The organism is Bradyrhizobium sp. SZCCHNS3002, from assembly GCF_032377435.1.
Lineage (GTDB): Bacteria > Pseudomonadota > Alphaproteobacteria > Rhizobiales > Xanthobacteraceae > Bradyrhizobium.
This window is the reverse complement of the sequence record NZ_JAUHHY010000009.1, coordinates 113,291-167,223: the sequence shown is the minus strand read 5'-3', so window position 1 is coordinate 167,223 and position 53,933 is coordinate 113,291. Positions and strand designations below refer to the sequence as shown.

Below are 53,933 nucleotides of genomic sequence, written 5' to 3'. Positions count from 1 at the left end.
TGCGGATGCTTGACCAGCACCTCGGTGAGCGCCTTCAGCTCGGCCTTGGTGTAGGCCGCGCCCGTCGGGTTCGACGGCGAGCACAGGATCAGCCATTTGGTCTTCGGCGTGATCGCCTTCTCCAGCGCCTCCGGCTGCAGCTTGAAGCCATGCGCGGCTGTGCAGACCACCGGCACCGGCTCGCCGCCGGCGAGCGCCACCATCTCGGGATAGCTGACCCAGTACGGCGCCGGGATGATCACCTGGTCGCCGGGATTGATGGTCGCCATCAGCGCATTGTACAGCACCTGCTTGCCGCCGACGCCGACGATCACCTGGTTCGGCTTGTAGGTCAGGCCGTTCTCGCGCTGGAACTTGCCGATGATGGCTTCCTTCAGCTCGGGGATGCCGTCGACCGCGGTGTACTTGGTCTTGCCGTCCTGGATCGCCTTGATCGCGGCCTGCTTGATGTTGTCGGGCGTGTCGAAATCCGGCTCGCCGGCGCCCAGCCCGATGACGTTGCGCCCCGCCGCTTTGAGGACGCGCGCTTTGTCCGTGACCGCGATGGTCGCGGACGGCTTCACACGGTCGAGCGCAGCGGCGAGAAAGGACATCATCAGCTCCTATGCAGGCGTCGTGGATCACCCTTTTCGGGCCACGACCAGTCATGTCAGGGAAACGCCTGCTTTTAAGGCCCCGGGCGCTGCATCGCAAGAAGCTTGGGCACATGGCTCCCAAGACTTTAGGGAACGTTAAAGCGGCCCCGCTAGCGTGGCCCCCACGATTGTCCAGAGTTTCAGGCCGAAATGACCAATATCGGGTACGCCCTGCGATCCGGCGACTGGCTGACGGCCACGCGGATCAAGTCCTACAGCTGGATCCTGCTCGCGGTCACGATCGTGGCCATCGCCGGCTGGATCGCGCTGTCCGATGGCCTGATCGACCGCAACGGCAAGCCGATCGGCACCGACTTCTCCAACGTCTATGCGGCAGGCGTGCTGACCCTTCAGGGCAAGGCGGCCGACGCCTATGATCCGCCGCTGCAGCATGCGATGGAAAAGGCCGTGTTCGACGGCCGCGACGTGCCGTTCTTCGGCTGGCACTACCCGCCCTTCTTCTTCGCGATCGCCGCCATCACCGCCCTGCTGCCCTATGCCGGCGGGCTCGCGCTCTGGGTCCTGTCGAGCCTGCTCGCGTACCTCGCGGTCATGCGCGCGATCCTGCCGCGTTCCGAGACCCTGCTGGTCGCGACCGCCTTTCCCGCGGTGTTCGTCAACATCGGTCACGGCCAGAACGCGTTCTTCACCGCGGCGCTGCTCGGCGGCGCGCTGCTGTCGATGGAGCGCAGCCGGCCGTGGACGGCCGGCATCCTGATCGGCCTGCTCGCCTACAAGCCGCAATTCGGCGTGCTCATTCCCGTGGCGCTGCTCGCAGGCGCTCGCTGGCCGACGATTGCTGCGGCAACCGCCACGGTGGCCGCGCTGGTCGCGATCAGCTTCGCCGCGCTCGGCAACGACGTCTGGCACGCCTTCTTCCAGTCGATGACCTTCACACAGAGCGTCGTGCTCGAGCAAGGCGGCACCGGCTGGGAGAAGATCCAGTCGGTGTTCTCGGCCGCGCGTCATTGGGGCGCCGATATCAGATCCGCCTATGCGCTGCAGAGCCTGCTGGCGCTGTCGCTCGCGGCCGGACTTGCCTGGCTGTGGCAGAGCGAGGCGGCGTTCGATCTCAAGGCGTCGGCACTGGCGAGCGCGAGCCTGCTGGCGACGCCCTATGTGCTCGACTACGACCTCGTCGTCGTTGCGGTCGCGATCATCTTCTTCGTCCGGCACGGCCTCGCGAACGGCTTTCGCGACTACGAGCTCAGCGTGCTCGCGGCCGCCTGGATCGTGCCGCTGCTCTCGCGCAGCGTCGCCGGGCTGACGACGATACCGCTGGGCCTCATCGTTCTGATCACCCTGTTCGCGCTGACCTTGCGCCGCGCACTCACCGATCGCGCCGTCGAGATCGGTGGACAGGCGCGCATCGCGCAGGCGTGATCTCGATTGTTTGAATCTATTGGAAAGTTGTTATTCGAGAGTGCAGTGCAGTAGCGCATTTCGACTTTTTCCATCCGCCGGCTCTTGCAGCCTGCGCTCATCGGCATCATTGTCTGGCCGCATTGCAGGACGATCTGGCGTCCGGATGCGCGATGCGTCCAACCCTTGATTCCTCGAACTCGAAACCGGCCGGATGTACAAGCTCTATTCGATGCAGCGGTCAGGCAACAGCTACAAGGTCCGCCTTGCGCTCGCGCTTCTGAACGCGCCCTATCAGGCGATCGAGATCGACATCCTGCGCGGCGAGAGCCGCACGCCGGATTTTCTCGCCAAGAATCCCAGCGGCCAGGTGCCGCTGCTGGAGGTCGGCGAGGACCGCTTCATCGCCGAATCGAACGCGATCCTCTGGTATGTCGCCGGCGGCACGCCGCTGGTGCCGGAGCAGCGCATCGAGCGCGCCGAAGCGCTGCAGTGGATGTTCTTCGAACAGCATGCGCTCGAGCCGAACATCGGCGCCGCCTATTTCTGGCTGCTGCTGGTCAAGGGCGGGCGCGACCTGCAGACCCATGCGCTGGAGGACTGGATGGAGCGCGGCTATGCCGCGCTGCAGGTGATGGAGAATCATCTCAAGAGCAACGACTACTTTGCCGCGAAGCAGCTGACGGTCGCCGACATCGCGCTCTACGGCTACACCCATGTCGCCGATCGCTGCGACTTCGATCTGTCGACCTTCCCGAAGATCCGCAGCTGGCTGCGCCGTGTCGAGCAGACGCCCGGGTTCGTCGCGATGGACTGGCAGCCGGCGCTGATCGATTCGGCCGGCATTGCTGCCGACTACGGCTGACACGTTCACCGTAAGACTACCGACTATCCGTAGAACAGCGGGGAAAATACACGCGATGGCGGGAACGATCACCGCCGACGCCATGTTTCTGCCCTTTTTTCTGATTTGCCGCCGCAATCCTGCCCAGCGCGACCTTAGAATTTACCTCTGCGAGTGATTCGCTCGCGGATGTATGGGTAAGGGATTTCGACTTCATGTCCGGGTGGCGTCTTGCTTCCGTTCCGAAGTTCAGTTGGGTTCGCGGCCAGGCATGGCCGCTAGCGCCGGACCTCCGCCGAGGGCTCCCGGCGCCCGTCAGCGGCTTTCACGACGACGCGACGCTCACGCTGTCGCCGAGCCTGACCACCGCCGTGGTCGCAACGATCGCGGCCAGCACGCTCTCATTGGGTGTCAGCGTCACCATCGCGGTGGTGTCGATCCGCGCCCTCTTGTCGATGCCCGCTTAGCAGGAAGCCATTTTGACAACCCTTCGCGGTTTTCGCGACAACAGGCGATGATTGTCTCGCGCACAAAATGGCGATGAAATCAACGGTCGTAATCGTTGCCGTGACCCTGGCACTCGCGATCCTGCTGGCGGCGTCACTGCTGATCCTGATCGAGCGGCGGGGCGAGCTCTCGTTCTCGCCGCTGACCGAGGAGGATCGGTCTGTCTATGTCGAGCTGGTGCGGCCGCCCGCCACCGAGCCGGTGCTGCCCGTCCCGGATTGATCGTGAGCGCGGCTGCGCGTATCGAGGGTCCGTAGAGATTCAAACGGACGGCGAAGCCTTCATGCACGAAGCCCTCACTGTGCGCGCCATCGCGCGCGATGACCATGATCGCTGGCTGCCGCTCTGGGACGGCTACAACGCCTTCTACGGCCGTTCGGGGCCGACGGCGCTGCCGAGCGAGGTGACCGCCGTGACATGGTCGCGCTTCTTCGATGCCGACGAGCCGGTGCATGCCCTGGTCGCCGAGTGTGGCGGCGAGCTGATCGGCCTGGCGCACTACCTGTTTCATCGCGCCACCACCACGATCGGGCCGCTCTGCTATCTCAACGACCTGTTCACGAGCGAGGCCGCCCGCGGCAAGGGCGTCGGCCGGGCGCTGATCGAGGCGGTCTACCGCGAAGCGCGACAGGCCGGTGCGCCGCGGGTCTATTGGCAGACGCACGAGACCAACACCACGGCACAGGCGCTCTACGACAAGATCGCCGAGCGCTCGGGCTTCATCGTCTACCGCAAGGCGCTGTGAACGGGCGGTGTCACGCCGCCGTCACGGGGCAGGCCTACGCTCCATCGAGCGCCTGATCATCCCCCGTCACCGGTCACGCGTTTCAGCGGTCCCCGTCAGTCGCCGTCTCTGACCGGGGCCGCATTTTTTTGGCGTGGCTACCTCTGAGAGCGGAAAGCGAGATGCTGCCGTGCGATCGGTGGGCTCCCTCTCCCCGTTCTTCACGGGGAGAGGGCTGGGGTGAGGGGCAGCGGATCGGGCGGTGCAGCCTTGCCAGAGCGCCCACTACGCACGCGTCAGCTCATCTTGAATCAGCGTCAGAACGCCTTCGATATTTCCTAGGACATCGTTGTTCCAAAAGCGAAGAACCCGATAGCCTTCCTCCGCTAAACGGCGATCGCGAACAACATCCTGCTTAGACTCGCTGTGTTGTCCCCCGTCAATTTCAACGATGAGGCGCCTCTCTCGACAAACGAAGTCGCAGATATATTCTGCGACCGGGAGCTGCCGAACAAACTTGTGACCATCCAGCCGACGGCTGCGTATCTTATCCCACAGCGTGTTCTCCGCGTTCGTCTGGGCAGTGCGGAGCCGCCGAGCAAGACCGACGGATTTCAGATCTGGTCCTCGCATGTGCCGTACCTCATCGCAGGTCTTCATCGTGCTGAAGCCGTTGAGACTGCAATACAGCACGAGCTGACGAGACCGGGCGAGCGCGACGACCACCACCCGTGCCGCTGCCCCTCACCCCAACCCTCTCCCCGTGAAGAACGGGGAGAGGGAGCATACCGGCTACGCAGCGGCAGCTCGAATCCAAATCCCGAGCAACGTCCTACTTCTTCCCACCCACCGTCTGCCTCACCTCGAAGCCCTCGAACTGCGGCGGGCCGAGATAGAGCGGCTTGTTGTCGCCGGCGCCCTTGTGGGCCATGCGGAAGGCTTCGGACTTGGTCCAGTCCTCGAACGCCCCCTTCGACGCCCAGATGGTGTGCGAGGCGTAGAGCGTATGGTCCTCGGCTTCCGGTCCCTTCAACAAGTGAAACTCGACGAAGCCCGGCACCTTGTCGAGATGGCTGTCGCGCGACAGCCAGACCTGCTCGAAGGCGGCCTCCGAACCCTTGGCAACGCGAAAACGATTCATGGCGATGAACATGCTGATCTCCTGAGGGATGAATGCCGCAGGCCAGGGAGTAGCAGACTTCGCGATGCAATGCGCCTGCGGCAATCGCCGCTGATGCCGCGACGTTGAACGCTACGGGACCCGATCAGGACAGGGCGCAAGCGATCCCTACGCCACGAGCCCCTTGATCGGCTTCACGGCCGCGCTGTCCGGAAACACCGCGCCGCCGAGGGCGTGCTCACCGATGCCGAGATGATCGGCGAGCACGCCCTTGAGCACCGCGCGCAGATCCGTGGTCGGCGCAAGATCGCGTCCCTGGTAGAGGCTGGCCATCTTCAGCGTCGGCCAGTCGGCGATCACCCGCCCGCCCTTCACCGCACCGCCGGCGAGCAGGGCGACGGTGCCGGTGCCATGATCGGTGCCTTGCGTGCCGTTGATCTTCGCCGTGCGCCCGAACTCGGTTGCGACCATCACGACCGTATCGCGCCAGCGCGGGCCGAGCCCGCTCTCGAACTCGGCGAGCGCACCATCGAGACCCGACAGGAGTTGCGCCAGCCGGCCGACCGCGCCGCCTTCATTGGCATGGGTGTCCCAGCCGTCGAACGCCAGCGCAGCGATGCGCGGACCATCATCCGCCGCGATCAGCTTCGCCGCGCCGCGCGCGACCTGGCGCATCGCCGCGATCTGGTTGCCGCCCGGCTTCGGCTTCATGTCGTCGCCGAACGCGACCTTGTCGAGCTTGAGCCCCTGCGACAGCGCAGCCGCCAATGCGGGATCGCGATGCGCATAGAGGTCGACCAGCCGCGTCGCGGTGTCGTCATCGGCCTGCGGCAAGGTCACCGGCGCCCAGCCGACGGTGGGCGCTGCGCCGCGCAGCACCAGCGGTGCCGTCGGACCGACCGCGAGCGCGCCCGTGACGCGGGGGCCGCGTGGCAGAGCCTCGACTGCGCGGTTGAGCCAGCCCGATTGCACGCGGCCAGGACCGGCAAAGCCGCTTTCGAGCACGTCCTGGCCATCGAAATGCGAGCGCTCGCGATACGGTGTCGCGACCGCGTGAATCACCGCCGCCTGCTTGTCGCGATACATGCGCGCGAATTCCGGCATCGCCGGATGCAGCGCAAAGAACGAGTCGAGCGGCAGCGCCGGATTCGGTCCCGCCGTCGTCAGCGCGATCGCGCCATGCAGCCCGGCGTAGTCGGGATCGCCGACCGGCGCCACGGTGGCGAGCCCATCGAGCGCGCCGCGCAGGATCACGACGATCAGCCGTGGATCACGCCGATCGGCGGCCCGCGCGAATTTCGGCAGATAGCCCCAGGCGGCAAAGGACGCGCCTGCCAGCAGCAGGTGGCGACGCGAGGTCAACAGCGAGGTCGCGATCCGGTCCATCGTCATCTCCTCTGGAATTCCGGCGACATCAGCAGCAGCGCCAGGGCCTGCTGGCGCGATTCCGCACGCTCGATCGTTCGCCGCGTCTCCGTCGAAGTCGCGTCTCCCGCGGCGAGATCGAGCAGATCACGGGGATCGAGATTGTTGCCGAGACGCGCGGCGAGTTGCGCGGAGATGTCCAGCCGCAGCTTCATGCCCTCGGGGGCGGCCCACATCGCGGTGGTATCCGCGAATCCGTTCGGCCCTGCGGGCGCCCACAGCGGCTGTCCCAGCATGTTCAGGGAATTGAGATAGAAGCCGGGATCCTCGGGCACGCGCGCCAGCAGCCGGCCGCCCGCGACCAGGAACTCATAAGGCGAGCGGATCTTGGTCAGCGGTGCCGACCAGGCTTCATCGGCATCGACGAGCGCCAGCGTCACCGCTCTCAGATCGCCGTCGCTCTTCTTGAATACGGCCTCGAGCCGCGCGACCAGCGCGGGCGGCGGATCATCGGCGACGAAATGGCGCGCGAGCTTGGTGGCGATGAACTTCGCAGTCGACGGATGCCGCGCGATGTCGGCGAGCGCAGCCTCGCCCTGGGCGAGGCCATCATCCCCGTAGACCTTGCCGAGCAGAGTCTGCGGCCCCGGCTGATGCGCATTGGCATTGAACACGAAGCTGCCGGGCGCCGCGTTGCGGGCGTTGCGGCCGGCGAAGCTCCAGCCGGTGATGATGCGCGCCAGCGACGTCACGTCCTCCTGGCTATAGCCGCCGCCGACACCCAGCGTGTGCAGCTCCATGATCTCGCGCGCGAGATTCTCGTTGAGGCCGCGCTTGCGGTTCTGGCCGGCGCGCGAGTCCGGTCCGAGCGATTCCTGGTTGTCGAGAAAGAACAGCATCGCCGGATGCTGCTCGACCGCCTTCAGCATGTCGGCGAAGCGCCCGAGCACGTGCGGCCGGATCGCCTCGCGCTCGAACGCGCCAGCCCACATCCGCGCCAGTTCGCCCTTGCCCGCTGAGATGCAGAAATGATTCGACCAGAACGCCACCAGGCGCTCAGTGAAGCCGCAATCGGCGAGCACGGCGCGCTGCAGCCGCGCCAGCGCTTCGGCACGGAACGTCTTCTGGACGACGTTGGGCGGCTGCTGAGCCTGCGCGGGCTTTGCCGGCGCTCCCTGCATCGCGGGTGCGGGGTCGGCACCGGCCGCCGGGGCTGCCGAGGGCGGCGCGGCCATGGCTTTGTCCGCGCCGCTCGTGGACAGGCCGCGCGTCTGACTAGATGGCTCCTGCGGCGCGGCCTCGGACTTCGCGGCCTCACGCGCCCGCTTGACCTCGTCCTGATAGGCGAAGACGGCAGCGGCGAGTGCGGGCGTCGACTGCAAGCCCGGCGCCTCCAGCAGCGCTCCATTGGGACGGCCGAGCTCGGCCTTGACGAAGCCGCGCGGGTCCGACGCCGCATTGACGAGATCGCCCGAGGCGCCGCCACGCGCGCCGAAGCCGAAGCGATTCAATGCGACAAGAGCCGCCTGGGCATCACGCGCCATGCCTCATCCTCACCAGCGGCCCGTCATCACGGGAGCTCCCGAAGCAGTTTGCTGCCGCGACCGCAGACTGCGATGGCGCGGCAGATTGTCACGCACTATACTTGCCCGCGCAGATGAACCGGACATGAAAAGAGGTGGATCGGACGTGGTTCCGAAGGTGACAAATCGTTTAGCAGACGTGGCCGCGCGGCAACTCATCTGCGAGTCGTGCGGCGCGGAGTTCAGCTGCGATCCCGGCGGCTCCTGCTGGTGCTTCGAAGAGGCCGTGCGCCTGCCGCTGCCCGAGACCGGACAGACCCGGTTCAAGGACTGCCTGTGCATCAATTGCCTCAAGAGGCTGGCCGGCGAACCGGAGCCGGGCTCGTGACACGCTGGCACGTCGAAGCCGTCCTGCTCGACATGGACGGCACGCTGCTCGACACCGAGAAGGTCTATCTCGAAGCGGCAATCGCAGCGCTGAATGCGCTCGGCTATAGTGATGGCGTCGTCGAGCTCTGTCACGCGATGATCGGCATTCCCGGACCCGACAACGAGCAGACCCTGCGCGACCATTTCGGCGACGATTTTCCGCTGCTCGAAGTCAACCGCCTGTTCGCGGCCAAGACCATCGAGATCCTGCAGGCGGGCATGCCGCTGAAACCCGGCGTCATCGCGCTGCTCGACGCGATCGACGCGGTCGGGCTGCCCAAGGCCGTCGTGACCTCCTCCTCGCGCCGCACGGCGGCGGAACACCTTGGCCTCGCCGGCATCGACCACCGCTTCGATGCGGTGCTGACGCGCGACGACGTGACCCGTGCCAAACCGCATCCGGACCTCTATCTGCTCGCCGCGGAACGGCTGCGGACGCGCGCGCCAGCCTGCGTCGCGATCGAGGATTCCAATCCCGGCGTCGCCTCGGCGTACGCCGCCGGCGCGATCACCTTGATGGTGCCGGACATCGTGGCGCCGAACGATCATTCGCGGGCGAATGCGGCGGCCGTGCTGCCGGATCTCGACGCCGCCATGGCGCTGCTCGCGCGCCGTTCGGTGCTGCCCGCCAGGATGTGACGTCAGATCCGCGGCCTGTGAAGCGGCCGTACAGCTTTGCCATTGTCTTCAAACGCGACCGAACATAGTCACAATCGGTTCACGTCGTTGCGCCGGTGCCCACGGCCCTATCGGATGCATTAACCCGCACGCCCTACCGTGCACGGCGTTGGTGGATGGGCTTATTTCATGTTGCGATTCATTGGCGCCGCGGGTGCGGCATTCTTGGCTGCGTTCGCTGGTGTGAGTTGGGCGGTCAGGGGGTTTCCGCTTCCGGATGGACCGTGGCGGGGCATGATGCAGACAGCTTCGATTGAAGCCGCATCAAATCTCGCTGCGCCGACGCCCGGGACCGTGGCGGTCGTGGCTCCCCTCTCCCCGACGGTCGACAGGACCTTCGGCGGCCCAGAATCGAAGGAGTTCGAGCGCAAGGCGTGGCTCGCGCAGCACACCTCGCAGAGCGACAAGAATCCCAAGCTGGACGTTTTGCGCATGGACGCGTTGCAGGCCGCGACGGCCTACAAGCTGTCGCCCTGCGACACAACCATGAAGCAGAACCTGGTCGACGCACTGACGGCCTACACGCGGGCCTATGTTGCCAAGCTGGACTGCAAGCGGCAGTTCTGGGGCGCGAAAATCTGCACCGACAAATCGCTTCGGGAGGCGGCCGACAGCGTCGGCACGCCGCTCGATCAGCGCGTGAAGGAGGCGTTGTTCGAAGCCTTCGAGGAGAAGGGCATCACCAAGGCGGACTTTCCGGCTGATGTGCGCGAGGAGGTCCCGCACTTCGCCGGACCCGCTTTCTGGTCCGACGAGTCGGCGGTGTGCCGGACGAGGCAGGCGCAACGGGACCGGCGATAGCAAACGGGCGCTGCCATGAACCGGCTGATCTTCATCATTGCGGCCATCGTCGTCTGGCAGGTCGGCGGACGGCTGTTCCTGACAGACGCGCCGACCGCGGCGGCGTTTCCGCCCGTCACCGGCGCGGAGTTTCAGGACCACGAGAAATACACCGAGGACGCCCGGCGCTCGCAGCGCGAAGACGCGCTGAAGTCGCTCGACCTCGCCTGGAGCGACCGCTGCGGCGCCAAGCGCGACAACTTCATCAGCGGTCTCAACCACTACTACTATCATCGGCAGAACCAGAACGAGCGCTACCCCGAGACCTATGGTCCGGCCGGCGCCGCCTATATCGCCGGCGTATGGACGACCGCCGAGGATCGAAGGATCGAACGGCTCACGCAGGAAGCCTACGCCGCCGGCTACATCAAGCCATCCGATTTCGACGGCATGGCGAGCCAGATGGTCACCACGGTCGTCCGCGGTGAACAGGTCAGGGGACGCGGCTGCGCCGGCTGAGGGTTGCGCGCGACGCGGACCGCTTGCCCTTCGGCAGGGCCGCGGCGACCAGCGTCCGTGCCGCCGCGCCCGCGGTTTCCATGTAGCTGGCGTCACGATGCAGCAGCACGACGGCGAACGCGCCGTCGAGCAGCAGCAGCATCTGGCGGGCGAGCCCGCCCGCTTCGGCAATTCCCTGCTCTGCGAAGATCGCCTGCAGCCAGGCCTCGAACTTCTTCTTGTGGGCGGCGCCGATCCTGATGGCGGGATGGCCGGGCAGATTGGCGAGCTCCGCGGTGGTGCGCAGGAAGCCGCAGCCGCGCCATTTCGGATGCCGCGCGGCGCGCGCGAGCTGGTTGAAGATCCCGGCGATCTTGTCGGGCAGCGCACCGTCCGTCTCGTCGAACCAGCGCTTGAACAGCGCCAGGTTCGGCTGGTCGCGCGCGGCGAGATAGGCCGCGACGAGATCGTCCTTGCTGCGGAAATGATAGTACAGCGTCTTCTTGGTGACCCCGGCCTTCTCCGCCACCGCATCGACGCTGACGGCGCGGATGCCCTCGGCATAGAACAGCCGGCTCGCGGCGGCGACGATGCGGGCGGGCGTGGGATCGGAGGAACGGGGCATGGCGGCGTCCAATGTATACTGACCAGTGAATATACCTCGGCGGCCGCGGCGCCTAGTCTCCGCCTGCTTCAACCGCCAGCCTGCGAGACACCATGACCGACCTCATCCTGCTCGACATCTCCGACCGCATCACCGTGATCACGCTGAACCGGCCGCAGCGGCTGAACGCGCTCAGCTACGCGCTGATCGATCGATTGATGGCCGCGCTCGACCGCATCGAGACCGATGCCGGCGTCAGGGCCGTGATCCTCACCGGCGCCGGGCAACGCGCCTTCTCAGCCGGCGCCGACATCGACGAATTCACCGCGAGCGTCCGCCAGGGGCGTGCCGCGGCGCTGCGCGACTTCGTCCGGCGCGGCCAGGCGATGACGGCGCGGCTTGAGGCGTTCCGCAAACCGGTCATCGCCGCCGTCAACGGGCTCGCCTTCGGCGGCGGCTGCGAGATCACCGAGGCGGTGCATCTGGCGGTGGCGAGCGAGCGCGCCAGCTTCGCCAAGCCCGAGATCAGGCTCGGCATGCCGCCGACCTTCGGCGGCACGCAGCGGCTGCCGCGGCTGGTCGGCCGTAAGCGCGGGCTCGAGCTGCTGCTGACCGGCGATTCTGTCCCGGCGCAGCGCGCGCTGGAGATCGGGCTCGTCAACGCCGTCGTGCCGCATGACGAGCTGTTGCCGGCGGCGCGCGCGCTGGCGCAACGCATCATCCGCCATGGGCCGGACACGGTCGGGAGCATCATCACCGCCGCGACGCGCGGGCTCAACATGACGATTGGCGAAGGGCTGCAGGTCGAGAGCGAGCAGTTCGCGAGCCTGGTCGGCAGCCGCGATCTCGCCGACGGGCTGGCGGCCTGGCGCGAGCGCCGGCCGCCGCGGGTCCCCAGCTAGACCGGATGGCCGGGCGACTTGCGCGCCAGCCCGTCGAACGCATCGAGCAGCCGCTCGCGCCAGGCATGGACGCTGTCGCTCTCCTCGAGCAGCCGGAACGGGCTCACCACGCGCGCCCACTGGAAGCCGCCGAACACGATGTAGTCGGCATAATCGGGCGCATCGCCGCCGATGAAGGCCTGCGTCTTCAAGGTCTGGCGCAGCGGCTCCAGCGACCTGCGGAAGCCGATGACGGCCTGGTCGCGCGCGGCCATGACCTCTTCGAGGCTCTTGCCGAACCGCGCCTCGCGCGACTTGCGGAAGTAGTCGGCATCCGCGGCGGCGAGGTTCTTCGGGATGTCGGCGATGATCAGCGGGAAGATGCCGCCGACGATGGCGATGTCGCCCCAGGCATTCATGAAGCGCGCGATCGCGCGGCCGCCGGCGCCGCCGAACAGCGACGGCCGGTCCGGATAGGTGTCCTCGAGGTAGTTGGCGATCGCCCAGGAATCGGCCACCGCGCGGTCGCCGTCGAGCATGACCGGCACCTTCTCCGAGCCATGCGGGGCGATCGCGCTCTTCTCGGTGAAGCGCCACGGAATCGTATCGGCGCTCAGCCCCTTGTGCGCCAGCGCCATCCGCGTGCGCCAGCAGAACGGGCTGAACGGGCGGCCCGCATCGGTCCCGACGAGTTCATACAGCTTCACGGCCATTCCCGGTCCTTCCTCCATCTCCGGCCCGTTCTAGCGCACCACGCGGCCGTTGTCGCGCAGCAGCCGCGCGCCGGCGTCGGTGACGACGATGAAGAGGCCTGCGCCCGCGATCGCCTCGCGCGTGACATAGCCGAGATCGGCGGCATCTTCCCACACCGTCAGCCGCGGGCAGCTCGTCCGCCATGTCGCCACCACCTCGGCATGGCTGCGCGGCGCGCGCGCGATCCACTCGACGAAGTCCAGCACCAGGGGGTCTGCCGATCCGGCCATTCTCGCCTCACTCCGCCGCCGAGCTCTGCGCGGCCAGCAGCAGCCAGCCGCCGTAGAGGATGTAATAGCTTGCCACCGCCGTGATGATGCGGTTGGCCCAGGTGCGGAACTGCTGCTCGCTCATCGCCTCCAGGAGCCGCCGCGCCAGGCTGGTGCCGAGCATCGACGCTCCGATGGCGACGAGCGCGAGCATCGGATCGAGGCCCGCGGCCTGGTCGATGATGCCGCCGAAATAGATCAGCTTGGTGAGATGGCTCGCGACCTGGCACGTCGCCTTGGTGGCGACGATCGACCTGCGATCGAACCGCGCACCGAGAAAGAACGTGTCGAGCAGCGGCCCGGACACGCCGGTCATCAGCATCAGCCCCATGCAGATCGTGCCGTAGATCGCGCCCTGCCAGACACTGTCCGGATCGGGCTTCAGGCTCGGCGGCATCAGCCGCGCCATGAACGGCGTGATGCCAAGCAGCAGCAGCGCCATCGGCGTGTCCGGCACGTAGCGGATCAGCGACCACAGGCCGAGCGCCAGCGCGCAGCCGACGAGATACACCGCGACCGGCCGCCAGCGGATGTGCCGGCGCCACAGCACCGCGCGCCAGCCGTTCGACGCCATCTGCGTCGCCGCGTGCAGCACCATCGCCGCCGGCAGCGGCATGATCGCCAGCAGCACGCCGATCAGGATCAGCCCGCCCGCCATGCCGAACAGGCCCGACAGGAACGCCGTCGCCACCATCAGCAATCCGAGCGCTGCAATCAGGGCGGGTGTCATGGCTGAGCTCCTCGCCATGCAATTTGTCGCACTGGCGATATCGGCACAAACCGAGTTATCTTGCCCTCCATCAGTTTTCCTGAGGGCGCGATGAGACGGCTGCTGTTCCTCAACGGCATCAAGGCGTTCGAGGCGGCGGCGCGCACCGGCAGCTTCGCCGCGGCAGGCAGCGAGCTCAACGTCTCCGCGGCTGCGATCAGCCGCATGGTCAACCTGCTCGAGCAGCGGCTCGGCGTGGTGCTGTTCGAGCGCAAGGCCAATCGGCTGGCGCTGACCGCCGCCGGCCGCGCCTATCAGAGCGGGCTGACGCCGATCTTCGACGCGCTGTCGAGCCTGACCGCGCAGATCATGGCGCCGTCGTCGATGCGGGTGCTGACGCTCGGCGTCGGGCCGACCTTCGCGATGAAATGGCTGATCCCGCGGCTCGCCGATTTCAGCACCGAGCAGCCGGACATCGAGGTGCGCATCACCACCGGCGGAGCGGCGGTGCCGTTCGGCGACGATTGGAGCTGCGGCATCAAGCTCGGCGACGGCGCCTGGCCGGGCCTCGTCGCCGAGCCGCTGTTCGCCGCCGATCTCGTGCCGGTGTGCACGCCGCGGCTCGCCGCGACCTTGAAGAAGCCGGCGGATCTCAAGGGACCGAGCCTGCTGCGGGTGTCGCACGCCGCCGAGGACTGGGCGCTGTGGCTGAAGGCCGCGGGCATCACGCGCGTCAGCGCGCGCGGCACCGAGTTCCAGTACTATGGACATGCGCTGCAGGCCGCAATCGACGGTCTCGGCGTCGCCATGGGCATCCGGCCCTATATCGACGACGATCTCGCCGCGGGACGCCTGGTTGCACCGTTCGCACTGACCGTCCCGAAAGGCGAGCGCTGGTATCTTGTCTACCGACATTTCCAGGCCGGCCAACGTGATTTCGCCGCGTTCCGGCGTTGGATCATGCGCGCGGCGTCACAGCCCGCGACCCGGAATTCTCAACGCAGGGACGCGATCAAAAAAGACGCGGACGTGTGAACCTGTTCACAAATGATCGGACCAATTCATGCTGTCGTTGCCGTTCGGGACATCCAGGACTGCGCAATGACGTATTTGTACGAGGACTTCGCCATCGAGCCGTTCGAAGCAGGACGCGGCTTGTGGCACGCGCGGATCCGCCGCGCGGACATGACCCCGGTGGTGATCAATGGCGTTTCGTTCCCCTCGCTCGAAGTCGGCTTCGCCTGGTCCGATGCGGACATGGCGATTGCCGACGCGAAAAGCCATATCGACCGCTTTCGCAAGCGGTGGGGCTGACACCTGCAAACCGATTCGGCGCACTTTGAGGCACGCGACGGAGGATATCGACCGAACCCCGGGAAAAGACGGATAGCGCGACGTGGAACAATCTCCGAGAGTGAAGTCCCCGAGAGTCCACCCGCGCGGCCAGACGGTTCCAAGCCAACATTCCAAACGCCAATTCGAAATGCCGAGTGTATTCGTAATGCGGACTGCAATTCATGGCTGAGCCTGCCGTCAAACACCTCGCTTTTTCGGTGCGTACGCGATGCCCGGACTGCGATGCAGAGCTGAGCGTCCTGAGCGTCATCAACGGCCGCGGCGGTTCCGAGTACTGGGCCCTGCAATGCGTCGCCTGCCACGGCGTGCATCTCGACATCGTCGAGCAGCCGACCCGGCATTGACCGTCGGCACGGCGTCGCGGGAACGCCATCGCGCTCATTGAACGCGCGTGGTCGTCCGCGCGCATGCGCATCGCGGCGTCCTGCTGCCACCATGCTGTCAGCAGGGCTGGAGGGGGCGCCCGATCACTCTTTCAAGTCGGCCTCATCCGTCCCATATTCGGGCGATGGCGAAGACCCCCGACACCCCCAAGAAGCCCGGCCGAACTCCGAAATCGAAAGCGCACCGGCCCGACGTGCAGCCGATCGGGCCCGCGCTCGCCGAGCTGCTCAATCCCGCCATCAACCGCGGCGAGAGCGGCATCGGTTCCTCAACGGGACTGCAGCCTCCGCCGGATAATTCCTGGGACCGCCGCAGCGGCGGCGAAGCCGCCGCGCACCGCGCGCGGGCGTCGACGAAGGGCAGGAGCGCCGAGGTCGCGACGGGCGACGCCTCGGCGCGACCCATGCCGCTGCGGCCGAATCCGCAGCCGGCGGGGGGGCGGTCGTCCGTCCGTGACACGTCACGAGCTTCAGCCCAGCAGGACGCTGCGCTCCCTCCCCCCTTGTGGGGGAGGGCTGGGGAGGGGGGTGCCCCAAGCAACACTACCCGTGAGTCCACCCCCGCCTCCTCCCCGCAAGGGGGAGAGGAGGAGAGCGTGGCAGCGCGACCTGCGCCGCCTCCCGCGCTGGCTGACGACTCAGACACAGCTCGTGCCGGAGTGCCCCCCTCCCCACCCCTCCCCCACAAGGGGGGAGGGAGCGCCGCAGCGCAAGCGGACGCGCCCTTTGACAACGCTGGCGAGTCAGGCCTCGCCGAAGCGCCGCAAGCCAATTACGGCACCGCCGCCACCATCCCGACGCTCGATCCCGAGCTGGCGCGGCAGCTCGGCCTGCCCACGGCCGAGGACGACGAGGAAGCGCTCGCCCGTCCGCCGCGCAGCAAGATGGAGGCGCTCGGCGTCAAGGCCACGGCGGAAGCGCTGGAGTCGCTGATCCGCGAGGGCCGTCCCGAGTTCCGCAAGGACGACGGGTCGCTCAAGATATGGACGCCGCATCGTCCGCCGCGCCCGGAGAAGTCGGAAGGCGGCGTCCGCTTCGAGATCAAGTCCGCCTACGAGCCCAAGGGCGACCAGCCGCAGGCGATCAAGGAGCTGGTCGAGGGCATCCAGCGCAACGACCGCACCCAGGTGCTGCTCGGCGTCACCGGCTCCGGCAAGACCTACACCATGGCCAAGGTGATCGAGGCGACGCAGCGCCCGGCCATCATCCTGGCGCCGAACAAGACGCTGGCCGCGCAGCTCTATGGCGAGTTCAAGAGCTTCTTCCCCGACAACGCCGTCGAGTACTTCGTCTCCTATTACGACTACTACCAGCCCGAGGCCTACGTCCCACGCACCGACACCTATATCGAGAAGGATTCCTCGATCAACGAGCAGATCGACCGCATGCGCCACTCGGCGACGCGGGCGCTCTTGGAGCGCGACGACGTCATCATCGTCGCCTCGGTGTCCTGCATCTACGGTATCGGCTCGGTCGAGACCTACACCGCGATGACCTTCGCGCTGAAGAAGGGCGAGCGCATCGACCAGCGCCAGCTCATCGCCGACCTCGTCGCCCTGCAATACAAGCGCACCCAGCACGACTTCACCCGCGGCACCTTCCGTGTGCGGGGCGACGTCATCGACATCTTCCCGGCGCACTATGAGGACCGCGCCTGGCGCGTGAATTTGTTCGGCGACACCGTCGAGAATATCGAGGAGTTCGATCCGCTCACCGGCCACAAGCAGGACGAGCTGGAGTTCATCAAGGTCTACGCCAATTCGCACTATGTGACGCCGCGCCCGACTTTGGTGCAGGCGATGAAGTCGATCAAATCAGAGCTGAAGATCCGGCTCGACCAGTTGCATGCGCAGGGGCGCCTGCTCGAGGCGCAGCGGCTGGAGCAGCGCACCACCTTCGACCTGGAGATGATGGAGGCGACCGGCAGTTGCGCCGGCATCGAGAACTACTCGCGCTACCTCACCGGCCGCCTGCCCGGCGAGCCGCCGCCGACTTTGTTCGAATACGTCCCCGACAATGCGCTGGTGTTCGCCGACGAAAGCCATGTGACCGTGCCGCAGATCGGCGGCATGTTCCGCGGCGACTTCCGCCGCAAGGCGACGCTCGCCGAATACGGCTTCCGCCTGCCGTCCTGCATGGACAACCGCCCGCTGCGCTTCGAGGAGTGGGACATGATGCGGCCGCAGACGGTCGCGGTGTCGGCGACCCCCGGCGGCTGGGAGCTGAACGAGGCCGGCGGCGTGTTCGTCGAGCAGGTCATCCGCCCCACGGGCCTGATCGATCCTCCCGTCAACATCCGCCCCGCCCGTACCCAGGTCGACGATCTCCTCGGCGAGGTCCGCGCCACCGCGCAGGCCGGCTATCGCTCGCTGATCACGGTGCTGACCAAGCGCATGGCCGAGGACCTCACCGAATATCTGCACGAGCAGGGCATCCGCGTCCGCTATATGCATTCGGACATCGACACGATCGAGCGCATCGAGATCATCCGGGATCTCCGCCTCGGCGCCTTCGATGCGCTGGTCGGCATCAACCTGCTGCGCGAGGGTCTCGACATTCCCGAATGCGCGCTGGTCGCCATCCTCGACGCCGACAAGGAAGGTTTTCTGCGCAGCGAGACCTCGCTGATCCAGACCATCGGCCGCGCCGCGCGCAACGTCGACGGCAAGGTGATCCTCTACGCCGACCAGATGACCGGCTCGATGGAGCGCGCCATCGCCGAGACCAACCGCCGCCGCGAGAAGCAGGTCGAGTACAACACCATCAACGGCATCACGCCGGAGAGCGTCAAGAAGTCGATCGGCGACATCCTCAACTCGGTGTACGAGCGCGACCACGTGCTGATCGAGACCGGCGGCGGCACCACCACCGACGACGTCATCTCCATCGGGCACAATTTCGAGGCCGTCCTGGCCGACCTCGAAACCCGCATGCGCGAAGCCGCCGCCGATCTCAACTTCGAGGAAGCCGCTCGCCTCCGCGACGAGGTCAAACGCCTCCGCGCCACCGAGCTCGCCGTCGTCGACGACCCCACCGCCAAGCAGCGCACCGTCCAAGGCAAGGCCGGCGCCTACGCCGGCACCAAGAAATACGGCGACGCCGCCAATTTGCCGACGGCGGCCTTGAAGGGCCGGGGTGGCTCCAGCCGCAGTTCATCAAGCCGCGCCGGCGGTCCCTCCGTTCCCTCCCCCCTCGTGGGGGAGGGTCAGGGAGGGGGGCCCGCGAGTCGCGGCGGTCGTGGCGGCGCAAAGTCTCGCGACCACGATCCACTGCTGCCCTCGGTCGACGAGATCACCGGCGGCGCCTCACGCAGCACCAGCTCCAAAGTCCACAAGCCCCATCTCGACGAGATGCACGGCCCGGAATCCCTGCCCTACCGCCCCAACGCCAAGCTGCCGGCAAAGCCGTTCGGCAGCAGCAGCAAGATCATCCAGCCGACCAACTCCCGCGAGTCCGGCCCCGAATTCGGCCCGGCCCCACGCTCGACCGGCGGCGCGCCGGGGAAGCGGGGCGGGTGGAAGAAGCGGTAGTCAGCGACAGTTTTTCAACCAAATAGCGATAACACGAGAGCGCGTATTAATCGGCTCTCGGAGGGAACGTGGCTGGCGGAGATCATGGGTCTCTAACGAAAGAACCACCGCTTTCAAAGGTTGACGCCACACTCATGGCGATCAGACCGGGAATGCAGTACACGACACTGCTTGCTTACGCACGAGCACATACACACAGGGACGCGCCCGGCTTAGCGCGTCGACGCTATCTGCTTATAAATCCCGACGGATCGATAGCATATGATCATTTCTTGTCCCTCGTCGGAGCCTATGGACTCAACAACCCTCTTGTTCGGAAGGTCATGTATTTTGCCTGGGCTTACCGGGATGATCGGATCAGAATGTTTATTTGCGACAAGATCGCCGATAAACGCGGTGTCTGGAATGTTGAACGCCTGATCGACAAGAAGAATGCAAAGTTCTTTGAACGATGGGTTCGGCCGAGCACAGCGACGAAGGCAAGGTCAAATCTGGAGTTCTTTCTGGTCGAGACCAAGATCTTCGACCCAAGATCCAAGAAAATCCATCTGGAGCTTGACGACGGATGGTTGCAGCACGGAGCAATAGTCGCCGCCCAACATGAGCGTAATGCAGCGACGCGCGAAGAGCTGCTGGCCAATCCAATTGCATTTCTACAGCGTCGGGGGTGGGCGGGCCTTCTAAATGGAAACGTGTCTAAGAGTCCGCCAACTTTGACGACCGACGCAGTCCCACTTGAAGATGCGGCCATCGGCATTCGAGAAGACAGCGTTCAGACTTCCTTCGATTGGGATCGAAAACCTCCAACTTCGTCGGGAAAGAGCTTAGCTGCGGCACAAATAGATCTGATCGCCCGCGAGCGCGCGAGCCTTTCGCATTTTAAACTTGAAGAACTGTTGGCCAAAATCGCAAAGAGAAAGGGTCTCGAACCCAAGTACAATCAAAACATCGACCTCTTCTTCAAGCGAGGCAATAGATGCATTCTGGTAGAGATCAAGAGCTGCATGGACAGCAACTTTCATAGTCAGCTTAGGAAAGCCGTCGGTCAGCTCCTCGAATATCAGTTCGTGTATCGCAAGCTGCTGGGTCCAAGCATCACAAAACTTATCCTTATGGAAACCGCCCCTCCAAAGGAAAAAATTTGGCTGCTGGAGTACGCGCGCTCGCTCGGAATTCTGGTGGCATGGGCCGACTATGCTACAAAAGAAATTGTGACAATATGCACCCCGCCAACCTGCCTCGCAGGCTTTGTTCGTCGGATCTCCGTTTGACGCGAGACCTACTCCGCTAAGGTGATGTCCGCCTGCGAATGATTAGCGTACGTCTTCCACGTGGGCTTATAGTCCTCGGCCTGATTGCCCCAAGTTGACCATCCCTTGTGCGGACCGCGCCCAAACAGCTCAATAAACGGCCCCGGCGAGCAGGCTTCAATAATCTCGTATTGCTCGTCCGGCTTGCGCGAATGCTCGCGCTTGCGGGTCTCAATCATGTTGACCTGACGACGACCTGGCGCGAGCGTCCGCGCGTTCTTGCCACGCACGCCGAAAAGGATCAGCTCGGTCACGTTGCGGAAGTAGAAGCCGACGCCACGACCATCGGACCCGCCATCCTTCCGGATTTTGTGCCAGACGATGTTGGACTTGTATGTGAAGCCCCACGCCTTCATCACCGCAAGACCATCCGGCAGCATTGCGTTGGGACACCAGAGATAGAGATGCGATGTTGGCGCAGCGATCTCCGGCAAAGGCAAGGCGCAGATTTCATCGAGCTTCATCGTGCCGTAGCGTGCGAGACGCTTGTGCTCCGGTGCGACCTTGCCAGTCTTATTCGTAAACTGCCATGGCGGGTCGGCCAGGATCGTCCCGAAGCGCCGGCCACGAGCAAAGCGCAAAAGATCTTCTCCGGCCGAGAGCATCGCCGACTCCACCACATTAGGTATCTTGAACGATATACGGGGTAAGCTTGACGCAAGATATCATGTTCATGATACGTTCTCAAGATGTTTAGTGGATAAATATGGAGCCGATTCATTTTCCGGGCCCAAGCAATGTTCGAACGTCTTCGAGAACGCCGCTTCGAGATTGATTTCAGGTCACACGCGGAGGCCATTCTGCAGATCGACTTTCCAGAGGTGGCGGAGCAACTGGAAAGCGTACTCGCGATGTCTACGATTCCCATCGAGGAGATCATCGGATCAGGCGGCGGCGAGACCAAGGGCACTCAACGGCTTCGACGCTCGCTCATGGCGGAGGGCTGGTTGAAGCACAACTTCGTGGTGCAGCGGATTATCGATGGAAGGCCGCGAGAGTCTCAGTCGCACGAAATCGATCACGTAAAGTCGTTTGATGCCGGCACTATCGCGCTGGAAATCGAATGGAACAATAAGGATCCGTTTTTTGACCGCGACCTTGAGAACTTCAAGCGGCTGCACGCCGATGGCGGCATTTCTATTGGCATCATCGTAACTCGCGGCGCCACGCTCCAAAATGCACTTCACGAACTCGTCAAGCGTTTCGCGGACGAGCAGCGTATCAATTCTCACGATGATATGAAGCGAATCGGCCTGAACCCGACCAGCCGCCAAATCCGCGACGTCATGAAGCGCGTTCAGAGAAATCAAAATCCAATTCCCTTTCGCGAGGCCTGGAGCGACCAATTCGTCTCCGACAAGTTCGGAATGGCGACGACCCATTGGAGCAAGCTCCAGGATCGCGTACAACGTGGCGTTGGAAACCCTTGCCCGTTGGTGCTTATCGGACTTCCGTCGTCTATCGTCACTTTCGGTGAAGACCATGCGGAAGTGCAACAACTCATCGAAGAGGGCGAAGGCTTTATGGATTCCGAGCCCGCGCCGTATCGGCGCCCCCCGGAATGATGAGCGGGAGGCGCGGTTGCCCGCCTCTCAATAGGCCTGCCCTTCGGTGCCCCATCATAGTGAAAGCGCTTGCCGCTTTCGGCGACGCCGTCGAGGAACGCCCCCACCTCGCGGTTCAGGAACTCCACATCCGCCAGAAACACCCCCGACGCCGACGCATGGCCGGTGACGCTGCCGGGCGAGATCGTTTTCATCGTCACGTCGGAATGTTCTTTCCCATCTCGATCGGCCGTGTCGCGAGCCAGACCACAGGGCATGGCACCGATTTCTTGGTGATGATCATGCAACATTGAGCGGCGTCGCCCATGGCTTGCGGGGGGACGATGACGGAGCGGTCCAGCAATCGACTTCCGAAAAAAATAAACATCTTGCGCTTTATCGGAATTCATGATTATCTCCCCAGCATCCCGCCTCACCGCAGAGGGGCGTAGCGCGCGATCGTCACGACACGCGAGGTGGGGATGCGATGGCCGCGTTGTTGCCGCAGCATGCTTCGGTGTGCGGACGAACGGTAGCGCGCGGACGTGAAGTCGCAGCGTCCTGATACCCCGACGCTGGTATCAAGCCGCGATGGCGCTGATGTGCCGCGCGGCGATGGTGGCCAACAAGCCCGGCGCACCAGGGAGACTGCGTATAAGCGTGAAGACCGTCGCGCAGGGAATGCCGGAGTGTTCGGCTTTGCCTGTGGTACCTGCCGCCTGCATTTTTTTCTGCAGGCGGGCCATGGGTGAGGCCTTCACCCGGCATTCCCTGCGCCCTCTGCATGATTTGCGAGGGACGTGTTCGATGCATCACTCGGGCGAATCTCGCCGCGAGATCACGTCCTCATGTCTTCAACTCGATCGCTGTTTGAATCGTAAATCCGCCAAACCCACCGCTGTCGTCCCGGACAAGCCGTGACGCGCGCCAGCGGGTCGCGGCGCCGATCCGGGACCCATACGCCGCGGCGGACGTGATGGGCAAAATGCCCATGACCAATTTGCCTCAAACCGCTCCCTGGGGGTATGGGTCCCGGCGTTCGCCGGGACGACGATGGAGTTGGTTGAGACAGACACCCGCCATCCTCGCCGACGTGTCGGACGAGCCGCGGCGCACACGAGCGCTGCGCCGAAGCTGACGCCATGCTTCGCGGGACGGCGCCCGCCTCACCCCATCGCCAGCACCGCGACCGACAGCAGCGCCAGCATCACCGTCGAGCTCAGCAGCTGCAGCGATCCCTCCGGCTTGATACGCCAGCGCAGCACCTTGTCGGCGAGGCCGAGCGTTGCGTCGTAGAACTCCGCCGCGTAGGCTTGCCTGAGCAGGCGCTGAAAGCGCGGGCCTGCCGCCGAGGTCATGAGCACGTGGATGATGGTCGCGCTCGCGACGAAGCCGATGATCCCCGGCCGCAGCGCGGTGCTGTGCGCGAGCTTGAGGATCAGCGCGGCGCCGGCGTAGGTCGGAATGGCCTGGAACAGCGCGGTCAGCGCCATGCCTTCGAGCAAATTGAGCAGCGCCGCCTTCGGCGCGGAGGTGCTGGGGGAGGCGACGGTGAGCATGGCCTGGACATCCGGTTGCGGCGGCCCTCGGCGAGGACCAGACCGCTCCCGTCTAGCCGCCACGTCCGGCTCGGACCGTGAGACCTGTCACGCCGGGCACCGTCTCCGGGCCGAGGCGGGGGCACGCCGCAGACGAGCGGCGCGCCGCATCGACTAGGTCCGGCCCTGCCCGTTCGCCTGGCCCTGCTGCTGCTGACGCTCCTGCTCCTTGGCGCGGTGACGGCCATAGAGGCAGCCGGCGGCGGCGCCGAGCACGCCGTGATGGCCGGCATAATGGCCGGCGACGCCGCCGACGATGGCGCCCTTGATGCACCCCTTGGCCTCGGCGGCCTGCGTCGACAGCAGCGCCAGCGCTGCGACGGAGGCGGCCAGCATGGTCTTCGTGATCGACATCGTCATGATCGAGCTCCGCTTGGATTGGTGCGGGGTAACGGCGACGCCGCGGGCCGGTTCCCGGCTCGCAACCGGCATGACGCGTTGCGCGAACCTTGTCGCGCGCGGTGATGACCCAGAAGCTGAGAGATCAGCTGGATGAGCTGAGAGACGCCCCCCAGACATGATCGTGACGCGATCACCCGCCAAGCTTCCGTTCACCGTACCGGCGCATAGAGCCGGCCGACGGTTACACAGGTGGTTGACGGCCGCGCGCCGGCATCTCCAGAACGACATCGCCGACGCGGGTAGTCCCGTCAGTGGAGACAGGATGATCGAGCACATCAACAAGCAGCGCGTGCGCAGGCTGCTCGAGGCCCATGCCGCCGGCGATTTCGACAGCGTGCTGGCGCAGTGCACGGACGACATCGAGCACTTCGCCTCGGCGCCGATCGACATCTTCCCCCATCTCGGCCGCCGCCGGGGCAAGGCCGAGGTGCGGCAGATGTGGGAGACGTCCCGCAGCCGCTATGCCGAGGTCCGGCACGAGATCAAGACCATGATCTGCGAAGGCGACCAGGTCGCCGTCGATCTGCGCATCTTCCTGCGCAAGCGCGACAACGACCGCATCGTGCAGTACGACCTCGCGGCGTTCTATACGCTGCGCGACGGCCGCGTCGCCCGCATCCGCGAGATCATGGACACCTACGACCTGGTGCAGCAGGTGCTCGAATGCGATCTCAGCCGGCTGCTGATCGCGGGTGCCGCCCGGCCCTGAGGCCGGCACGGCCGTCGCGGACTAGCGCCCGGACCGGCCGATCACGCAAACGTCACCGACGGCGGCCTCATTGCCTTGAACCTGTGGCCCCGGCTCCGCACCCCATCAGCGGTGGTATACGGGGCATTGGTGACATGAGAATAGCATTCCTGGCGATGGCCGGACTGGTGATGGGCGTCGTCGGCGGCGCGACGATCGGCATCGGGCTGGGGCTGGCCTGGATCGAGCTGTTCAACACCAGCGAATTCGAAGGCTATGCGGGCATGCTGGTGTTCTTCACCTTCATGCCGCTCGGCGCCCTGATCGGCGGTCTCGCCGGCGCCACCCTGTTCGGCCTGGCCGCCTTCCGAGAGCACGAGGTCGCGATCGCGCAGCAGCGGTTGCAGCACGAAGGACGCTGACGGCACCGGCGCCCGCGCGCGGGACCGGTAGCGGCGCGCATTTGTGCAATGCAAAAACAACCGTTGCGCGCGCAGGTGGTTGATTTATGTGAGGCGTAAGAGAGATAGATTCGGTGCCCCGGCGCGACGTCGTTTCGACGTCGCCTCAAGGCCGGCGCGCCCCCTCGCAAGCCAATTCAGGATCCCGACCCGATGACGGAGCACAGCCTCTGGCGTCTGTCGCGCGCATTGCATGGCGCGATCAACGACCGCCATTTCGACGATTTCGCCGCGCTTCTCGACGACGACATCGACTGGGCCATCTACGGCCCGATCGACATGTTTCCCTTCCTCGGCGCCCGGCACGGCCGCGCCGCCGTGCTCGACGCCGTCAGGCAGATCGCCGAGCATGTGAGCATCCGGCGGATCGAGCGCGAGACCCTGATGCTGGACGAGACCAGCGCGGCGACCATGGTCCGCTGCGCGATGACGGCGCAGGATTCCGACAAGCCGATCACGGCGCGGCTCGCGCAATTCATGCAATTCCGCGCCGGCAAGCTCGCCCGGCTGCGGATCCTGATCGATACGTTCGACCTGGTCGAGCAGACGCTCGGCCGCCCGATCGACCTGCCGCGCATCGGCAGCTTCGCCTGAGCCGCCCTGCCTGTTGGATTGTGGTCACAGTCACCGGCAACCCAACACATCGTGACTGGCGCAGCCATAATTTTGCGCCAAGATTCCACCATATTCCGGCACACAGGTTCGGGCGGCGGGGGTTGCTCTCATGACATCGTATGGTTGCGCGCTGGCGGTTTTCACGGCCGGCTTCGGCCTTCTTGCGTCCGCCGCCGATGCGCAGACGCTGATGCAGGCGCCGCAGCCGCTGCAGATCGCGCCGTGGCAGCAGATCGCGCCGGAGCCCGAGGACGAGGACAAGTCCGAGGACCAGGTGGCGGCAGCCGACCCGATGCAGGACATCGACGTCGAGAAGCTCGACTGGAGCCAGCTCGCGATCGACGACACCACCTTTCTCGACCGTCCCGAGGCCGCTGCCGCGGCGAAGCGCAAGGCCGCCGCCGAGAAGGCCGCCGCGCTCGACTGGTCGAACCAGAACAAGGGCAGCCTTGCCTCGGGCGTGTCGGTCAAGCAGTCGGTGTCGCCGTTCTGGGACGCCCGCGTCGGCGCCGACATGACGGTCGCGCGGCAGCCGACCACGATGTCGGAATTGCTGGCGGAGAAGGCCGAGAACGGCGGCAATGCTCCGGAGTCCGGCGGCTCGGCCTGGGCGGCCGTCACCGCGCCGGGTGCCGGCGCGATCTGGGACAAGACCGCCATCGAGGCCCGCGTCGATCCCGGCTCGGATCAGAGCCGGCTCGGCACCACCATCACCAAGGCGGTGCCGATCGATCACTACAATCTGACCCTGCAGAACGGCTACAACGTCACCCAGCAGGGCATGGTGCCGATTCCCGGCGCGGCGCCGAAGACCAGCCGCAGCTTCGACACCGAGCAGTCCGCCAGGCTCTCCATTGGCGACACCGGCACCAGCGTCACCGCAGGACAGACCTTGTCGTCGGGCGACGACAAATGGCTGCGCAAGGTCGGCGCCGAGCAGAAGCTATCGGATGGTCTCAGCGTCTCCGGCTCGGTCAGCGAGACCGCGCAGGGCGGCACCAGCAAGAGCATCTCGGCCGGCTTCAAGCGGAGCTGGTGACGTTCACCATTGCGGCAGCCCGCCACGAATGATCGAACGATCGCCGCAGCTTCGCCGCGGTGCGGCCCAATTTGGCCGCACTGATAGGCTTTGAGAACTTCGTCGTGCGGGGACACCGCGCTCGCTTGAACGCGAAATGAGGAAATAGCCGATGAATGTCATTCGTCCGGACAAGATCGATGGAACTGAAGCCGAGCTGGATACGGATCTGGCGGCGGTCTCCGAAGTCGAGGCCGGCATTCGTGATTTCGTCCGTAACGATATTGCCTATCTGCGCCGCCCCAATGCGGCCGCCACGGCCGAGGCCTCGATCGATGCCGATGCAGCGGTGAACAGCGTCACCACGCTGATCCAGCGCGTCGCCGGCACCTCGCTGTCGGAGATCGAGAACCTGATCGGCGAGCTCGAGAGCCTGCGCGAACTGCTGCATGCCGAGGGCCAGCGGGTGCAGCGCGAGATCGCGAGCTACGCCCAGCTCAGCCAGGCGGCGATGAAGTCGACCCGCGCCATCGCCGAGAACGTGACGCAGTGGAAGCGCGCCGCCGACGGCCTGCGCAGCAGCTGATCGTTCTTTCCGGAGCTTGAAGCGGACCGCCGTGCGAGCCATCGCGCGGCGGTCTTTGCCTTTGCAGCGCCACGTCCTTGAACGCGCCGCGGCCCTCCCGCTCTCGTGGCGGGCAGGTTGCGTCAGGGGGGTGTCGCTTTCATGGAAACGATCCGGCCAGACAACACCGATCCGATTCCCCTGAGGCCTGAGCCTCAGCGGATCGGGATCATCATGGTCCGCTTCGTCGGATTGCTGCTGGTGGCCATGGCGGTCATGGTGCTCATCTGGAGCCGCTAGACCGCCTCTGCGAACAGGACCGCCCGGTCCGTTCTGGTTAACGAGTAGTTAAGCCGTCACTCGTTGATCGTCGCAGACGTCTCGAGCGAATACGAGCCGTCGGCATAGCCCTTCACGACCATTCCCGTCGCGAGCATCACCGCGAGCGTCACGCTGGCAAAGATAAAGCCGAGGAGTTTCAGACCACCGCGATCTGCCATACTCATCCCCCACATCCTGATCCCTGATTGGCTGTCTTATAGAGTCCGAGTTCAGAATGCGTTAGCGCGAACTTCGTTCCGTGCCGACAATCCTACGAAGCGTGACCTTTTCGCCTCAACCGTTGTTCCGCCTCGGGACAAAGGCCGACGCAAGCACCGAGAACACCAGCTCGCCGCCCTGATTGATGCCGGTGTTGCGCGCTTGCAGGATGCCCCATTCGGGGCGCGAGGCCGACTCGCGAAGCGAATCAATCTCGCTCGAGAAGCTGATCGTATCGCCTGCAAGCACCGGCTTGTGCCAGCGCAGCTCACGAAAGCCGGGAGAAGGACCTCCGAGAACGACCGGCTCGCCGCGCGAGCGCGCGATCTCCAGGAGACGCTGGTTGTCTGCGACGATCAGCTTCATGCAGACGGAGCCGACGTGCCATCCCGATGCCGCGAGCCCGCCGAACAGCGATCGGCGGCCCTCTTCCTCGTCGAGGTGAAAGCGTTGCGGATCGAATTGAACGGCGAAGCGCTTAATCTCATCGGCCGTGAACGTGTAGGAGCCGAGCTCGCGGCGCTGGCCAACCTGAAGATCCTCGAAGAAGCGCATCAGCCCACCTGCTCGCGGCTCTCGCGGCGCTCGACGATGATCGGAGAGACCATCTCGCAAAGTCTCAAGCCTGCCTCGTTGCGCACGCTGCACTTGAAGGTGACGATCCCCGTCGACGGCCGGCTCCGCGACACCCGCGCTTCCAGAACCTCCACATCGAGCATCAGCTCATCGTCAGGACGCAACGGCGACAACCACCTGACCTCGTTGACGCCCGGCGAGCCGAGCGAGGCGGTGCGGCCGATGAAGCCGTCGAACATCATGCGCATCATCAGCGAGCAGAGGTGCCAGCCCGAGCCGGACAGGCCCTTGAGCATCGACTGCGAGGCGGCCAGTTCGTCCAGATGCATCGGCTGCGGATCAAACTCAGACGCGAAGGCGATGATCTCATCGCGGGTGACGTGTCGCGGGCCGAAGCTGCCGAACGGGCCTTGCGGAAAATCTTCGAAGGTGAGGGTCATGAGGTTGGGAATGGCTGAAAGAAGCCCGATTGTGGCCGCACTTTGCAGCAATCACAACCGGGCCGCTCGCATGGCTGACGCCCGGTCCAGTCGCAAGAGAGTGCCAGAAGGCGCCATATACCGGAATGAATTCGGCTGCCGCCGATGCCGTCTGGCGCGCAATTCGAGCACGACTTAAAGACGGATTTGACGACCGATTCGGACGTGGCCGGGGGATCAGGATGTTGGAATTTCGCGATTTGTTCCAGTGGGACCGCTTCATCACGCCCACCATCATCAAGACGTTCTATTGGCTCGTGATTGCGCTGATCATCCTGTCGGGAATTCGCGGCATTTTCACGGGCCTCTCCGAAATGGCGATCAGCCCGTTCGGCGGTTTCCTGATGCTGCTGTCGTCGCTCGCCGGCATCATCGTCGGCATGGTGTTCTCGCGCATCATCGCCGAGTTCGTGCTGATCGTCTTCCGCATCAACGAGCACCTCGGCGCAATCCGCGAACAGGGGCGGATGTAGCCGCCCCACACGGCCTTAGTTGTTGAAGCGGAAGTGCATCACGTCGCCATCGGCGACGACATACTCCTTGCCTTCGAGGCGCAGCTTGCCGCCCTCGCGCGCGCCAGCCTCACCGCCGAGCGCGACATAGTCGGCATAGGCAATGGTCTCAGCGCGGATGAAGCCTTTCTCGAAGTCGGTGTGAATGACGCCAGCCGCCGCCGGCGCCTTGGTGCCGCGGTGAATGGTCCAGGCGCGCGCTTCCTTCGGACCGACGGTAAAGTAGGTAATGAGGTCGAGCAGCTGATAGCCGGCGCGGATGAGCCGATCGAGACCAGCCTCTTCGAGCCCGAGCGTCTCCAGGAAATCCACCCGCTCCTCGCGCGACAGCGTCGCGATCTCGGATTCGATCTTGGCCGAGATCACGACCGCGACCGCCCCCTCTTCCTTGGCGCGCGCGAACACCGCCTGTGAGAAACTGTTGCCGTCCTTGGCCGAGCCTTCCTCGACATTGCAGACGTAGAGCACGGGCTTGGAGGTGAGCAGTCCGAGCATGCCGAAGGCGCGCTCCTCCTCGGGCTTGCGCTCCAGCAGCCGCGCCGGCTTGCCGTCGCGCAGCAGCACGAGAGCACGGGTAACGAGCTCGTACTGCTCCTTGGCGTCCTTGTCGCCGCCCTTTGCCTTCTTGGAGAGGTTGTCGACCCGCTTCTCGAGGCTGTCGAGATCGGACAGCATCAGTTCGGTCTCGATGGTCTCGATGTCGGCGAGCGGGGCGATCTTGCCCTCGACGTGGGTGATGTCGGAATCCTCGAAGCAGCGCACCACATGGGCGATCGCATCGACCTCGCGGATGTTGGCAAGAAACTGGTTGCCGAGGCCCTCACCCTTGGAGGCACCGCGCACGAGGCCTGCAATGTCCACGAAGGTGAGCCGCGTCGGAATGATCTGGCCGGACTTGGCGATCGCCGCGAGCTTCTCGAGCCGCGGATCGGGCACAGCGACCTCGCCGACATTCGGCTCGATGGTGCAGAACGGATAGTTCGCCGCCTGCGCAGCCGCCGTCTCCGTCAGCGCGTTGAACAGCGTCGACTTGCCGACGTTGGGCAACCCGACGATCCCGCATTTGAATCCCATGACCCGTCCCGCATCCTTTCGGACAACGCCCGAAGCGCTCACGCGGCGCCGGCGTCGCCCTTGTCCAGAAAACCTTTGGCCTGCAGCGCCAGATGCACCTTGTTGGCGAAGGTGGAGTCGCGCTTGCCGGTCAACAATTCAGCATTGTCGGCCACCGCCTCGCACAACGCCTCGACCCACGGCATGTCGGACTTGGCGAAGTCCGACAGCACGTGCCCATGCACCAGCTCCTTGACGCCGGGATGGCCGATGCCGAGCCGGACGCGGCGGTAGTCGTTGCCCAGATGCGCCGAGATCGAACGCAGTCCGTTATGACCAGCAATGCCACCGCCGACCTTCACGCGCAGCTTGCCCGGTTGCAGTTCGAGCTCGTCCTGAAACACGGTGACGTCGCCGACGCCGAGCTTGAAGAAGCTGGCCGCTTCCTGCACCGCGCGGCCGGATTCGTTCATATAGGTGGTCGGCTTCAGGAGAATGACGCGCTCGGAGTCGAGTGTGCCTTCGGACGTCTCGCCCCGAAACCTGCGCCGCCACGGCGAGAAGCGGTGACGCCGCGCGATCTCGTCAACGGCCATGAAGCCGATATTGTGCCGGTTGCGCGCATATTTCGCGCCGGGATTGCCGAGGCCGACAAACAGCAGCATGACGCGGCATCCGCACCCGCCGTCGCTTCGGGAAGCACGGGACCCGCCCGCGCTTCCCAGAAGCGGAACGGCTTACTTCTTCTTGTCGCCGCCAGCCGGCGCCTTGGCCGCGGCCGCGGGAGCCTTCGCAGCGGCAGCCGGAGCAGCAGCGGCGGGAGCCGCGGCAGCGCCAGCAGCAGCCTTCTGCTCCTCGCCATAGCCCGACGGCGGCACGATGGTGACGAGCGTCGCGTCGTCGCGCGACAGCGTCTTCACGCCGGTCGGCAGCTTGACGTCGGAGATGTGCAGCGAGTGGTTGATCTCGAGCGCGCTGACGTCGGCCTCGATGAACTGCGGGATGTTCTCCGCGAGGCACTCGAGGTCGAGCGTGTGGGTCACGATGTTGACGGTGCCACCGCGCTTGACGCCCGGCGCGCCTTCCGAGCCCACCACGTGCAGCGGCACGCTGACGCGAATGGTCGCGCCCTGGCCGAGCCGCATGAAGTCGACGTGGATCGGGAAGTCCTTGACCGGATCGAGATGGAAGTCGCGCGGGATCACCCGGTGCTTCTTGCCGTCGAGGGTGACGTCGAAGATCGTGGTCAGAAACCGGCCTGCGAGGATGCGCTGGCGCAGCTCGCGGTCTTCCACCGAGATCGGCAGCGGGGGCTGGTTGTCTCCATAAATCACTCCGGGCACTCTCCCGGCGCGACGCTCTGCCCGTGCGGCCCCCTTGCCGACTGACGGACGGGCGGTCGCCTTCAGTTCTCTGACGGTCGCCATCGTGTTAAGTCCTTGTTTTAAAAAGTTAAAGGCCGCGATGCGGCCCGTTGCTGGACGTCCTTCGGCAAGCCTCCAGGGGTGCGGGGGCCGCGGACGTGGCGGCGTTCTAGCGGCAAACCCGGGAAATGACAAGGAAATGAAGGGACCGGCGGCCCCTTCATCCCACCAACTCTCCGGAGGTATTTCGCGCGGGTCAGCCGTCCGCGCTGCCGGCGCCCGGCGGCGTGCCGGCCGCGCCACCCAGCTTGGCCTCCAGCGCCGCGATCCGCGCCTTCAGCGCCTCGTTCTCCTCGCGGGCGAGCCGGGCCATGTCCTTGACCGCCTCGAACTCCTCGCGCTTCACGATGTCCAGATCGTTCAGGATCTTTTCCGCCTGGTTGCGGATGACGGAATCGACCTCCCGCTTCATGCCCTGGGCGGCACCTGCGGCATCGTTCATCAGGCGGCCGAGTTCGTCGAAAAACCGGTTGTTGGTCTGAGTCATGTGAGAAACTCCGCGTCCCGCGACGAGCACGATGATGGAAGACAGAATGGCGATCCCTGTCGCCGCCCGCAAGATGGGCCGTCTTGTCATGCCTTGGTTTCCTTGTCATCGTACTTGTTGCGCCGGCCCGCGGCGCTGGTATGAGCAGCCCTGAGATCACATCGCGCCGCGCCCGTTCATGTGGCGGAGCTCGTTCGAAGCCCGCATCGCCCTCGGGCTTCCGGAAGCGGGACGCCGTGCCCACGAAAGCCAGTGAATGACGCCTCTCCTCATCGATTTCCCCGTGTTCGATCCGGTTGCGATCGCCATCGGCCCGTTCGCGATCCGCTGGTACGCGCTGGCCTATATCTGCGGCATCGTCATCGGCTGGCTCTACGCGCGCTCGCTGCTCAAGAAAGAGCGGCTGTGGGGCGGCCCGGCGCCGGTGTCGCTGGTCCAGCTCGACGATTTCATCCTGTGGGTCACGATCGGCATCATCCTCGGCGGCCGCACCGGTTACGTGCTGTTCTACAACCTGCCGTTCTTCATCGAGCACCCGCTGGAGATCTTCCAACTGTGGAACGGCGGCATGTCGTTTCATGGCGGCTTCATGGGCTGTGTGCTCGCCGTGATCTGGTTCGCCCGCCGCAACGGCCTGCCGATCATCTCGCTCGGCGACGTCACCACCGCGGTCGCGCCCATCGGCCTGCTGCTCGGCCGCATCGCCAATTTCATCAATGGTGAGCTGTGGGGCCGTGCCGCCGATGCGAGCGTTCCCTGGGCGATGATCTTCCCGCGCGATCCGACCCACCTCCCGCGCCATCCGAGCCAGCTCTACGAGGCCGGCCTCGAAGGCATCGTGCTGTTCATCGTGCTGGCGATCATGATCCGGTTCGGCGCGCTGAAACGGCCCGGCCTGATCCTCGGCAGCTTCATCACCCTCTACGGCGTGGCGCGCATCACCAGCGAGCTGTTCCGCGAGCCCGACAAGCAATTGGGCTTTCTCTGGGGTGGCCTGACCATGGGCATGGTGCTGTCGGTGCCGATGCTGATCATCGGCGCCATCCTGGTGGCGCGGGCGCTCCGCAGGCCTGAGAGTCGTCAAGCCACTCCCCCGCTGCAGGCCAATCCGTGATCGAAACCTCTCCGCTCCACACCGAGATCAAGCGGCTGATCAAGGCATCCGGCCCGATGCCGGTCTGGCGCTACATGGAGCTGTGCCTGATGCATCCGGAGCACGGCTACTACGTCTCGCGCGATCCGCTCGGACGCGAGGGCGACTTCACCACCGCCCCCGAAGTGAGCCAGATGTTCGGCGAGCTGCTCGGGCTGTGGGCGGCCTCGATCTGGAAGGCGACGGGATCGCCGCAGCAATTCCGGCTGATCGAGCTGGGACCCGGCCGCGGCACCATGATGTCGGATGCGCTGCGGGCGCTGCGCGTGCTGCCGCCGCTGTACCAGACGATCTCGGTCCACCTGGTCGAGGTCAATCCTGTCCTGCGCGAAAAGCAGAAGGCGACGCTGACCGGCCTGCGCAACATCAACTGGCACGAGAGCTTCGACGAGGTGCCGGAGGGCCCCAGCGTCATCTTCGCCAACGAGTATTTCGACGTGCTGCCGATCCACCAGATGATCAGGCGCGAGACCGGCTGGCACGAGCGCGTGGTCGAGCTCGACGAGGAGGACAACTTCGTCTACGGCGCGGCCGCGGATCCAACGCCCGGCTTCGAGCTGCTGCTGCCGCCGCTGGTGCGCGCCGCGCCGGCCGGCGCGATCTTCGAATGGCGGCCGAACATGGAGATGATGGCCATCGCCAGGCGCATCCGCGACCAGCGCGGCGCCGCCGTCATCATCGATTACGGCCATGTGCGCAGCGACGTCGGCGACACCTTCCAGGCGATCGCCCGCCATAGCTTCGCTGATCCCCTGAAGACACCGGGGCTTGCCGACATCACCGCCCATGTCGATTTTGACGCGCTGGCGCGGGCCGCGGAAGCCGTCGGCGCGCGCGTTCACGGCCCGGTCACGCAGGGCGAGTTCCTGCAGCGGCTCGGCATCGAAACCCGCGCGCTGACCCTGATGCAGAAGGCCTCGCCGGAAGTCTCGGAGGACATCGCGAGCGGGCTGAAGCGCCTGACCGGCGGCGGCCGCGGCGGAATGGGGTCGCTGTTCAAGGTGCTCGGCATCTCCGATCCGGCCATTCCGGTGCTGGCGGGCATCAGCGACGAGCACACCAACGAGAAGACGGGAGGCGCGTGATGCTGGTATCATCGGATGTGATGTCCGCGGTCCCTGGCCTGCGCCACGCCTTCTTCACCCGCGAGGGCGGCGTCTCCGACGGCATCTATGCCGGCCTCAATGGCGGGCTCGGATCGAATGACGTGCCGGAGAACGTCCGGGAAAACCGCCGCCGCATGGCCGCCCATCTCGGCGTCGCGCCCGACCAGTTCCTCAGCCTGCACCAGATTCATTCGCCCGACGTCGTGGTTGCGACCGGGCCCTGGGACGGCCCCGTCAGGCCGAAGGCCGATGCGCTGGTGACCGCGACGCCGAATCTCGCGATCGGCGTCACCACGGCCGATTGCGGGCCGATCCTGTTCGTCGACCCGCATAAGCGCGTCATCGGCGCGGCCCATGCCGGCTGGAAAGGTGCGCTCACCGGCGTGCTCGAAGCCACGCTGCAGGCGATGGAGGAGCTCGGCGCAGAGCGCGGCCGGATCATTGCCGCGATCGGCCCCCTGATCCGCCAGCCGAGCTACGAGGTCGGCGCCGAGTTCGTCACGCGCTTCCTCGACGACGACGCCGAGCACGCGCGCTTCTTCCTGCCGTCGACGCGCGACGGCCACGCGATGTTCGACCTGGCCGGCTTCATCCGGATGCGGCTGGAAAACGCCGGCGTGCTGCTGATCGACGATATCGGCCTCGACACCTATGTCGACGAGCGCTTCTTCAGTTACCGCCGCTCGGTCCATCGCAGCGAGCCGGACTATGGCCGGCACGTCCATGCCATCATGCTCGAAGGCTGAAGCTGGGCGCGATTGTGGCCGCATGTGGATTGCTTAACCCTTTCTGTACAACTGAATGCACTCTGTCCCAATCTGTGGCAGCCGCGACCTAGACGTTAATCGATTTTAACGATATCGCTCCCGACGATGAGGGGAGCGCCGACACCACTTCGACGGATCAGCCGCGCTGCGCAGCACGCCTGCGTTGCCGTTTTGCTGATCACGTCCGCTGCAGCGCTCGGCGGCTGCGCGACCAGCGGCGGTCCGTCCAACGCCTACGCGATGGCGCCTGCATCGGATAACGCCACGATCGCCTTCGAGCAGATCGACGGCCCGCCACCGCAAATCTTCGACCGCATGGTCAGCGTGCTCGACAGCGAGTCCAAGCTGCGCAGCCTCGCCATCGTGTCGCGCGAGGCCCCTGCAGCGTATCGTGTCCGCACCTATCTCTCCGCCCAGGTCGTCGGCGGCAAGGGCGTGATCGCCTGGGTGTTCGACGTCTACGATCGCAATCAGCAGCGCGCGCTGCGGCTGTCGGGCGAAGAGCCGGTCGGACGCGGCGGCCGCGATCCGTGGAACAATGTCGACGACATAGTGCTTCGGAAAATCGCGCAGGCCGGCTTCAGCGGACTTTCGAACATGCTGAACGGCACCGCGCCCGTCGACGGCGCGCCCCCGGTGGCACCGGCCACCCGCGGCCCTGCGGTCGCCGTGGCCGAGCCCGCATCGCCGGTGTCCGGCGGCACCAGCGTCGCGGCCCTCGGCTACACCGACCATTAGGCAAGGAGGCGCATTTTGCGCCGTTTTTGACCGGGAAAAACAGCCGTTTGACCGGGAAAAACACTTGCGGCGGGTTGCCATGCGCGCGGTGTCCTTGATATCACCTCGCCCGTGCAAAACTGCCGGTTCCATGGATAGCCCGATATGCTGAACAAGGTCTCCAGCGAGACGCGAGGAGAATTCACGATGTCGGCCAAGAACGGCTCCATCAAACTCGTCGCCGGCAACTCCAATCCGGCTCTCGCCGCCGGCATCGCCGCTGAGCTCGGGCTGCCGCTGACGAAGGCGGTGGTTCGGCGCTTCGCCGACATGGAGATCTTCGTCGAGATCCAGGAGAACGTCCGCGGCTCCGACGTCTTCATCATTCAATCGACGTCCTATCCGGCGAACGACCTGCTGATGGAGCTCCTGATCATCACCGATGCGCTGCGCCGCGCCTCCGCGCGCCGCATCACCGCCGTGGTGCCCTATTTCGGCTATGCGCGGCAGGATCGAAAATCTGCCTCGCGCACGCCGATCTCGGCCAAGCTCGTCGCCAACCTGATCACCCATGCCGGCGTCGACCGCGTCATGACGCTCGACCTGCATGCCTTGCAGATCCAGGGCTTTTTCGACATCCCGGCCGACAATCTCTATGCTTCGCCGCTGATGGTGCGCGACATCAAGGATCGGTTCGATCTCTCCAACCTCATGGTCGTATCGCCCGACGTCGGCGGCGTGGCGCGCGCGCGTGGCCTCGCCAAGCGCATCAACACGCCGCTCGCCATCGTCGACAAGCGCCGCGAGCGTCCCGGCGAGTCCGAGGTCATGAACGTGATCGGCGAAGTCTCCGGCCACACCTGCATCCTTGTCGATGACATCGTCGACTCCGGCGGCACCCTGGTGAACGCGGCCGATGCGCTTCTCAAGCACGGCGCCAAGGACGTCTACGCCTACATCACCCACGGCGTGCTCTCCGGTGGAGCGGCGAGCCGCATCACCTCCTCGCGCCTGAAGGAGCTCGTCATCACCGACTCCATCATGCCGACCGAAGCCGTCCGCAACGCGCCGAACATCCGCACGTTGCCGATCGCGCCGCTGATCGCCGAGGCGATCGGGCGAACCGCTGCCGAAGAGTCGGTGTCGAGCCTGTTCGACTGATATCGTCTCTCGTACGGCAAGAACGTCATCATCAAATTCCACTGTCATTCCCCGCGAAAGCGGGGAATCCAGTACGCCGCGGCGCCTCGATCAATCACAGCCATCTCCCTTTACTGGATCGCCCGGTCCCGTCTTCGCCTTCGGCTTTGACGCGGCCAAGAGCACTTTGGGCGCGCCGCAGCTTCAGCGAAGGCGGCAAGCCGGGCGATGACGCTGGTGTTTGGGCAAAGGGCCTGCCCCACACTCCGTCATTGCGAGGAGCGCAGCGACGAAGCAATCCAGACTGCCTCCTCTGAAGGATCCTGGATTGCTTCGCTCCGCTCGCAAATGACGCCTGTGGTATCTTTCATCAGGACAACATCCGACAGGACTTGCGCATAAGCCTAAGCGATCTCGCGGCGCGCGTTGCGTCCGAGCTTTGATCACAGCATCGCCCTCTTGATGGAGGGCGCAGGGAAGGCCGGGCGCTGGCCGCGCCCGTGGCCCGCCTGCGAAAAAAATGCAGGCGGCAGGTACCACAGGTCTGGCCGAACACACCCGGCCCTCCCTGCGCGATGGCTTTACGGCTGCTTCGCAGTCTCCCCGGTGCACCGGGCTTTCTGGCCACCGTTGCCCGCGCGGCGCGTGAGCGCCGGCACAGGCGTGACACCAGCGTCGGGGTGTCAGGACCGTGCGACTTGACCGTGCGTGCCGGATCGTTCGTCGGCGCGGCATCCGCCACGCTGCGACCCGACCCGCCCATCGCATTCCGCTGCCGACGTCCGTGACGACCGCGATACGTCCCCTCCGACGCAACGGAACGGCCCGGACCATAATGCTGATTTGGCGAAACCTCCAGCGATTTATTTTTATCCGAAGGGCTGGACAGGACTTGCGGAGAGAAGCGTGATTTGGGCGACGGGCACGCGCTGGACCGAACGGACACTGACGCGGAGAGACGCGGCGGATTACGGCTTCGCCTAATCCGCCCTATGCTCAAACCCGTAGGGCGGATTAGCGCAGCGTAATCCGCCCTTGTCCAGCGCGAGAGTTTCAAGACAGCCTGATCCGGTCAACGCTCGCCGTAAGTCCCGTTCACATCGACATCGCCAGCCCAATCTGCCGGAAATACTCCTTCACGCACGTCTCGGTGGAAGGACGAATGCGGCCAGTCCTCCACTCGACTTACCAGGCGATGCTTCACCGGATTGATGTAACAATACTCCACGTGCCGGGCATAATCTTCCTCGTCGCGAATGAGATGCTCCCAAAACCGGCGCTGCCAGATGCCGCGTTCCTGGTTCGCTATCCGAGCGGCGCTGAGGTACTCCGTCTTTGGAAGCGCTCGTGCGAAACGGCTTTTGATCAAGCGCCAACGCGTTGAAAAATCCGCATCTTCGGGAGGCAAAGTCCAGACCGCATGAAGATGATCCGGCATGACGACGAAGGCATCGATTTCGAATGGAAAACGGCGCCTGGTAGCGGCGACGGCAGACCGCAGGACGTCGATGTGCTCGATCAGCAGAGCTTGACGTCGGTCGAGAAGGTTCACGGTGAAGAACCAGGATCTGCCCGGAACGAATGCGCGTCGATAGTTGGGCATGGAGCATGGTCCGCGTCGAGATGACCGACGTAAGCCTACTCGCTGAGGATGTATGGATTCAAGATTTGCGGCGGATTACGGCTTCGCCTAATCCGCCCTACGCTCAAAACCCGTAGGGCGGATTAGCGCAGCGTAATCCGCCGATCAGCCCAACGCCTTGCACAGCTCGTCCCGTTCGGCCAAAACATCCCCTACGACGCCAAGGACAACAACAAGAACACACACCGAGCCCCGCCCCTCCATGTTCAGCGCCATCGAACGCCCCGCGGCCCCGCCGCCCGGCCTCGGCCAGATCATCAGCGATTTCGGCCCGCTGTATGCCTCGCACGGCTTCATCGGCTGGCTGTTCGCGATTACCGGGCCGGTCGCCATCATCCTGTCGGTCGGCGCCAATGGCGGGCTGTCGCAGGCGGAGATCGCGTCGTGGATCTTCGGCGTATTCTTCATCAACGGGCTGATCACGCTCGCGCTGTCGTGGCGCTATCGCGAGCCGTTGGTGCTGTTCTGGACCATTCCGGGCACCGTCCTGGTCGGCCAGTCGCTGACGCATCTGAGCTTCCCGCAGGTGGTCGGCGCCTTCTACGGCACCGCGCTGTTGATGCTGGTGCTCGGGCTCACCGGCTGGGTCAAGCGCGCGATGCAACTGGTGCCGATGCCGATCGTGATGGGCATGGTCGCTGGCGTATTCCTGCGCTTCGGCCTCGATCTCGTCCGCGCCGTGTTCACCGACTTCGCCATCGCCGGGCCGATGGTCGTGCTCTGGCTGCTGCTGACCGCACTCCCTGCGCTGGGCCGGCGCTGCCCGCCGATCATCGGCGCGCTCGTCGTCGGCACGCTCGCGGCTCTCCTGTTCGGCAAGTATGATCAGAATGCCTCGCTGCAGATCGCGCTGATCCATCCGGTGATCCCGACGCCATCCTGGTCGCTCGCGGCCATGATCGAGCTGATCGTGCCGCTCGCGGTCACCGTGCTGGTGGTGCAGAACGGCCAGGGCTTTGCGGTGCTGACCGCTGCCGGCCACAAGCCGCCGGTCAATGTGGTGACCGTCGCCTGCGGAATCGGCTCGGCGCTCGCGGCGATGGTGGGCGGCGTGTCGACCTGCCTGACCGGACCGACCAACGCCATCGTCGTCTCCGGCGGCGAGCGCAAGCGCCACTATACCGCGGCGATGGTCGTCGGCGTGCTGGCGCTCGGCTTCGGCCTGCTGGCGCCGACCTTCACCACGCTGCTGCTGATCGCGCCGAAATCATTGATCACCGCGCTGGCGGGCCTCGCCATGCTGCGCGTGCTGCAGACCGCGTTCGTGACCGCGTTCAGGACCAACTTCTCCCTCGGCACGCTGATCGCCTTCCTCGTCACCGTGGCCGACGTGCCCCTGCTCAATATCGGCGCGGCGTTCTGGGGACTCGTGGCAGGCTTTGCAATCTCGTGGCTGCTGGAGCGGGCGGATTTCACCGCCGCATCGGGCGCATAACGGATTGCCGCGGCGCACCACGCGCTGTCGTCGCATCCCCAGCCGAACGGGCACCATGCTGTTGCAGCGTCGCTGGATCGCGCTACACTTCACGACCAAACAAAAAGTCTTCTGGGAGGATATGATGACCGCGATCACGCGCCGCAACATGCTTGCGGGTACGGCAGCAGCAGGCGCGCTTGCGCTTACCGGCCAGCCCGCCTGGTCGGAGCCGCAGTGGAAGAAATATGCCGGCACCAGGCTCGAGGTGATCCTCGCCAAGGGGCCGCGCGGCGACAATCTGCAGAAGAACATCAAGGAATTCACCGCGCTGACCGGCATCGAGGTGGAATCCGAGCAAATCCCGGAGCAGCAGCAGCGGCAGAAGGTCGTGATCGAACTGTCGTCGGGCAAGCCGAGCTTCGACGTCGTCCATCTCAGCTATCACGTGCAGAAGCGGCAGTTCGAGAAGGCCGGCTGGCTCGCCGACATCACCGACATGATGAAGGATCCGAACCTCACCGCGCCGGACCTCGTGCAGAGCGATTTCTCCGCCGCCGGCCTGAGTTACGCCAGCAACGACAAGGGCCGCATGTTCTCGCTGCCGTGGTCGGTGGACTACTTCATCCTCTACTACAACAAGGAGCTGTTCGCGAAGAAGGGCATCGAGGTGCCGAAGACGCTCGACGAGATGGTCACGGCGGCGCAGAAGCTGACGGATGCCAAGGACGGCATCTTCGGCTTCGTCGGCCGCGGCCTGCGCAACGCCAACATGACGTTGTGGACCAACTTCTTCCTCAACTATGGCGGCGAGTTCCTGGACGCCAAGGGCAACATCCTGACCGACGGCCCGGAAGCCATCGAAGCCACCAAGCTTTATCAGAAGCTGCTGACGACCTGCGCGCCTCCGGGCGTCGCCGGCTTCAACTGGATGGAGTCGATGGCCTCGTTCACGCAAGGGCGCTCGGCGATGTGGATCGACGGCGTCGGCTGGGCGCCGCCGCTGGAGGATCCCAATGCTTCGCGCGTGGTCGGCAAGGTCGGCTACACCGTGGTGCCCGCCGGACCGAAGGGACGGTACTCGGCGACCTATGGCGACGGCATCGGCATTGCGGCTGCGAGCAAGAACAAGGAAGCCGCCTGGCTGCTGTGCCAGTGGCTGGTGTCGAAGCCGCAGGGCGCCCGCCTGGTGCAGGCCGGCGGCGGCGTGCCGTTCCGCAACTCGGTGCTCAACGACCCCGGGGTGCAGGGCGGCGTGAAGATGCCGAAGGAGTGGCTGCAGTCGGCGATCGACTCCGGCAAGATCAGCAAGCTCGGCCTGCCTGTGATCATTCCCGTCGCCGAATTCCGCGATCTCGTCGGTGCGGCGCTGACCGCCACGCTGTCGGGCGCCGATCCCGCGACCGAGCTGAAGAAGGCGCACGAGCAGTTCCGCCCGATCCTGGAGCGCAGCGAGAAAGCGTGAGCACGATCGTCGAACAGGCCGGCGCGGCAGCCGACGCCGCTGCGCCGGAACGTGCGTTGCGGCCGCCGTCGTACTGGCCGTTCGTGGTGCCGGCGCTGGTCACCGTGCTCGCGGTGATCATCTTTCCCTGGCTGTTCACGATCTGGATGAGCTTCCAGGAGTGGAAGGTCGGTTCGCCCACGACCTTCGTCGGGCTGTCGAACTATGTCCGGCTGCCGGCCGACCCGCGCTTCGTCGAGTCGGTCGGACACACGCTGTCCTACACGGCTCTCTCCGTGCTGCTGCCGCTGGTGCTCGGCACCTTCGCGGCGGTGATCTTCCATGCGCGTTTCCCCGGACGCGGGCTGTTGCGCGCGCTGTTCATCATGCCGATGATGGCGACACCGGTCGCGATCGCGCTGGTGTGGACGATGATGTTCCACCCGCAGCTCGGCATCCTGAACTATCTCTTGTCGCTCGTCGGCCTGCCGCCGCAGCTCTGGGTGTTCCATCCGGCCACCGTGATTCCGTCGCTGGTGCTGGTCGAGACCTGGCAATGGACGCCGCTGGTGATGCTGATCGTGCTCGGCGGCATCGCCTCGCTGCCGACCGAACCTTACGAGAGCGCACAGATCGACGGCGCCAGCACCTGGCAGATGTTCCGCTACATCACCCTGCCGCTGATCATGCCGTTCCTGTTCATCGCCGCGATGATCCGCGCCATCGACGCGATCAAGAGCTTCGACATCATCTTCGCAATCACGCAAGGCGGTCCGGGCTCGGCGTCGGAGACCATCAACCTCTACCTCTACAGCGTCGCCTTCGTCTATTACGACCTCGGCTATGCCTCGGCGATCGCGGTGGTGTTCTTCGCGCTGATCGTGGCGCTGACCGCACTGTTGCTGATGCTGCGCCGGCGCGCACAGTGGAATGCGCTGGGGAGCGACACATGAGCGCGCAGACCATCCTCGGCCGGCTCGCCCTTGCGCTCGGCGTCTTCCTGATCGTCTCGCCGGCGATCCTGTTCTTCCTCTGGATGATCTCGCTGTCGGTCAAGTTCGAGGTCGACAACGCCGCCTATCCGCCGGTGTTCTGGCCGGAACACTTCGCCTGGAAGAACTATGCCGACGTGCTGTCGTCCAACCGTTTCTTCACCTACTTCAGGAACAGCCTCTTGGTGACCGGCGGCGCGACGGCGCTGGCGATGCTGGTCGGCGTGCCCGCCGGCTACGGCATCGCCCGCATGGCCGCGCACAAATCGGCGATCGTGATCCTGATCGCGCGCATCACGCCGGGCCTGTCCTATCTGATCCCGCTGTTCCTCTTGTTCCAGTGGCTCGGCCTGCTCGGCACGCTATGGCCGCAGATCATCATCCATCTCGTCGTCACCGTGCCGATCGTGATCTGGATCATGATCGGCTATTTCGAGACCACGCCGATCGAGCTCGAGGAAGCCGCACGTATCGATGGCGCGACGCGCTGGCAGGTTTTCCGTCACGTGGCATTGCCGGTGGCGAAGCCCGGCCTCGCCGTCGCCTTCATCCTCGCGGTGATCTTCTCCTGGAATAATTTCGTGTTCGGCATCGTGCTGGCCGGGCGCGAGACCCGCACCCTGCCGGTCGCGGTCTACAACATGATCTCGTTCGATCAGCTCTCCTGGGGGCCGCTCGCGGCGGCCGCGCTGATCGTGACCCTGCCGGTGCTGCTGCTGACCGTGTTCGCGCAGCGGCAGATCGTGGCCGGCCTGACGGCGGGTGCGGTCAAGGGCGGCTGACGGGTATAATGCATACCAAAGAGAACCGCGACGGAATGCCAAATTTGCCTTGGTCAGGCCATAGTCTGCCACTTGGTTACCTGCGTGGAACCGGGATTCGCCCCGCGCCTGCGGCGCGGCGGTGACCGCGTTGACGGTTTCATCTCGTCTCCGTGCCGGCTTCGTTCCAGCCGAATACCACTGCGCCGCACGATCGACCGGCTCCGGATTTGCGCTCCGCCCGGCCCGTCGTGCAATCCATCACCGGCTGAACGCCAGACCGACGAAAGCTGCATGACGTCCGATCGCGACGCCTCCGCGCCAGACCGATTGACTGCCCTGTTGCAGACCGAGCTGCTCGACTCGCCGCCGGAGCCGGGCTTCGATCGCGTCACCCGTTTGACCTCGCGGCTGCTGCAGGCCCCGGCGGCGATCATCGCGCTGGTGGATCGCGACCGGCAGTTCTTCAAGAGCTCGGTCGGCCTGTGCGAGCCGTGGGCGTCGCTGCGCGAGACGCCGCTCAGCCACTCCTTCTGCCAGCACGTCGTGACCTCGGCGCAGCCGCTGGTGATCAGCGACGCCAACGAGCATCCGCTGGTGAGGGACAATCTCGCGGTGCCGGTTCTCGGCGTGATCGCCTATCTCGGCGTCCCCTTGCGGCTGCCGAGCGGCGAGGTGATCGGCGCGCTCTGCGCCATCGATCACGAGCCGCGGCCGTGGAGCGACGACGACATCGCCCAGCTCACCGAGCTCAGCGAGATCGTGATGGACGAGATCGCGCTGCGCACCGAGAATGCGCGGCGGCGCACGATCGAGCAGCATCATCGCGTGCTCGTCCATGAGCTCAATCACCGTGTCAAGAACACGCTGGCGCTGGTCGACAGCGTGATCGCGCTCAGCATCCGCGCCGATTCGGCGCTGGCCGAGTTCGGCGAGGTGCTGCGCGGCCGCATTGCCGCGCTGACGCGCAGCCACGCGCTGGCGCTGGATCGCGGCCGGGAGGCGATCGCGCTCGATGAGCTGGTCTGCGCCGAGCTGGCGCCGCTGCAAGGCGACCGCGTCGCGGTCGACGGCCCGGCCGTGCCGCTTGCGCCGGGCGTCGCGCTGTATCTGTCGATGGGGCTGCACGAGCTCGTCACCAACGCGGTGAAATACGGCGCGCTGTCGAACGATGCAGGACAGGTGACGCTGAGCTGGACCCATGCCGACGGACGGCTCAAGCTGTCCTGGGAGGAGAACGGCGGGCCGCAGGTCTCCCCACCTGCGAGCAACGGCTTCGGCTCGCTGCTGTTCGAGCGCATTCTCGGCGCCGCGCTGAAGGGCGAGGTCACGCGCGACTTCGCGCCGGATGGGCTCAGGGTCTCGTTCGACCTGCCGCTCGCGCCATGACGGAATTCAGCCGCGCTGGCCGCGCCGGCGCACCTGCGTGATCTCGGCCAGGATCGACATCGCGATCTCCTCCGGCGTGATGGCGCCGAGATCGAGGCCGGCCGGCGCCTTGACCTCGTCGAGCAGCGCGGCGTCGATGCCGTCCTTGATCAGCTTGTCGCGCAGGCTGTCCATCTTGCGGCGGCTGCCGACGAAGGCGTGGTAGGCCGCATCGCAGGCGAGCGCGGCGCGCAACGCCGCCTCGTCGCCCTTGCCTTGCGTCGACACGACCACGAAGCGGCTGCTCCCGGCCGGTTGGCCTAGCGCGAAGCCATCGATCAGCACATCGGCCTGCGGTGTCGTGACGAGATCGGACGCCGGCGCCGCCAGCGTCACGTGATAGCCGAGCGGCCGGGCCTGCGCGGCGAGCGCGACCGCGACCGGGCTCGCGCCGAGAATGACCAGCGCGGGATGCGGAAGCACCGGCTCGACGAAGATATCCATGGTGCCCTTGCTCGGGCACATGTTGGCGGCGAAGCGCACGCCTTCCTTGGTTTCGCCCGGCTTGACGCCGAGCTCGGCGAGCAGGTTCTCAGGCTGCACCGAGACCATGCGAGGGATGCCGTCGGCGAGCGCCTCACGCGCCGCCTTCAGCACCGCGCCGCGGGCGCAGCCGCCGCCGATCCAGCCCGCGACGATGCTGCCGTCGGGGCGGATGATCGCCTTGGCGCCGGCCTTCGCGGCCGTCACCGACACCGTGCGGACGACGGTGGCGAGCACGAAGCTTTCCTCGGCGGCCTTGAGCTGCGCGGCGAGATCGAGCAGTTCGACAGTTGCCGTCATGATTGCCTCCTGTGTCGTCGTGAGAGGCGCGGTGCAACCGCGAGGGCAGTCTGTTCCCTCCCCCCTTGTGGGGGAGGGCTAGGGAGGGGGCGTCTTGCACCGATGTCGGGGTACCCCCTCCCCAGCCCTCCCCCACAAGGGGGGAGGGAGCGCACTGCCGATGCCGTAGCAGAGTGCCTTATGGTCAGATCGATCAGGCTATTCGCCATCCTCACAACCTCGCCAGATACGGCTCCAGTGCGGCCAGCGAATTCAGCGTATGCGCGGGCGCGTAGAGATCGACGAACGGCAGCGCGGCCTTGATGCCGCGTGCGTCCGGCGCGTAGCCGTCCCAGCCGAGCATCGGATTGAGCCAGACGATGCGGCGGCAGCGGCGGCTCAACTGTGCCATCTCACGGCCGAGCAAGGCGGGATCACCGGTGTCGTAGCCGTCGGAGACGATCATCACGCAGGTCCGCGAATGGATGACGCGCGGCGCGTGCCAGCGATTGAAGGTCTGCAGGCTCTCGCCGATCCGCGTCCCGCCGCCGGCGCCCTGCGCCATCATCGAGAGACGGTCGAGCGCCCGCGCGGCGTCCTTCTCCTTCATGGCGTCGGAGACGTAGGCGAGCCTCGTGTGAAACAGGAAGGCCTCGGCCTCGCGAAAGGCGTCGAGCACGCCATGGATGAAGCGCAGGAACACCGCGGTGTAGGGGCTCATCGAGCCGGAGGCGTCCAGCAGCACCACCAGCCGCAACGGCTTGTGCTTGCGTCGCCGGTGCACCAGCGCAATCGGCACGCCGCCATGGCTGATATTGCGGTGGATGGTGCGGCGCAGGTCGAGCCGCTCGCCCTTGCGCCGCAACTGATCGCGGCGCGTCAGCCGTGTCCGCATCGCCCGGGCGAGCCGCGCCGCGGCCTCATGCGCGAGAGCGACCTGGTCGGGATCGGCGAGCTTGCGGAAATCGGTATCCGCCAGCATCTCGATGCGGGAGGCGCCTTCGCTGCGCCCTTCACCACTCGCCTCGCGCGGCGTCTCGTCGGATGGGATCTGATCGGTCGCACCTTGCGGACCGCGCGCGCCTCCAGCGTCTTGCAGCGTCTTCAATGACGGACTGTTCGCAGCCTGTGGCGATCCCGCGACCAGCGAGCGCGAGCGCACGCGCCTGCCGAGCCAGAACGCGTCGAACAGGCCGTCGAAGCGATCCCACTCGCTCTTGCGTGCCGAAAACAGATGCTTGAACGCCGACCGCAGCAGGCCGGGCTTATCGGCATAGCCCGCACTCATCACGACCGCCGCGTCCTGCCCTTCCGCCAGGCCGACCGCAAAGCCGTTGTCGCGCAACGTCTTGAGAAACGCACCGAGGCGGCCCGCGACGAGCCGCGCCACCGCGTCCATGTCCTCGTGGTCGGGTGTGGCGCCACAGCAGCTCATGCGACCTTCCCCAGCAGCCGCGCCGCGACCTCGCGGGTGATGCGCGCGCGGTCCTCATGCGTCTTGAGGAGGCACATCAAGGTGTCATGCACCATCTCCGGCTGGTCCTTGAGATCGCGTACGTCGAGCCCGACCAGTGCCGCCGCCCAGTCCAGCGTCTCGGCGACGCCGGGCACCTTGCGCAGCTCCTCCTTGCGCAGGGATTCGACCATGCGCGCGATCTGCAGGGCGAGCGAGGCGGAGGCACCGTCGATCCTGGTCAGGATGATGCGCGCCTCGCGGTCGACATCGGGATAGTCGACGTAGTGGTAGAGGCAGCGCCGGCGCAGCGCATCCGATAGCTCACGGGTTCCGTTCGAGGTCAGCACCACATGCGGAATGCTGATCGCCTTGATGGTGCCGAGCTCGGGGATCGAGACCTGGAAGTCGGACAGCAGCTCCAGCAGGAACGCCTCGAACTCGTCGTCGGCGCGATCGATCTCGTCGATCAGCAGCACCGGCGGCATGGCGCGGCGGATCGCCGCCAGCAGCGGCCGCTCGAGCAGATATTTCTCGGAGAAGATCTGATCCTCGATGGTGTCCGGCTGGCCGCGATGCGCCTCGATCGCCAGCAGCTGGCGCTGGTAGTTCCACTCGTAGAGCGCGGAGCTCTGGTCGAGGCCTTCATAGCATTGCAGACGGATCAGCTCGGTGCCGTGCACGCAGGCGAGCGCCTTGGCGACCTCGGTCTTGCCAACGCCGGCTTCCCCCTCCAGCAGCAGCGGCCGCTTCAACAGCTGCATCAGCGCGATCGCGGTCGCCAGCTCGCCATCGGCGATATAGCCGCAGGCGGCGAGAGATCGGGCGATGTCGTCGCGGGTTTTCATACCGGTTTGTTTCTCGATCTCGCCGCGAAGTCGGTGTGTTCCCTCCCCCCTTGTGGGGGAGGGTTAGGGAGGGGGGTGCCCCGCGCGAGACTGCCGCCGGAGACCCCACCCCCGACCCCTCCCCGCAAGGGGGAGGGGAGCGCACCGGCGATGCGGTTACAGCGCCGTCTCTCTCGGCGTCATTGCGAGCGGAGCGAGGCAATCCAGGGTGATGGACGGGACTCTGGATTGCTTCGTCGCTTCGCGCCTCGCAATGACGAAGGTGCTCTTGGACTTCGTCTATGCAACCGCGCCCAAATTCTTCGCGGCCTGCCAGTTGCGCCAGAAGTCGTGGGGCATCTGGATGTGCGTCGCGCCGAGGAACGAGAACGCGTCGTTCACCGCGTTGGAGAACGCCGGCACGCCACCGACATTGGGGCTTTCGCCGACGCCCTTGGCGCCGATCGGATGATGCGGCGAGGGCGTGACCGTGAAGTCGGTCTCCCAATGCGGCGTCTCCACCGCGGTCGGCATGAAGAAGTCCATGAACGAACCGGTCACGACATTGCCCTCGGCATCGTAGCGGATCTCCTGCCCCATCGCGATGGCGAAGGCTTCGGTGAGGCCGCCATGCACCTGGCCCTCGATGATCATCGGGTTGATGCGGGTGCCGCAATCGTCCAGCGCGTAGAAGCGCCGGACCTTGTACACGCCGGTATCCACGTCGATGTCCATCACGCAGAGATAGGCGCCGAACGGATAGGTCATGTTGGGCGGATCATAGTAGCTCACCGCCTCCAGCCCCGGCTCCATGCCCGGCGGCACGGAGTTGTAGGCCGCCCAGCAGATGTCCTTCATCGACATCACCTTCTCGGGCAGGCCCTTGACCCGGAAGCCGTCGATGTCCCATTCGAGATCGTCCTCGTGGACCTCGAGCTTGTAGGCCGCGATCATCTGCGCCTTCGCCTTGATCTTGCGCGCCGCCATCGCGATCGCAGCACCCGCGACCGGCGTCGAGCGCGAGCCGTAGGTGCCCAGGCCGTAAGGCGCGGTGTCGGTGTTGCCCTCCTCGACCATGATGTTATCGGCGGGTATGCCGATCTCGCTGGCGATGATCTGTGCCCAGGTGGTCTCGTGGCCCTGGCCCTGGCTCTTGGTGCCCATCCGCGCGATGCCGGCTCCGGTCGGGTGCAGGCGGATCTCGCAGGAGTCGAACATCGCGATGCCCAGGATGTCGCAATTTTTCGACGGACCGGCGCCGACGATCTCGGTGAAGAAGGAGACGCCGATGCCCATGATCTCGCGGGTCTCGCCGCGCTTAAACGCGGCGCGCTTCTCGGCCTGCTCCTTGCGCAGCCCCGCGTAGTCCACGCTCTCCATCATCTTACGCATGGCGGTGTGATAGTCGCCGGAATCGTATTCCCAGCCGAGCGCCGAGTGATAGGGAAACTGCTCCGGCTTGACGAAATTCTTCAGCCGCAGCTCGGCCGGGTCCATGCCGAGCTTCTGCGCGAGAATGTCCATGCCGCGCTCGATGCAATAGGCCGCCTCGGTGACGCGGAACGAGCAGCGATAGGCGACGCCGCCCGGTGCCTTGTTGGTGTAGACGCCATCGACCGAGAGATGCGCGACCGGGAAGTCGTAGGAGCCGGTGACGATGTTGAAGAAGCCGGCCGGCCATTTCGACGGGTCGGCGCAGGCGTCGAAGCCACCGTGGTCGGCGAGCACATGGACGCGCAGGCCGGTGACCTTGCCGTCCTTGGTCGCCGCGATCTCCGTGGTCATGTGATAGTCGCGCGCGAACGCGGTGGCGGTCAGATTCTCGATGCGGTCCTCGACCCATTTCACCGGCTTGCCCGTCACGATGGAGGCGACGGCGGCGCAGATGTAGCCGGGATAGGCGCCGACCTTGTTGCCGAAGCCGCCGCCGATGTCGGGCGCGATGACGTGGATCTTCTGCTCGGGGAGTTTCGCGATCAGCGACACCACGGTTCGGATGACATGCGGCGCCTGGAACGTGCCCCAGATCGTCAGCTCGCCCTTGATCTTGTCGAACGAGCAGACGCACTGGCAGGTCTCGAGCGGCGACGGATGGGTGCGGTGATAGGAGATCATCTCCTTGATCGTCACATCCGCCTTCTTGAACGCCGCGTCGGTCAGCTCCTTGTCACCGACGCTCCATTCGAAGATGTGATTGTGATGCTTGCGCGGGCCGTGTGCGCCAGAGGTCTTGCCGGCGAGGTCCTCGCGCAAAACGGGAGCGTCCGGGTCCATGGCCTTGAACGGATCGACCAGCACCGCCAGCGGCTCGTACTCGACGACCACCTTGGAGACGCCGTCATCGGCGGCGTAGCGGTCGGTCGCGACGACGAACGCGACCTCCTGGTTCTGGAACAGCACCTTGCCGTCGGCGAGCACCATCTGCACGTCGCCGGCCAAGGTCGGCATCCAGGCGAGGTTGACCGTCTTCAGCGTCTCGGCGGTGATGACCGCCAGCACGCCCGGCACCTTCAGCGCCTCCTCGGTGTGGATCGCCTTCACCCGCGCATGCGCATGCGGCGAGCGCACGAAGTCGCCGTGCAGCATGCCAGGCAGCTTGACGTCATCGACGTAGTTGCCCTTGCCTTGCGTGAAGCGAATGTCCTCGACGCGCTTGCGCCGGCAGCCCATGCCTTCGAGGGCGGCTTCGCGTTGTTCCCGCGTGGGAGTCATGTCGTTCATTCCGCGGCCTCCTGGAATTCCACGCCGTTGATCTTGGCGGCGGCGTATTGGATCGCCTTGACGATGTTCTGATAGCCGGTGCAGCGGCAGATGTTGCCGGAGATGCCGGCGCGGATCTCGGCTTCCGTCGGCTGCGGATTCTCCTTCAACAGCCGATGCGCGCGCAAAATCATGCCGGGCGTGCAGAAGCCGCATTGCAGTCCGTGCATCATGCGGAAGCCTTCCTGCAGCGGCGACAAAGTGCCGTCGGCATTGGCCATGCCCTCGATCGTGGTGATCTCGGCGCCATTGGCCTGCACCGCGAGCATCGTGCAGCTCTTCACGCTCATGCCGTCGATATCAACAGTGCAGGCGCCGCAATGGCTGGTCTCGCAGCCGATATGGGTGCCGGTGAGCTGCGCCTGCTCGCGCAGGAAGTGAACCAGAAGCGTTCGCGGCTCCGCGAGGCCTTCGACCTCGCTGCCGTTCACCTTCATCGTGACGTGGGTTTTGGGCATTCGGTGCTCCCTGAAGACGTCTTTGAATTTTCGGCCGAGCTATCAACCGCGATCTCGATGCGCTCCCCTCCCCCTTGCGGGGAGGGCAACCGGCCGCATTCGCGGCCGGCTTTTTTGAAGAACGCCGAAGCAAAGCTTCGGCTGCGGGTGGGGGTCCACGGCGGCAGTCTCGCCTGGGGCTACCCCCTCCCCGCCCCTCCCCCACAAGGGGGGAGGGAGATGAGAGAGCTCGCCGCATGGCGAGGTTGCACCGCGTGCGGGGCCGCGGCGTCAGCAAACGCGGCTACTTCGCCCGGCTCGCCGCGCGCTGCAGGGCGCGCATCACCATGATGCCACCGACATGCTTGCGGTACTCGGCCGGGCCGCGCGCATCGGACGCCGGCTGCATGATCGCGCGCGCCGCCGTCGCGGCGGCCTTTAGCGCGGCATCGTCGAGCGCCGTGCCGATCACGGCGTTCGCCGCGTCGGTCGCGAGCAGCGGCGTCTCGTGCAGATTGGTGAGCGCGATCACGCAGCTCGCCACCTTGCCGCCGGCCATGGTCAACACGACGGCCGCCGCGGCGGTCGCGTAGTCTCCGACCTTGCGCTTCAGCTTCTCGTAGGCGTAGCCGTGTCCCGCAGGCAGCACGGGAATGCTCACGCCAGTCAGGATCTCGCCGGGCTCGAGCGCGGTGAAATAGGCGCCCTGGTAGAACTCCCGCGCCGCGACCTCGCGGGCGCCGTTCGGCCCCTCCAGACGGTACCTTGCATCGAGCGCCAGCATCAGTGCCGGCATGTCGTTGCCAGGATCGCCATTGGCGACATTGCCGCCGAGCGTGCCGCGGTAGCGCACCTGCGGATCGGCGATCAAGAGCGCGGTCTCGTGCAGGATCGGCAGGCTGGCTCCGATCTCAGTCGAGGCCAGCAGCGCGGCCTGCGTGGTCATCGCGCCGATGACGATGCGGTCGCCGTCGCGGCGGATGCCCTTGAGGCCGGCGATGCCGTGCAGATCGATCAGATGCGCTGGCGTCGCCAGCCGCAGCTTCATCATCGGCAGCAGGCTGTGGCCGCCGGCGAGCGGTCGCGCATCGTCGCCGAGGTCGGCAAGCAGCTTGATCGCATCGCCGACGCTCGCCGGCCGGTGATAGTCGAACGGGCCAGGAATCATGACGTGTCCTCTCCTGTGCTGGCCTGCCTTGCCGGCAAGGCCGTCGCGTTGTTGCGGCGGGCGTTCGTGCTGCGAGAGCGAAGTGCGAACGCGGACGCATCGCGGATTGGCGCGGAGCGTCGATCGTGACAGCCGGCCGCGCAACGAAGCCGGCACGGAGAGCGGCGAAATCGCACGAAATGCGGCTGGTCGCGCACGAATTGCGTCAGCGAGCGCGACCCAATCGCGCGAGTGACGGCATGCGCGGCCGCGCAAGACGCGCGCGCGGTGTTGGATGCGTTGCGGAGAACGGCGGCGCTCTGTTGCGGCAGCGAAATGAACGCTGAGCTCAGGCCGGCCGCCGCAGCCCGAGCCGCGCCTTGACCTCGGCGACCTTGGCGCGGCTCACCGGCACGCGCGGCTTCGAGGGGCCATCGAGCTCGATGATCGCGCCCTCGCCTTCCCGGCCGACGTAGATCACATGCTCGATCGCGACGATGTGGCTGCGGTGCACGCGGATGAAGCGGCCGGGATCGAGCTGCGCCTCAGCCTCGGAGATCGACCAGGGGCACATCCGCTCGCGGGTGCCGTCGTGGATCCGGGTGTAGTGCGCATCGGCGCGCACGCTGCGCACGTCCCCGGCGTCGATGAAATGGGTGCCGTTGGCGCCCTCCAGCGGCAATCGCGCCGCGGTCGCGCGTGGCGGCTGGCCGATGCCCCCCAGCGGCGCCGCCGTTGCCCGGCTCATGGCGGCGACCTCGACCACCGGCTCGGCCGCCGTCGCGGCCGGTTCCGACGCCAATTGCGGCGCAGCCTCGGCAACGGCCGGCATCGGCTGCGATTGACGGCGCGGGTCCGGCACCAGCGACAGCAAAAATCCGGCGGCGATGACGAAGCACAGCACGGCGACGACGATCGCGAGCGCTTGCGGCGACGCAGCAAGTCCTGGTGCGGCGTGATGATGTCCCTCGCCCATCGGCACGACATGCATTCCCAGCATCGCCGTGTAATGCATGCCGGACACGGCGATGCCGAACGCAACCGCGCTGATGGCGAGCCGCAGCCCGTCCTGCCGCGCCAGGAAGATGCGCAGGCCGCCATAGGCGGCGCCGATCGCAATCGCCACCGACAGCGCCACCAGCGCCGGATCATGCGTCAGCCCGAACGAGCCGGACAGGCCGTGCATGCCGACATAATGCATGCTGGCGATGCCGGCGCCGAGCAGCAGCGCGGAAGGGACGACGCGCCGGGGCGAGGGATCGCCGATGCTGACGAAGAACAGCGAGATGCCGATCACGAGCGCGCAGATCAGGAACGAGATGATGGTCGGCAGCACCAGATAGACGGCATCGGCCGGCAGCGGCGCCGCCATCATGCCCACGAAATGCATGGTCCAGATGCCCACGGCCAGAATGCCGGCGGCGCCGGACAGCAGCACGCGCGCGTTCTCTCCCGGCCCGCTGCGGATGCGCGCGGTGAGACTGAAACCGGTATAGCCACCCAGGCTCGCGATCACGACCGAGAGCGCGACGAGATAAGGATCGTATCCTTCGATCATCCTTGCCGGCCGCCCGTCGCCACGGGCCAGCCTCCTCCCGCGGATGTTTTACAGGTGCGGCGAGGAAATTGACAACACAAGGCGGGGAGCGGGAGGGGGCGTGATGTCGCTGGGGTTGCGTGAGCGCTGAGCGCCTAGCGACCCTTCCGCGACTGTGAGATGCGGGACTCTTACCGCAACGGCGGTGGGCCCCCCTCCCCCTT

Annotated in this window: 62 protein-coding genes (1 of these 62 cut by a window edge); 34 read left to right on the top strand and 28 right to left on the bottom strand. The window is 65.8% G+C overall.

Going from position 1 to position 53,933, the window contains the following annotated elements; genetic code table 11:
- On the bottom strand, positions 1–593 hold the 5' portion of the coding sequence (locus tag QW845_RS20270) for a pyridoxal phosphate-dependent aminotransferase (protein ID WP_315733933.1). It extends 610 nt beyond the left edge of the window; 593 of the gene's 1,203 nt are visible here — the first part of the coding sequence; the start codon lies at positions 591–593; the stop codon falls past the left edge of the window.
- A gap of 192 nt (positions 594–785) precedes the next feature.
- On the opposite strand from QW845_RS20270, the gene QW845_RS20265 reads away from it, so the two are divergent.
- The 5 genes from QW845_RS20265 to QW845_RS20245 all read left to right on the top strand — a co-directional run bounded on the left by QW845_RS20265 (position 786) and on the right by QW845_RS20245 (position 4,093).
- Positions 786–2,018: a glycosyltransferase family 87 protein gene (locus tag QW845_RS20265; RefSeq protein WP_315803310.1), complete on the top strand. Its 1,233-nt coding sequence runs from the start codon at positions 786–788 to the stop codon at positions 2,016–2,018.
- 193 nt (positions 2,019–2,211) lie between these two features.
- The gene (locus tag QW845_RS20260; protein WP_315803309.1) at positions 2,212–2,862 is read left to right on the top strand and encodes a glutathione S-transferase family protein; all 651 of its coding nucleotides are present in this window, start codon (positions 2,212–2,214) and stop codon (positions 2,860–2,862) included.
- Positions 2,863–3,056: 194 nt separating this feature from the next.
- A complete protein-coding gene (locus QW845_RS20255; RefSeq protein WP_315803308.1) occupies positions 3,057–3,308 on the top strand; it encodes a hypothetical protein in 252 nt (83 codons plus the stop codon).
- A gap of 67 nt (positions 3,309–3,375) precedes the next feature.
- The gene (locus tag QW845_RS20250; RefSeq protein ID WP_315803307.1) at positions 3,376–3,570 is read left to right on the top strand and encodes a hypothetical protein; all 195 of its coding nucleotides are present in this window, start codon (positions 3,376–3,378) and stop codon (positions 3,568–3,570) included.
- Between the two features lie 61 nt (positions 3,571–3,631).
- On the top strand, positions 3,632–4,093 hold the full coding sequence (locus QW845_RS20245; RefSeq protein ID WP_315803306.1) for a GNAT family N-acetyltransferase: 462 nt from the start codon (positions 3,632–3,634) through the stop codon (positions 4,091–4,093).
- 264 nt (positions 4,094–4,357) lie between these two features.
- On the opposite strand, the gene QW845_RS20240 is transcribed toward QW845_RS20245, so the two are convergent.
- The 4 genes from QW845_RS20240 to QW845_RS20225 all read right to left on the bottom strand — a co-directional run bounded on the left by QW845_RS20240 (position 4,358) and on the right by QW845_RS20225 (position 8,101).
- On the bottom strand, positions 4,358–4,801 hold the full coding sequence (locus QW845_RS20240) for an endonuclease domain-containing protein (protein ID WP_315803305.1): 444 nt from the start codon (positions 4,799–4,801) through the stop codon (positions 4,358–4,360).
- A gap of 103 nt (positions 4,802–4,904) precedes the next feature.
- Positions 4,905–5,225: an antibiotic biosynthesis monooxygenase gene (locus QW845_RS20235; protein WP_315803304.1), complete on the bottom strand. Its 321-nt coding sequence runs from the start codon at positions 5,223–5,225 to the stop codon at positions 4,905–4,907.
- 135 nt (positions 5,226–5,360) lie between these two features.
- Positions 5,361–6,584, bottom strand: a complete 1,224-nt coding sequence (locus tag QW845_RS20230) for a DUF1501 domain-containing protein (protein ID WP_315803303.1) — start codon at positions 6,582–6,584, stop codon at positions 5,361–5,363.
- Complete coding sequence (locus QW845_RS20225; protein ID WP_315803302.1) at positions 6,581–8,101, bottom strand: DUF1800 family protein; 1,521 nt, start codon at positions 8,099–8,101, stop codon at positions 6,581–6,583. The genes QW845_RS20230 and QW845_RS20225 overlap by 4 nt, the downstream gene beginning before the upstream one ends.
- Before the next feature lie 145 nt (positions 8,102–8,246).
- On the opposite strand from QW845_RS20225, the gene QW845_RS20220 reads away from it, so the two are divergent.
- The 4 genes from QW845_RS20220 (at position 8,247) to QW845_RS20205 (ending at position 10,486) form a co-directional block, all read left to right on the top strand.
- Positions 8,247–8,468, top strand: a complete 222-nt coding sequence (locus QW845_RS20220; protein ID WP_315803301.1) for a cysteine-rich CWC family protein — start codon at positions 8,247–8,249, stop codon at positions 8,466–8,468.
- Positions 8,465–9,148 (top strand): HAD family phosphatase, encoded by a 684-nt coding sequence (locus QW845_RS20215; protein ID WP_315803300.1) that lies wholly within the window; start codon positions 8,465–8,467, stop codon positions 9,146–9,148. Before QW845_RS20220 ends, QW845_RS20215 begins: the two co-directional genes overlap by 4 nt.
- A gap of 138 nt (positions 9,149–9,286) precedes the next feature.
- On the top strand, positions 9,287–9,988 hold the full coding sequence (locus QW845_RS20210) for a hypothetical protein (RefSeq protein WP_315803299.1): 702 nt from the start codon (positions 9,287–9,289) through the stop codon (positions 9,986–9,988).
- 15 nt (positions 9,989–10,003) lie between these two features.
- Positions 10,004–10,486 carry a hypothetical protein gene (locus tag QW845_RS20205; RefSeq protein WP_315803298.1) on the top strand — a complete coding sequence of 161 codons (483 nt, stop codon included), beginning with the start codon at positions 10,004–10,006 and terminating at the stop codon, positions 10,484–10,486.
- Here the strand turns inward: QW845_RS20205 and QW845_RS20200 are convergent.
- Positions 10,461–11,090: a helix-turn-helix domain-containing protein gene (locus QW845_RS20200; protein WP_315803297.1), complete on the bottom strand. Its 630-nt coding sequence runs from the start codon at positions 11,088–11,090 to the stop codon at positions 10,461–10,463. The genes QW845_RS20205 and QW845_RS20200 overlap by 26 nt on opposite strands.
- Positions 11,091–11,182: 92 nt before the next feature.
- On the opposite strand from QW845_RS20200, the gene QW845_RS20195 reads away from it, so the two are divergent.
- Positions 11,183–11,971, top strand: a complete 789-nt coding sequence (locus tag QW845_RS20195) for a crotonase/enoyl-CoA hydratase family protein (RefSeq protein WP_315803296.1) — start codon at positions 11,183–11,185, stop codon at positions 11,969–11,971.
- On the opposite strand, the gene QW845_RS20190 is transcribed toward QW845_RS20195, so the two are convergent.
- Genes QW845_RS20190 through QW845_RS20180 form a run of 3 tightly spaced genes read right to left on the bottom strand, consistent with a single transcriptional unit; the run spans position 11,968 to position 13,702 of the window.
- On the bottom strand, positions 11,968–12,663 hold the full coding sequence (locus QW845_RS20190) for a glutathione S-transferase family protein (RefSeq protein WP_315803295.1): 696 nt from the start codon (positions 12,661–12,663) through the stop codon (positions 11,968–11,970). The genes QW845_RS20195 and QW845_RS20190 overlap by 4 nt on opposite strands.
- 30 nt (positions 12,664–12,693) lie before the next feature.
- Positions 12,694–12,933 carry a hypothetical protein gene (locus QW845_RS20185; RefSeq protein WP_315803294.1) on the bottom strand — a complete coding sequence of 80 codons (240 nt, stop codon included), beginning with the start codon at positions 12,931–12,933 and terminating at the stop codon, positions 12,694–12,696.
- 7 nt (positions 12,934–12,940) lie between these two features.
- On the bottom strand, positions 12,941–13,702 hold the full coding sequence (locus QW845_RS20180) for a sulfite exporter TauE/SafE family protein (protein ID WP_315803293.1): 762 nt from the start codon (positions 13,700–13,702) through the stop codon (positions 12,941–12,943).
- Positions 13,703–13,792: 90 nt separating this feature from the next.
- On the opposite strand from QW845_RS20180, the gene QW845_RS20175 reads away from it, so the two are divergent.
- From QW845_RS20175 to QW845_RS20155, 5 genes are all read left to right on the top strand, one after another.
- Positions 13,793–14,716, top strand: a complete 924-nt coding sequence (locus QW845_RS20175; protein ID WP_315803292.1) for a LysR substrate-binding domain-containing protein — start codon at positions 13,793–13,795, stop codon at positions 14,714–14,716.
- A gap of 66 nt (positions 14,717–14,782) precedes the next feature.
- Positions 14,783–14,995, top strand: a complete 213-nt coding sequence (locus QW845_RS20170; RefSeq protein ID WP_315803493.1) for a hypothetical protein — start codon at positions 14,783–14,785, stop codon at positions 14,993–14,995.
- Positions 14,996–15,198: 203 nt separating this feature from the next.
- The gene (locus QW845_RS20165) at positions 15,199–15,381 is read left to right on the top strand and encodes a hypothetical protein (RefSeq protein ID WP_315714095.1); all 183 of its coding nucleotides are present in this window, start codon (positions 15,199–15,201) and stop codon (positions 15,379–15,381) included.
- A gap of 164 nt (positions 15,382–15,545) precedes the next feature.
- On the top strand, positions 15,546–18,950 hold the full coding sequence (gene uvrB, locus QW845_RS20160; protein ID WP_315803291.1) for an excinuclease ABC subunit UvrB: 3,405 nt from the start codon (positions 15,546–15,548) through the stop codon (positions 18,948–18,950).
- A gap of 272 nt (positions 18,951–19,222) precedes the next feature.
- A complete protein-coding gene (locus QW845_RS20155; protein WP_315803290.1) occupies positions 19,223–20,221 on the top strand; it encodes a hypothetical protein in 999 nt (332 codons plus the stop codon).
- An 8-nt stretch (positions 20,222–20,229) separates the two neighbouring features.
- On the opposite strand, the gene QW845_RS20150 is transcribed toward QW845_RS20155, so the two are convergent.
- On the bottom strand, positions 20,230–20,865 hold the full coding sequence (locus tag QW845_RS20150; protein ID WP_315803289.1) for an MT-A70 family methyltransferase: 636 nt from the start codon (positions 20,863–20,865) through the stop codon (positions 20,230–20,232).
- A gap of 132 nt (positions 20,866–20,997) precedes the next feature.
- On the opposite strand from QW845_RS20150, the gene QW845_RS20145 reads away from it, so the two are divergent.
- Together QW845_RS20145 and QW845_RS20140 are read left to right on the top strand one after the other, a co-directional pair.
- A complete protein-coding gene (locus QW845_RS20145; RefSeq protein WP_315803288.1) occupies positions 20,998–21,825 on the top strand; it encodes a BglII/BstYI family type II restriction endonuclease in 828 nt (275 codons plus the stop codon).
- Positions 21,826–21,884: 59 nt separating this feature from the next.
- Positions 21,885–22,118, top strand: coding sequence for a hypothetical protein (locus tag QW845_RS20140; protein ID WP_315803287.1), 234 nt, complete (start codon positions 21,885–21,887; stop codon positions 22,116–22,118).
- Between the two features lie 267 nt (positions 22,119–22,385).
- On the opposite strand, the gene QW845_RS20135 is transcribed toward QW845_RS20140, so the two are convergent.
- From QW845_RS20135 to QW845_RS20125, 3 genes are all read right to left on the bottom strand, one after another.
- The gene (locus tag QW845_RS20135) at positions 22,386–22,550 is read right to left on the bottom strand and encodes a hypothetical protein (protein WP_315803286.1); all 165 of its coding nucleotides are present in this window, start codon (positions 22,548–22,550) and stop codon (positions 22,386–22,388) included.
- 420 nt (positions 22,551–22,970) lie between these two features.
- Positions 22,971–23,363: a hypothetical protein gene (locus tag QW845_RS20130; RefSeq protein WP_315803285.1), complete on the bottom strand. Its 393-nt coding sequence runs from the start codon at positions 23,361–23,363 to the stop codon at positions 22,971–22,973.
- A 153-nt stretch (positions 23,364–23,516) separates the two neighbouring features.
- Positions 23,517–23,738, bottom strand: a complete 222-nt coding sequence (locus tag QW845_RS20125; protein WP_315803492.1) for a hypothetical protein — start codon at positions 23,736–23,738, stop codon at positions 23,517–23,519.
- A 328-nt stretch (positions 23,739–24,066) separates the two neighbouring features.
- On the opposite strand from QW845_RS20125, the gene QW845_RS20120 reads away from it, so the two are divergent.
- From QW845_RS20120 to QW845_RS20095, 6 genes are all read left to right on the top strand, one after another.
- Positions 24,067–24,513, top strand: coding sequence for a nuclear transport factor 2 family protein (locus tag QW845_RS20120; RefSeq protein WP_315803284.1), 447 nt, complete (start codon positions 24,067–24,069; stop codon positions 24,511–24,513).
- 134 nt (positions 24,514–24,647) lie between these two features.
- A complete protein-coding gene (locus tag QW845_RS20115; RefSeq protein WP_315803283.1) occupies positions 24,648–24,914 on the top strand; it encodes a hypothetical protein in 267 nt (88 codons plus the stop codon).
- Between the two features lie 192 nt (positions 24,915–25,106).
- Positions 25,107–25,547, top strand: a complete 441-nt coding sequence (locus tag QW845_RS20110) for a nuclear transport factor 2 family protein (protein WP_315803282.1) — start codon at positions 25,107–25,109, stop codon at positions 25,545–25,547.
- A gap of 130 nt (positions 25,548–25,677) precedes the next feature.
- Entirely contained in the window at positions 25,678–26,607 is a 930-nt protein-coding gene (locus QW845_RS20105) for a hypothetical protein (RefSeq protein WP_315803281.1), read from the top strand.
- A gap of 151 nt (positions 26,608–26,758) precedes the next feature.
- Complete coding sequence (locus QW845_RS20100) at positions 26,759–27,172, top strand: hypothetical protein (RefSeq protein ID WP_315714086.1); 414 nt, start codon at positions 26,759–26,761, stop codon at positions 27,170–27,172.
- Positions 27,173–27,313: 141 nt separating this feature from the next.
- Complete coding sequence (locus QW845_RS20095) at positions 27,314–27,451, top strand: hypothetical protein (RefSeq protein WP_315803280.1); 138 nt, start codon at positions 27,314–27,316, stop codon at positions 27,449–27,451.
- 56 nt (positions 27,452–27,507) lie between these two features.
- Here QW845_RS20095 and QW845_RS20090 read toward each other — a convergent pair whose 3' ends face one another.
- From QW845_RS20090 to QW845_RS20080, 3 genes are all read right to left on the bottom strand, one after another.
- Entirely contained in the window at positions 27,508–27,657 is a 150-nt protein-coding gene (locus QW845_RS20090; RefSeq protein WP_315714401.1) for a hypothetical protein, read from the bottom strand.
- A gap of 109 nt (positions 27,658–27,766) precedes the next feature.
- On the bottom strand, positions 27,767–28,246 hold the full coding sequence (locus tag QW845_RS20085; RefSeq protein WP_315803279.1) for a MaoC family dehydratase: 480 nt from the start codon (positions 28,244–28,246) through the stop codon (positions 27,767–27,769).
- On the bottom strand, positions 28,246–28,707 hold the full coding sequence (locus tag QW845_RS20080; RefSeq protein ID WP_315803278.1) for a MaoC family dehydratase: 462 nt from the start codon (positions 28,705–28,707) through the stop codon (positions 28,246–28,248). Before QW845_RS20080 ends, QW845_RS20085 begins: the two co-directional genes overlap by 1 nt.
- Before the next feature lie 221 nt (positions 28,708–28,928).
- On the opposite strand from QW845_RS20080, the gene QW845_RS20075 reads away from it, so the two are divergent.
- Complete coding sequence (locus tag QW845_RS20075) at positions 28,929–29,219, top strand: DUF4282 domain-containing protein (protein WP_315714083.1); 291 nt, start codon at positions 28,929–28,931, stop codon at positions 29,217–29,219.
- A 15-nt stretch (positions 29,220–29,234) separates the two neighbouring features.
- Here the strand turns inward: QW845_RS20075 and ychF are convergent, their stop codons facing one another.
- From ychF to QW845_RS20055, 4 genes are all read right to left on the bottom strand, one after another.
- On the bottom strand, positions 29,235–30,332 hold the full coding sequence (ychF, locus tag QW845_RS20070) for a redox-regulated ATPase YchF (RefSeq protein WP_315803277.1): 1,098 nt from the start codon (positions 30,330–30,332) through the stop codon (positions 29,235–29,237).
- A gap of 38 nt (positions 30,333–30,370) precedes the next feature.
- Positions 30,371–30,976 (bottom strand): aminoacyl-tRNA hydrolase, encoded by a 606-nt coding sequence (gene pth, locus QW845_RS20065; RefSeq protein ID WP_315803276.1) that lies wholly within the window; start codon positions 30,974–30,976, stop codon positions 30,371–30,373.
- 72 nt (positions 30,977–31,048) lie between these two features.
- On the bottom strand, positions 31,049–31,738 hold the full coding sequence (locus tag QW845_RS20060; protein ID WP_315803275.1) for a 50S ribosomal protein L25/general stress protein Ctc: 690 nt from the start codon (positions 31,736–31,738) through the stop codon (positions 31,049–31,051).
- Positions 31,739–31,931: 193 nt separating this feature from the next.
- Positions 31,932–32,222 carry an accessory factor UbiK family protein gene (locus QW845_RS20055; protein WP_315714079.1) on the bottom strand — a complete coding sequence of 97 codons (291 nt, stop codon included), beginning with the start codon at positions 32,220–32,222 and terminating at the stop codon, positions 31,932–31,934.
- A gap of 256 nt (positions 32,223–32,478) precedes the next feature.
- Between QW845_RS20055 and lgt the strand changes: the two genes are divergently transcribed.
- The 5 genes from lgt (at position 32,479) to QW845_RS20030 (ending at position 37,126) form a co-directional block, all read left to right on the top strand.
- Positions 32,479–33,336: a prolipoprotein diacylglyceryl transferase gene (lgt, locus tag QW845_RS20050; RefSeq protein ID WP_315803274.1), complete on the top strand. Its 858-nt coding sequence runs from the start codon at positions 32,479–32,481 to the stop codon at positions 33,334–33,336.
- Entirely contained in the window at positions 33,333–34,460 is a 1,128-nt protein-coding gene (locus tag QW845_RS20045; protein WP_315803273.1) for a class I SAM-dependent methyltransferase, read from the top strand. The genes lgt and QW845_RS20045 overlap by 4 nt, the downstream gene beginning before the upstream one ends.
- Positions 34,461–34,480: 20 nt before the next feature.
- Positions 34,481–35,227 (top strand): peptidoglycan editing factor PgeF, encoded by a 747-nt coding sequence (gene pgeF, locus QW845_RS20040; protein WP_409997944.1) that lies wholly within the window; start codon positions 34,481–34,483, stop codon positions 35,225–35,227.
- 126 nt (positions 35,228–35,353) lie between these two features.
- Positions 35,354–35,986 carry a hypothetical protein gene (locus QW845_RS20035; protein ID WP_315803271.1) on the top strand — a complete coding sequence of 211 codons (633 nt, stop codon included), beginning with the start codon at positions 35,354–35,356 and terminating at the stop codon, positions 35,984–35,986.
- Positions 35,987–36,172: 186 nt separating this feature from the next.
- Entirely contained in the window at positions 36,173–37,126 is a 954-nt protein-coding gene (locus QW845_RS20030; protein ID WP_315803270.1) for a ribose-phosphate pyrophosphokinase, read from the top strand.
- 1,051 nt (positions 37,127–38,177) lie between these two features.
- On the opposite strand, the gene QW845_RS20025 is transcribed toward QW845_RS20030, so the two are convergent.
- On the bottom strand, positions 38,178–38,708 hold the full coding sequence (locus QW845_RS20025; RefSeq protein WP_315803269.1) for an REP-associated tyrosine transposase: 531 nt from the start codon (positions 38,706–38,708) through the stop codon (positions 38,178–38,180).
- A gap of 241 nt (positions 38,709–38,949) precedes the next feature.
- On the opposite strand from QW845_RS20025, the gene QW845_RS20020 reads away from it, so the two are divergent.
- The 5 genes from QW845_RS20020 (at position 38,950) to QW845_RS20000 (ending at position 44,747) form a co-directional block, all read left to right on the top strand.
- The gene (locus QW845_RS20020) at positions 38,950–40,182 is read left to right on the top strand and encodes a benzoate/H(+) symporter BenE family transporter (protein ID WP_315803268.1); all 1,233 of its coding nucleotides are present in this window, start codon (positions 38,950–38,952) and stop codon (positions 40,180–40,182) included.
- Positions 40,183–40,306: 124 nt separating this feature from the next.
- Entirely contained in the window at positions 40,307–41,626 is a 1,320-nt protein-coding gene (locus QW845_RS20015) for a sugar ABC transporter substrate-binding protein (RefSeq protein WP_315803267.1), read from the top strand.
- Positions 41,623–42,558, top strand: a complete 936-nt coding sequence (locus QW845_RS20010) for a sugar ABC transporter permease (RefSeq protein WP_315803266.1) — start codon at positions 41,623–41,625, stop codon at positions 42,556–42,558. The genes QW845_RS20015 and QW845_RS20010 overlap by 4 nt, the downstream gene beginning before the upstream one ends.
- Complete coding sequence (locus QW845_RS20005; RefSeq protein WP_315803265.1) at positions 42,555–43,379, top strand: carbohydrate ABC transporter permease; 825 nt, start codon at positions 42,555–42,557, stop codon at positions 43,377–43,379. The genes QW845_RS20010 and QW845_RS20005 overlap by 4 nt, the downstream gene beginning before the upstream one ends.
- A gap of 273 nt (positions 43,380–43,652) precedes the next feature.
- Positions 43,653–44,747 (top strand): HWE histidine kinase domain-containing protein, encoded by a 1,095-nt coding sequence (locus QW845_RS20000; protein WP_315803264.1) that lies wholly within the window; start codon positions 43,653–43,655, stop codon positions 44,745–44,747.
- Positions 44,748–44,753: 6 nt separating this feature from the next.
- Here QW845_RS20000 and QW845_RS19995 read toward each other — a convergent pair whose 3' ends face one another.
- From QW845_RS19995 to QW845_RS19965, 7 genes are all read right to left on the bottom strand, one after another.
- Positions 44,754–45,569, bottom strand: coding sequence for an XdhC/CoxI family protein (locus QW845_RS19995; protein WP_315803263.1), 816 nt, complete (start codon positions 45,567–45,569; stop codon positions 44,754–44,756).
- 211 nt (positions 45,570–45,780) lie between these two features.
- The gene (locus tag QW845_RS19990) at positions 45,781–46,983 is read right to left on the bottom strand and encodes a VWA domain-containing protein (protein ID WP_315803262.1); all 1,203 of its coding nucleotides are present in this window, start codon (positions 46,981–46,983) and stop codon (positions 45,781–45,783) included.
- A complete protein-coding gene (locus QW845_RS19985; RefSeq protein WP_315803261.1) occupies positions 46,980–47,849 on the bottom strand; it encodes a MoxR family ATPase in 870 nt (289 codons plus the stop codon). The genes QW845_RS19990 and QW845_RS19985 overlap by 4 nt, the downstream gene beginning before the upstream one ends.
- 279 nt (positions 47,850–48,128) lie before the next feature.
- The gene (locus QW845_RS19980) at positions 48,129–50,549 is read right to left on the bottom strand and encodes an aerobic carbon-monoxide dehydrogenase large subunit (RefSeq protein ID WP_315803260.1); all 2,421 of its coding nucleotides are present in this window, start codon (positions 50,547–50,549) and stop codon (positions 48,129–48,131) included.
- Complete coding sequence (locus tag QW845_RS19975) at positions 50,546–51,046, bottom strand: (2Fe-2S)-binding protein (protein ID WP_008961550.1); 501 nt, start codon at positions 51,044–51,046, stop codon at positions 50,546–50,548. The genes QW845_RS19980 and QW845_RS19975 overlap by 4 nt, the downstream gene beginning before the upstream one ends.
- Before the next feature lie 283 nt (positions 51,047–51,329).
- The gene (locus QW845_RS19970) at positions 51,330–52,193 is read right to left on the bottom strand and encodes a xanthine dehydrogenase family protein subunit M (protein ID WP_315803259.1); all 864 of its coding nucleotides are present in this window, start codon (positions 52,191–52,193) and stop codon (positions 51,330–51,332) included.
- Between the two features lie 328 nt (positions 52,194–52,521).
- The gene (locus QW845_RS19965; protein WP_315803258.1) at positions 52,522–53,730 is read right to left on the bottom strand and encodes an MHYT domain-containing protein; all 1,209 of its coding nucleotides are present in this window, start codon (positions 53,728–53,730) and stop codon (positions 52,522–52,524) included.
- Positions 53,731–53,933 lie beyond the last annotated feature (203 nt).

Excerpts from the sequence above, each read along its gene's own strand:
- QW845_RS20265 (WP_315803310.1), top strand. The coding sequence starts at position 786 with ATGACCAATATCGGGTACGCCCTGCGATCCGGCGACTGGCTGACGGCC.
- QW845_RS20260 (WP_315803309.1), top strand. The coding sequence starts at position 2,212 with ATGTACAAGCTCTATTCGATGCAGCGGTCAGGCAACAGCTACAAGGTC.
- QW845_RS20255 (WP_315803308.1), top strand. The coding sequence starts at position 3,057 with ATGTCCGGGTGGCGTCTTGCTTCCGTTCCGAAGTTCAGTTGGGTTCGC.
- QW845_RS20250 (WP_315803307.1), top strand. The coding sequence starts at position 3,376 with ATGGCGATGAAATCAACGGTCGTAATCGTTGCCGTGACCCTGGCACTC.
- QW845_RS20245 (WP_315803306.1), top strand. The coding sequence starts at position 3,632 with ATGCACGAAGCCCTCACTGTGCGCGCCATCGCGCGCGATGACCATGAT.
- QW845_RS20235 (WP_315803304.1), bottom strand. The coding sequence starts at position 5,225 with ATGTTCATCGCCATGAATCGTTTTCGCGTTGCCAAGGGTTCGGAGGCC.
- QW845_RS20230 (WP_315803303.1), bottom strand. The coding sequence starts at position 6,584 with ATGACGATGGACCGGATCGCGACCTCGCTGTTGACCTCGCGTCGCCAC.
- QW845_RS20225 (WP_315803302.1), bottom strand. The coding sequence starts at position 8,101 with ATGGCGCGTGATGCCCAGGCGGCTCTTGTCGCATTGAATCGCTTCGGC.
- QW845_RS20205 (WP_315803298.1), top strand. The coding sequence starts at position 10,004 with ATGAACCGGCTGATCTTCATCATTGCGGCCATCGTCGTCTGGCAGGTC.
- QW845_RS20200 (WP_315803297.1), bottom strand. The coding sequence starts at position 11,090 with ATGCCCCGTTCCTCCGATCCCACGCCCGCCCGCATCGTCGCCGCCGCG.
- QW845_RS20195 (WP_315803296.1), top strand. The coding sequence starts at position 11,183 with ATGACCGACCTCATCCTGCTCGACATCTCCGACCGCATCACCGTGATC.
- QW845_RS20190 (WP_315803295.1), bottom strand. The coding sequence starts at position 12,663 with ATGGCCGTGAAGCTGTATGAACTCGTCGGGACCGATGCGGGCCGCCCG.
- QW845_RS20185 (WP_315803294.1), bottom strand. The coding sequence starts at position 12,933 with ATGGCCGGATCGGCAGACCCCCTGGTGCTGGACTTCGTCGAGTGGATC.
- QW845_RS20180 (WP_315803293.1), bottom strand. The coding sequence starts at position 13,702 with ATGACACCCGCCCTGATTGCAGCGCTCGGATTGCTGATGGTGGCGACG.
- QW845_RS20175 (WP_315803292.1), top strand. The coding sequence starts at position 13,793 with ATGAGACGGCTGCTGTTCCTCAACGGCATCAAGGCGTTCGAGGCGGCG.
- QW845_RS20170 (WP_315803493.1), top strand. The coding sequence starts at position 14,783 with ATGACGTATTTGTACGAGGACTTCGCCATCGAGCCGTTCGAAGCAGGA.
- QW845_RS20165 (WP_315714095.1), top strand. The coding sequence starts at position 15,199 with ATGGCTGAGCCTGCCGTCAAACACCTCGCTTTTTCGGTGCGTACGCGA.
- uvrB (WP_315803291.1), top strand. The coding sequence starts at position 15,546 with ATGGCGAAGACCCCCGACACCCCCAAGAAGCCCGGCCGAACTCCGAAA.
- QW845_RS20150 (WP_315803289.1), bottom strand. The coding sequence starts at position 20,865 with ATGCTCTCGGCCGGAGAAGATCTTTTGCGCTTTGCTCGTGGCCGGCGC.
- QW845_RS20145 (WP_315803288.1), top strand. The coding sequence starts at position 20,998 with ATGTTCGAACGTCTTCGAGAACGCCGCTTCGAGATTGATTTCAGGTCA.
- QW845_RS20135 (WP_315803286.1), bottom strand. The coding sequence starts at position 22,550 with ATGGCCCGCCTGCAGAAAAAAATGCAGGCGGCAGGTACCACAGGCAAA.
- QW845_RS20130 (WP_315803285.1), bottom strand. The coding sequence starts at position 23,363 with ATGCTCACCGTCGCCTCCCCCAGCACCTCCGCGCCGAAGGCGGCGCTG.
- QW845_RS20125 (WP_315803492.1), bottom strand. The coding sequence starts at position 23,738 with ATGCTGGCCGCCTCCGTCGCAGCGCTGGCGCTGCTGTCGACGCAGGCC.
- QW845_RS20120 (WP_315803284.1), top strand. The coding sequence starts at position 24,067 with ATGATCGAGCACATCAACAAGCAGCGCGTGCGCAGGCTGCTCGAGGCC.
- QW845_RS20115 (WP_315803283.1), top strand. The coding sequence starts at position 24,648 with ATGAGAATAGCATTCCTGGCGATGGCCGGACTGGTGATGGGCGTCGTC.
- QW845_RS20110 (WP_315803282.1), top strand. The coding sequence starts at position 25,107 with ATGACGGAGCACAGCCTCTGGCGTCTGTCGCGCGCATTGCATGGCGCG.
- QW845_RS20105 (WP_315803281.1), top strand. The coding sequence starts at position 25,678 with ATGACATCGTATGGTTGCGCGCTGGCGGTTTTCACGGCCGGCTTCGGC.
- QW845_RS20100 (WP_315714086.1), top strand. The coding sequence starts at position 26,759 with ATGAATGTCATTCGTCCGGACAAGATCGATGGAACTGAAGCCGAGCTG.
- QW845_RS20095 (WP_315803280.1), top strand. The coding sequence starts at position 27,314 with ATGGAAACGATCCGGCCAGACAACACCGATCCGATTCCCCTGAGGCCT.
- QW845_RS20090 (WP_315714401.1), bottom strand. The coding sequence starts at position 27,657 with ATGAGTATGGCAGATCGCGGTGGTCTGAAACTCCTCGGCTTTATCTTT.
- QW845_RS20085 (WP_315803279.1), bottom strand. The coding sequence starts at position 28,246 with ATGCGCTTCTTCGAGGATCTTCAGGTTGGCCAGCGCCGCGAGCTCGGC.
- QW845_RS20080 (WP_315803278.1), bottom strand. The coding sequence starts at position 28,707 with ATGACCCTCACCTTCGAAGATTTTCCGCAAGGCCCGTTCGGCAGCTTC.
- QW845_RS20075 (WP_315714083.1), top strand. The coding sequence starts at position 28,929 with ATGTTGGAATTTCGCGATTTGTTCCAGTGGGACCGCTTCATCACGCCC.
- ychF (WP_315803277.1), bottom strand. The coding sequence starts at position 30,332 with ATGGGATTCAAATGCGGGATCGTCGGGTTGCCCAACGTCGGCAAGTCG.
- pth (WP_315803276.1), bottom strand. The coding sequence starts at position 30,976 with ATGCTGCTGTTTGTCGGCCTCGGCAATCCCGGCGCGAAATATGCGCGC.
- QW845_RS20060 (WP_315803275.1), bottom strand. The coding sequence starts at position 31,738 with ATGGCGACCGTCAGAGAACTGAAGGCGACCGCCCGTCCGTCAGTCGGC.
- QW845_RS20055 (WP_315714079.1), bottom strand. The coding sequence starts at position 32,222 with ATGACTCAGACCAACAACCGGTTTTTCGACGAACTCGGCCGCCTGATG.
- lgt (WP_315803274.1), top strand. The coding sequence starts at position 32,479 with ATGACGCCTCTCCTCATCGATTTCCCCGTGTTCGATCCGGTTGCGATC.
- pgeF (WP_409997944.1), top strand. The coding sequence starts at position 34,481 with ATGTCCGCGGTCCCTGGCCTGCGCCACGCCTTCTTCACCCGCGAGGGC.
- QW845_RS20035 (WP_315803271.1), top strand. The coding sequence starts at position 35,354 with ATGAGGGGAGCGCCGACACCACTTCGACGGATCAGCCGCGCTGCGCAG.
- QW845_RS20030 (WP_315803270.1), top strand. The coding sequence starts at position 36,173 with ATGTCGGCCAAGAACGGCTCCATCAAACTCGTCGCCGGCAACTCCAAT.
- QW845_RS20025 (WP_315803269.1), bottom strand. The coding sequence starts at position 38,708 with ATGCCCAACTATCGACGCGCATTCGTTCCGGGCAGATCCTGGTTCTTC.
- QW845_RS20020 (WP_315803268.1), top strand. The coding sequence starts at position 38,950 with ATGTTCAGCGCCATCGAACGCCCCGCGGCCCCGCCGCCCGGCCTCGGC.
- QW845_RS20015 (WP_315803267.1), top strand. The coding sequence starts at position 40,307 with ATGACCGCGATCACGCGCCGCAACATGCTTGCGGGTACGGCAGCAGCA.
- QW845_RS20005 (WP_315803265.1), top strand. The coding sequence starts at position 42,555 with ATGAGCGCGCAGACCATCCTCGGCCGGCTCGCCCTTGCGCTCGGCGTC.
- QW845_RS20000 (WP_315803264.1), top strand. The coding sequence starts at position 43,653 with ATGACGTCCGATCGCGACGCCTCCGCGCCAGACCGATTGACTGCCCTG.
- QW845_RS19995 (WP_315803263.1), bottom strand. The coding sequence starts at position 45,569 with ATGACGGCAACTGTCGAACTGCTCGATCTCGCCGCGCAGCTCAAGGCC.
- QW845_RS19990 (WP_315803262.1), bottom strand. The coding sequence starts at position 46,983 with ATGAGCTGCTGTGGCGCCACACCCGACCACGAGGACATGGACGCGGTG.
- QW845_RS19985 (WP_315803261.1), bottom strand. The coding sequence starts at position 47,849 with ATGAAAACCCGCGACGACATCGCCCGATCTCTCGCCGCCTGCGGCTAT.
- QW845_RS19980 (WP_315803260.1), bottom strand. The coding sequence starts at position 50,549 with ATGAACGACATGACTCCCACGCGGGAACAACGCGAAGCCGCCCTCGAA.
- QW845_RS19975 (WP_008961550.1), bottom strand. The coding sequence starts at position 51,046 with ATGCCCAAAACCCACGTCACGATGAAGGTGAACGGCAGCGAGGTCGAA.
- QW845_RS19970 (WP_315803259.1), bottom strand. The coding sequence starts at position 52,193 with ATGATTCCTGGCCCGTTCGACTATCACCGGCCGGCGAGCGTCGGCGAT.
- QW845_RS19965 (WP_315803258.1), bottom strand. The coding sequence starts at position 53,730 with ATGATCGAAGGATACGATCCTTATCTCGTCGCGCTCTCGGTCGTGATC.